Consider the following 45,101-nt stretch of genomic DNA (forward strand, 5'->3'; position numbering starts at 1 on the left):
GCCCAACCGGGCAGCGCGCATCTTGCATTCGCTCCGAGGAATACCATGGCCCGCGTAACCGTTGAAGACTGCCTAGAACACGTGGATAACCGCTTTGAGCTGGTCATGCTCTCTACCAAGCGTGCCCGTCAACTGGCCACTGGCGGCAAAGAGCCTCTGGTCCAGTGGGAAAACGACAAGCCTACCGTTGTAGCCCTGCGTGAAATCGCTGAAGGCCTGATGAGCTACGAGTTCATCGCCAACGCCGAAATCGTTGAAGACGAACCGCTGTTTGCAGCGTTCGAAGGCGAGTCCAACGAGGACGTCTAAGCCTATGCCTGGTCGACGTAGCACGGCGCGGGGTCACAGCCATCGGCAGGAGTTCACACTTTGCCGAGCATAGACGCCCTCGCCGATCGCTTATCGGCCTACCTCGGCGCAGACCAGGTCAACCTGGTTCGCCGAGCGTATTTCTACGCCGAACAAGCCCACGACGGCCAACGCCGACGTAGCGGCGAGGCGTATGTCACCCATCCTCTTGCGGTGGCCAATATTCTTGCCGACATGCACATGGACCATCAGAGCCTGATGGCCGCGATGCTGCATGACGTGATCGAAGACACCGGCATTGCCAAGGAAGCGCTCAGTGCGCAATTTGGCGAAACCGTGGCCGAACTGGTCGATGGGGTCAGCAAGCTGACCCAGATGAACTTCGAGACCAAGGCCGAAGCCCAGGCGGAAAACTTCCAGAAGATGGCCATGGCCATGGCCCGAGACATTCGGGTGATCCTGGTCAAGCTGGCCGACCGGCTGCACAACATGCGCACGCTGGAAGTGCTGTCCGGCGAAAAGCGCCGGCGCATCGCCAAGGAAACCCTGGAAATCTATGCGCCCATCGCCAACCGGCTGGGCATGCACGCCATTCGTATCGAATTCGAAGACCTGGGCTTTAAAGCCATGCACCCCATGCGTTCGGCGCGCATCTACCAGGCGGTGAAGCGCGCACGGGGCAACCGCAAGGAAATCGTCAACAAGATCGAAGAGTCCCTGAGCCATTGCCTGGCGATCGACGAGATCGAGGGCGAGGTCAGCGGCCGGCAGAAGCACATCTACGGCATCTACAAAAAGATGCGCGGCAAGCGTCGGGCCTTCAACGAGATCATGGACGTCTATGCGTTCCGGATCATCGTCGACAAGGTCGATACCTGCTACCGCGTACTGGGCGCTGTACATAATTTGTACAAGCCCCTGCCGGGCCGCTTCAAGGACTACATCGCAATTCCCAAGGCCAACGGCTACCAGTCGCTGCATACCACCCTGTTTGGCATGCACGGCGTGCCGATCGAGATCCAGATCCGCACCCGCGAAATGGAAGAGATGGCCAACAACGGCATTGCCGCCCACTGGCTGTACAAGTCCAGCGGTGACGAGCAGCCCAAAGGCACCCATGCTCGCGCGCGCCAATGGGTCAAGGGCGTGCTGGAAATGCAGCAACGTGCCGGCAACTCCCTGGAATTTATCGAAAGCGTGAAGATCGACCTGTTCCCGGACGAGGTCTACGTATTCACGCCCAAAGGCCGGATCATGGAGCTGCCCAAAGGCTCCACGGCGGTCGACTTTGCCTACGCGGTGCACACCGATGTCGGTAACAGCTGCATCGCCTGTCGCATCAACCGGCGCCTGGCACCGCTGTCCGAACCGCTGCAAAGCGGTTCCACGGTGGAGATCGTCAGCGCACCGGGCGCTCGCCCGAACCCGGCCTGGCTCAACTTTGTGGTCACCGGCAAGGCACGTACGCATATTCGCCACGCGCTGAAATTGCAGCGCCGCTCCGAATCCATCAGCCTGGGCGAACGCCTGCTGAACAAGGTGCTCAACGGCTTCGACAGCGCCCTGGACAAGATTCCGCAAGAGCGCGTGCAAGCGATGCTCCACGAGTACCGCCAGGAAACCATCGAAGACCTGTTGGAAGATATCGGCCTGGGCAACCGCATGGCCTACGTGGTTGCGCGCCGCCTGCTGGGCGAAGGCGAACAGTTGCCGAGCCCCGAAGGCCCACTGGCGATTCGCGGCACCGAGGGCCTGGTGCTCAGCTACGCCAAATGTTGCACGCCGATCCCGGGCGACCCGATTGTCGGCCACTTGTCCGCCGGCAAAGGCATGGTGGTGCACCTGGACAACTGCCGCAACATCACCGAAATCCGCCACAACCCGGAAAAATGCATCCAGCTCTCGTGGGCCAAAGATGTCACCGGCGAATTCAACGTCGAGCTGCGGGTTGAGCTGGAACACCAGCGCGGCCTCATCGCCCTGCTGGCCAGCAGCGTCAACGCCGCCGACGGCAATATCGAGAAAATCAGCATGGACGAACGCGATGGTCGCATCAGCGTGGTCCAACTGGTGGTCAGCGTGCACGACCGCGTGCACCTGGCCCGCGTGATCAAAAAGTTGCGCGCCTTGACCGGTGTGATCCGCATCACCCGCATGCGTGCATAACCGATCCATTACAAGGAGTCATTCATGACCAAGACAGTTATCACCAGCGATAAAGCTCCAGCCGCCATCGGCACTTATTCCCAGGCGATCAAGGCGGGCAACACCGTCTACATGTCCGGCCAGATCCCGCTGGACCCAAAGACCATGGAACTGGTTGAAGGCTTCGAAGCCCAGACCGTGCAGGTCTTTGAAAACCTCAAGTCCGTGGCTGAAGCTGCCGGTGGTTCGTTCAAGGACATCGTCAAGCTGAACATCTTCCTCACCGACCTCAGCCACTTTGCCAAGGTCAACGAGATCATGGGCAAGTACTTCGAACAACCTTACCCAGCCCGCGCCGCCATCGGCGTCGCCGCCCTGCCAAAGGGCGCACAGGTTGAGATGGACGCCATTCTGGTCATCGAGTAAAACACCCGGCGCAGCCCAAACAGGCTGCGCCGACTTCGTTTCAGAAGGATTTCGTAATGCGCAAAGCGCTTGTAGCCTCCTCGTTGCTCGCCCTGTTGCTCGGCGGCTGTGCCAGCAACCCCGCCGACCTGGATGTAAGCGGTACCTGGATCAACCAGGCCGCCATCGACGCGGCAGCCAAGGGCGGCCCTTTGCGTGAAGCCCTGCAGTCCTATGGCCCCAACCTCGAGTGGGAGGTCAACACCAAGGCTTTGCAGGCACGCTACTACAACGGTTTTGAAGTGGCGGAAGGCAAGTTGTCGGGTGAAAAGCCCGGCGCGTGGAGCGTGGACTTCTATGGCAGCTCAGCCACCGAACTCAAGCGCAAAGGCAAGCAACTGCTGCAAGTGGCCAACGACAATGAGCCCGAACAGCTGTTTGCCCGCGCCAAAGAACCCGCACCGGAAGGCGCGCCACTGGGCGCCACCTTCGAGCGCGCGTTGTATGCGGCCTATATGGGCGGCGACTGGAAGATCAGCGACGGCACCGGCAGCGGTGCCACGGTGCAGTTCCAGGCAGACGGCAAGGTCGCCGGCCTGCCGGGGGTTGATCGCTATTCACTCTGCCTGGCAGGCGATTGCGCCTCCATGAGCGGCGGCTACGACAGCATCTGGCTGCAACTGGACGGCCAGGGCAACCCATGGATCTTCACGCGCAAGGGTAAACAACTGGAGATCTTCCAGGCGATCAATACCGCGCAGGCCGATGAAGTGCCTTCGTTTACGCCAGGCCCTCGCCAATGGTTGCTTGAAAAGTAATAAAAGCCTCGCCCAAATCCAAATGTTGGAGCTGGCTTGACTGCGATGACGGTATTACATTCAACAAAGATGTGATTGATATACCGCTATCGCAGGCAAGCCAGCTCCCACATTTTTTGCCGCGCTTCAGCCTTTCAGAATCGCCGCATAGCCTTCCCGGTAAGTCGGGTATGTCGGCGTCCAGCCAAGCGCCTTGATACGTGCATTACTGCACTGCTTGCTCCCCGCACGCCGCACACTGGCGTCCTCGGCCCATTCGGTCACACCCAGGTACTCGCGCAACCACGCCACCACCTCGGCCAGTGGTGCCGGCGCATCGTCAACGCCGATATAGACCTTGTCCAGCGAACCGCCCTTCTCCACATGCCGCAGCAAAAAGGCGAGCAGGCCCGCGGCGTCATCGGCGTGGATACGGTTGCCATACAACGGCGGGTCAACCGCTACGCGATAGCCTTGGCGAACCTGAGTGAGCAGCCATTCCCGACCCGGGCCGTAAATCCCGGTCAGTCGCACGATGGTCGCTGGAATACCGCTGTTGAGCGCCACCTGTTCAGCTTCCAGCATCACCTGCCCGGAATAGCCCTTCGCTTGCGTCTCGGACGTTTCGTCGACCCACTCGCCGTTTTGCTGCCCATACACACTGCTGCTGGAGACAAACAGCAAATGCTTGGGCGTCTGGCCGTAGTCTTCCAACCACTCCAACACATGCTGCAACCCTTGCACGTAGGCGGCGCGATAGCCGGCCTCGTCGTGGTCGGTGGCAGCGGCGCAGTACACCAGATAATCCACCCCGCCGATCGGCCAGGTGTCCGGGCAGTCCTTTTTGAACAGATCGCCGGCAATGCCGATCACACCGTCGGGCAAGCGTGAAATATCGCGGCGCAGGCCGTGGACCTCCCATTCCGAGGCCAGCAATTGACTAGCCAGCCGACTACCCACATCACCGCAACCGGCAATCACAACAGAAGGCGCAGACATCATAAAACTCCATTCTCAAAGGCGCAGATTAGCCGCGCGAGTGGATCAACGGCCAGTAAAAAGCGAAATAAAGTAACAGTGCCACTTTAGTTAACAAGAATTACTTGCAATAATAACCGCCCATTTGTCCTCGACCCTAAATGGTCTGGAAGGACGATCACCCATTTTTTCTCTCAGGTCCGGCCAGCATGACACGTCATACAACCCCCGCTTCGCCAACCAAGCTTCACAGCCCCTCCCGCGCCTGGCGTGCGATTGCTGCGATGCTGTTCAGCGTATTGCTGGCACCGACCGCCGCATTCGCTGACGCCACTGCCCCAGCCGCTCCGGCAGCTGCCGAGCAAAATGCCGCTACTGCGGCAACGCCTGCCGTCGCGCCAGTGGCCACCGACCCGGCCCAGGCCGCCGGCGCCGCCGCACCTGCCGACGAAACCGGCGTGGTGCTGGAAGAAGACAACACCCTGGGCATGGCCCACGACTTGTCGCCATGGGGCATGTACCAGAATGCTGACGTGGTGGTGAAAGCCGTAATGATCGGCCTGGCCATTGCCTCGATCATCACCTGGACCATCTGGATTGCCAAAGGCTTCGAGCTGTTGGGCGCCAAGCGTCGTCTGCGCGCTGAAATCGTCCACCTGAAAAAAGCCACCACCCTCAAGGAAGCGAGCGAAACCGCGACCAAGAAGGGCACCCTGGCCAACCTGCTGGTGCACGACGCACTGGAAGAAATGCGCCTGTCGGCCAACACCCGTGAAAAAGAAGGCATCAAGGAGCGCGTCAGCTTCCGCCTTGAGCGCCTGGTGGCCGCCTGCGGCCGTAACATGAGCAGCGGCACCGGCGTACTCGCTACCATCGGTTCCACCGCACCCTTCGTCGGCCTGTTCGGTACCGTGTGGGGCATCATGAACAGCTTCATCGGTATCGCCAAAACCCAGACCACCAACCTCGCCGTCGTTGCCCCCGGCATCGCCGAAGCCCTGCTGGCTACCGCCCTGGGCCTGGTTGCCGCAATTCCTGCGGTGGTGATCTACAACGTCTTCGCCCGTTCGATCGCCGGCTACAAGGCTCAGGTATCGGATGCGTCGGCAGAAGTCCTGTTGCTCGTCAGCCGTGACCTCGATCACCTGCCTACCGAGCGCAGCTCGCAACCGCACATGGTGAAAGTGGGGTAATCGGCCATGGGCCTGCATTTGAATCAAGGCGACGACGAACTCGTCGAGAACCACGAAATCAACGTCACGCCGTTTATCGACGTGATGCTGGTGCTGCTGATCATCTTCATGGTGGCGGCACCGCTGGCAACCGTGGACATCAAGGTGGACCTGCCCGCGTCCAGCGCCAAGCCGGCGCCGCGGCCGGAAAAACCGATCTTCCTCAGCGTCAAGGCGGACCAACGCCTGTTCCTGGGCGAAGAAGAGGTCAAGGCTGAAACCCTGGGGCCGGTGCTGGATGCCAAGACCCAAGGCAAGAAAGACACGACCATCTTCTTCCAGGCCGACAAAGGCGTGGACTACGGCGACCTGATGAGCGTGATGGATGCCCTGCGGGCAGCCGGCTACCTCAAGGTAGGCCTGGTCGGACTTGAGACGGCAGCCAAGAAATGATCACGACGCGCCACAAACTGACGCGTTATGGCACCAGCCTCGCCGTCGTGCTGGGCGTGCATGCCGTCGCGATCATCATCGCGCTCCAATGGTCCGCGCCGCAGGCGATCCAGCTGCCACCCGCCGCCATGGTCATCGACCTGGCGCCGCTGCCAGCACCGCCGCCGCCTCCAGCACCGCCCAAGGTCGTTGCGCCGCCGCCGCCACCGGTCGAAGAGCTGCCCCTGCCGAAGCTGGCCGAGGCGCCCAAGCCAACGATCCAGGTGCCCAAGCCGGTCAAGCCCAAGCCTAAGCCACAACCGCCAAAGCCGGTGGAGAAGAAGCCCGAGCCGCCCAAGGAGAAACCTTCCGAGGAGCCACCGAGCGAAACGCCGCCGAGCAACGCACCTGCGCAGAAGTCCGCCCAGCCTACGCCAGGCCCGTCGGCACAGCAGCTGGCCGCCCAGGCATCCTGGCAAAGCACTTTGTTGGCGCATCTGCAGAAGTACAAGAAGTACCCGCCCGGCGCCCAACGCAGTGGCAAGGAAGGTATGAACCGCTTGCGCTTCGTGGTCGATGGCGAAGGTAATGTGCTGTCCTACGAACTGGAAGGCCGCTCCGGCAACGCCGACCTGGACCGTGCAACCCTTGAGATGATCCGCAAGGCTCAGCCGCTACCCAAGCCACCTGCCGATCTGCTGAAAAACGGCAGCGTCGAACTGGTCGCGCCGTTCGTCTACAACATCGACAAGCGTCGCCGCTGAGAGAGCACTGTGGGAGGGACTTGCTCCCTCCCACATTCGCTTTAATACCTCAGTAAAATTCCGATATTCCCCACTCAATCCCCAGCAAAGTTCTGATAACGTGCGTCTATCGATTGCAGCCGGTATGCTTGGCCCGCAACCTCATGGACGCCCGCTATGACTCTCACAGAATTACGCTACATCGTGACCCTCGCCCAAGAACAGCACTTCGGCCATGCCGCCGAGCGTTGCCACGTCAGCCAGCCGACGCTGTCGGTGGGTGTGAAAAAGCTTGAAGACGAACTCGGTGTGCTGATTTTCGAGCGCAGCAAGAGCGCCGTGCGCCTCACCCCGGTGGGCGAAGGTATCGTTGCCCAGGCGCAGAAGGTCCTGGAACAGGCGCAAAGCATTCGCGAACTGGCCCAGGCCGGCAAGAACCAGCTGACCGCGCCGCTCAAGGTCGGCGCGATCTATACGGTCGGCCCCTACCTGTTCCCGCACCTGATCCCGCAACTGCATCGCGTCGCGCCGCAGATGCCGCTGTATATCGAAGAAAACTTCACCCACGTGCTGCGCGACAAACTGCGCAACGGCGAGCTGGACGCGATCATCATCGCCCTGCCCTTCAACGAAGCGGACGTGCTGACCCTGCCGCTCTACGACGAGCCGTTCTATGTACTGATGCCAGCCTCCCACCCGTGGACCAAGAAGGACACCATCGACGCCGGCCTGCTCAACGACAAGAGCCTGTTGCTGCTCGGTGAAGGCCACTGCTTCCGCGACCAGGTGCTGGAAGCCTGCCCCACCCTGACCAAGGGCAACGACGGCGCCAAGCACACTACGGTGGAATCCAGCTCCCTGGAAACCATTCGCCATATGGTCGCTTCCGGCCTGGGTATCTCGATCCTGCCGCTGTCTGCGGTAGACAGCCATCACTACGCCCAGGGCGTGATCGAAGTGCGCCCACTCACGCCGCCGGTGCCGTTCCGTACCGTAGCGATTGCGTGGCGCGCCAGCTTCCCGCGCCCCAAAGCGATTGAGATTCTCGCGGACTCGATCCGTCTGTGTTCGGTGGCCAAGCCGCCCGTTGCGAGCTAAGCCACGGTATGACTGAGCTGTCGCAGGTGTCGGTGACGGCACTCAAGGGTGTCGGTGAGGCCATGGCCGAGAAGCTGGCCAAGGTCGGCCTGGAGAACCTTCAGGACGTGCTGTTCCACCTGCCTCTGCGCTACCAGGACCGCACCCGCGTGGTGCCCATCGGCCATTTGCGCCCTGGGCAAGACGCGGTGATCGAAGGCACCGTCAGTGGCGCCGACGTGGTGATGGGCAAGCGCCGCAGCCTGGTGGTGCGCCTGCAGGACGGTACCGGCGGCTTGAGCCTGCGCTTCTACCACTTCAGCAACGCGCAGAAGGAAGGCCTCAAGCGTGGCACCCGCGTGCGCTGCTACGGCGAGGCACGCCCTGGCGCATCGGGCCTGGAAATCTACCACCCGGAATACCGCGCCATTACCGGCGACGAGCCGCCACCGGTGGACACCACGCTCACGCCGATCTACCCGCTGACCGAGGGCCTGACCCAGCAACGCCTGCGCCAGTTGTGCATGCAAACCCTGACGATGCTTGGCCCGCAAAGTCTGCCCGATTGGCTGCCCCTGGAGCTGGCCCGCGATTATCAGTTGGCGCCCCTGGCCGATGCGATTCGGTATTTGCATCACCCGCCCGCCGATGCCGATGTGGACGAACTCGCCCTCGGTCATCATTGGGCCCAACATCGCCTGGCCTTTGAAGAACTGCTCACGCACCAGCTGTCCCAGCAACGCCTGCGCGAAAGCATGCGTTCCCTGCGCGCCCCGGCGATGCCCAGAGCCACGCGGCTGCCTGCGCAATACCTGGCCAACCTCGGCTTTGCGCCCACCGGCGCGCAACAGCGCGTGGGCAATGAAATCGCCTACGACCTCAGCCAGCAAGAACCGATGCTGCGGTTGATCCAGGGTGACGTAGGGGCAGGCAAAACCGTGGTCGCTGCCCTGGCCGCCCTGCAAGCCCTGGAAGCTGGCTATCAAGTGGCGCTGATGGCACCGACGGAAATTCTCGCCGAACAACACTTCATCACCTTCAAGCGCTGGCTCGAACCGCTGGGCCTGGAGGTGGCGTGGCTGGCTGGCAAGCTCAAAGGCAAGAACCGCGTGGCCGCCCTGGAGCAGATCGCCGCCGGCGCACCGATGGTGGTGGGCACCCATGCGCTGTTCCAGGACGAAGTGCAGTTCAAGAACCTTGCGCTAGTGATCATCGACGAACAGCACCGATTTGGCGTGCAACAGCGCCTGGCCCTGCGCCAGAAAGGCGTGGGCGGGCGCATGAACCCGCACCAGTTGATCATGACCGCCACGCCGATCCCACGCACCCTGGCCATGAGCGCCTACGCCGACCTCGACACCTCGATCCTCGACGAGCTGCCGCCGGGGCGTACGCCGGTCAACACCGTGCTGGTCACCGACACCCGGCGCGTCGAAGTGATCGAGCGCGTGCGCGGTGCCTGCGCCGAAGGCCGCCAGGCGTACTGGGTATGCACCCTGATCGAAGAGTCCGAAGAACTGACCTGCCAGGCCGCCGAAACCACTTATGAAGACCTCACCAGTGCCTTGGGTGAGCTCAAGGTGGGGTTGATCCATGGCCGTATGAAACCGGCGGAAAAAGCCGCGGTAATGGCCGAGTTCAAGGCCGGCAACCTGCAATTACTGGTGGCTACCACCGTGATTGAAGTGGGCGTGGACGTCCCCAACGCCAGTCTGATGATCATCGAAAACCCCGAACGCCTGGGCCTGGCGCAACTGCACCAATTGCGCGGGCGGGTTGGCCGGGGCAGTGCCGCCAGCCACTGCGTGCTGCTCTATCATCCGCCACTGTCGCAGATCGGTCGCCAGCGCTTGGGCATCATGCGCGAAACCAACGACGGTTTTGTCATTGCCGAAAAAGACCTCGAACTGCGCGGCCCCGGTGAAATGCTCGGCACGCGCCAGACCGGCCTGCTGCAATTCAAGGTCGCCGACCTGATGCGCGATGCCGACCTGCTGCCCGCCGTGCGCGATGCTGCGCAAGCATTGCTCGAGCGTTGGCCCGATCACGTCAGCCCCTTGCTCAACCGCTGGCTGCGCCACGGCCAGCAATACGGCCAGGTTTGACCTCCTCCCTGTAGGAGCGAGCTTGCTCGCGAAAAACGCCAACGATGACGCGGACGCTCTGGATGATGGCGCCGCCAGGAAGGTCTTCGCGAGCAAGCTCGCTCCTACAGGGTAATCAGCACACCGCCAACCTCATCACAAACGCCACTTATCCGACCAACACCCGTATCAAGCTGGTTATACTCCAATGAATGTAAGAAATTGGATCAGGCCATGTCAGAAGTTGCCCTCGCCACAGCCCCACTGACCGCCCCGCCGGTCATTCGGGCGCTGCTCGCAAAGCTCGCCATCCCCTACACGGAAGTCATCGAACAGCCTGGCCTGAACCCTGCCCGAAAGGTCCAGGCGGTGTTGCTTGAAGATGCGGTTGGCGCGCTCATGGTGCTGTTTCCCCAAAGCCAATTGCTGGACCTCAACCGCCTCGCCGAACTCACCGGTCGCCGCCTCACGGCTGTCGCCCCCGAGCGGGTCGAGCGCATGCTGGGCAAGCATGACCTGAGCCTGCTGCCGGGCTTGCCGCCCCTGACCAGTTCGCCGTGCCTGTACGAAGGCCGCTTGCTCAATGAGCCGAGCCTGCTGGTGCATTCGGGCGAAGCCGGGCTGTTGCTGGAAATCCCCACCGACGCCTTCAAGAGCCTGCTCACCAAGGCCAGCGCCGCGCAGTTCGGTGAGCCCTTGAGCAACATCCGTCCGAACCTCGACCGCCCCAATGATGACCGCGAGGAAATCACCCAGGCGATGCAAGCCTTCACCGCTCGCCGTATCCAGCAACGCCTGGAAGCGACCATCGAAATTCCGCCGCTGGCCGACACGGCGCAGAAGATCATCAAGCTGCGCGTGGATCCCAACGCCACCATCGACGACATTACTGGCGTGGTGGAAACCGACCCGGCCCTTGCCGCCCAGGTCGTAAGCTGGGCCGCGTCGCCCTACTACGCCTCGCCGGGCAAGATCCGCTCAGTCGAAGACGCCATCGTGCGCGTGCTGGGCTTTGATCTTGTGATCAACCTGGCGCTGGGCCTGGCCCTGGGCAAAACCCTGAGCCTGCCCAAGGACCGCCCGCACCTGTCCACGCCGTACTGGCACCAGTCGATCTACACCGCCGCCGTGATCGAGGGCCTGACCCGCGCCATGCCCCGCGCCCAACGCCCGGAAGCCGGCCTGACCTACCTGGCAGGTTTGCTGCACAACTTCGGCTACCTGCTGCTGGCCCACGTGTTTCCGCCGCACTTCTCGCTGATCTGCCGCCACCTGGAGGTCAACCCGCACCTGTGCCACAGCTACGTCGAGCAACATTTGCTGGGCATCAGCCGCGAACAGATCGGCGCCTGGCTGATGCGCTACTGGGACATGCCGGACGAACTGTGCACCGCCCTGCGCTTCCAGCACGATCCCACGTATGACGGGCAATACGCCGAGTATCCGAACCTGGTGTGCCTGGCGGTGCGCCTGTTGCGCAGCCGGGGGATTGGCTCCGGGCCGGATGAATCCATTCCCGACGCGTTGCTTGAGCGCCTGGGCCTGAGCCGCGAGAAGGCCGAGGACGTGGTGGGTAAAGTGCTGGATGCCGAAGTGCTGTTGCGCGAATTGGCTTCGCAGTTCAGCCAGGGGTAAGCCCACCGCCTGTTAAACCGCTATCGCAGGCAAGCCAGCTCCCACAGTTGACCGTATTTCCAAGTTGGAACGCGGTCACTGTGGGAGCTGGCTTGCCTGCGATGAATCCAACTCGGTCTACCTGACCACCTACTTCTTTTTCTTCGGCTTCAAATACTTGGTCAGACCCTGGAACCAGATCACCAGTGCCGGGTTGCCCTTGATCTGGATCGACTTGTCCTGAATCCCCGTCATGAACGCCAGTTGCTTGTTCTTCGCCTGCATCGTGGCGAAGCCGTAGGCGGCATCCTTGAAGGCAATCGCGAAGGCCGGCGCCGGGTGGACACCTGAGCGGCTGGTGATGCGCTGGTCTTTGACGATGAAGTGACGGGCAACCTTGCCGTCGAGGGTCTGCAGCTGGAAGGCCAGGTCTTTGTCACCCAGTTGCTGCTGGAAGGCGGGGTTGGTGCGGCTGGCTTTGCCCATCATCAGGCCCAGCACCCACAGGAGAAGACGAAATTTCATGCACACGGCCTCGGTGTATTTATTGGAGTGGCCGCAGCAGTGTAACGATTTGCAAAAGGAACGCCACCGATCTCGCGCTTTAGGCGCAGATCGGTTGGCGTTTAACGCTTATAGCAACAAGTACTTAAACGTTAGGGCAAGGCACTGGCGCCCAGTCGGCCAGGTTTGGATTGCGGCAGGTTGCTTCGATCTGGGTCTTGCCCGCACTGGCGACCTGCTTGCTTTCAGCTTGCTTGGCCTGCACGGTCTGGATGCTACGTTCGGTGGTGACCGCTTCTTTCGGCACTGTCGGCAGAACCGGCTTCTTGGCTGGCTTGACGGCTTTCTTGCCCTTGGTCGTAGCGACCACTGGCGTGGTATCGGCGGTGGCCACGGTCACCACATCGCTGCGCTGTACGCCGACCTGTTGCAGGTCTTTCTCGTAGGCCTGGGTGTAGTTGTTCAGGTCTTCGCTGGCTTTGCCGTTGACCGTCACGATCAGGTCATTGGACTCCTTCAGGCCCGCGACGATTTCCGCCAGGCGCTTGCGGCCTTCGGTGTCGTTGACGGTCTTGGCCTTGCGATCAGCCACCAGCTTGGTGAATGCGCTCTGGTAGCACTGCTGCGACGCCTTGGCATAGGCGGTGCTGCGGTCGATGTCCGAGGCGCTTTTGTTGAAGTCGGTGGAGTAGGACGCGATGCGCTGGTTGTCATCGGTGATCTGTTTCTGGCGCTCGGTGTAGTAACCCGCCGCACCGCCAGCCAGGGCGCCGCCTGCGGCACCGATCGCGGCATTGCGGCCACGGCTGTCCTTGTCGCCGGTCAGCGCGCCCAGCAGGGCACCGCCGGCCGCGCCGATCGCGGCACCGGTGACGACCGACTTGGTCATGTCCGAATCGGTGGCGCGCAGGTGCTGCACCGGCTCGTAGCAGTTGGGGTAGTACTCGACCTTGGTGCTCGACGCCACCTTGGACGCAGGCGACGTAGCGCAACCAGTCAACACGGTGCTGAAACCAGCTGCGATCAGCAGCAGGTGACGCTTGGAAACCGCCTTACGGGAAAAAAGCATAGATGTGATCTCTGTTAAGTTTGACTTGCCCAGCACGGCCCACCGCCGCCTGAGTCCCTTCCAAGCTCGCTAGACAGCCAACGATCAAGACCGCTGACCGCTCGCTGCGAGCAATTCCTTCAAGATCGTTGCCGGGTCGGCCCGCTGTTGCTTGCGGTAGTTGCCAACATGGCGAACGAACAGTGTCGCGCGCGTCACCAGGCTCTTGCCGAGCACTGGCTTGCGATCCAACTCTTCCTTGATCCGTTGAAACTGCGCCTGGATCACCGCATCGGTGTAGCGCGTGCCGGTGGCCAGGTTGTCGATGTAAATCGCCACCGCGCCGTCCAACGCGCTGCGTCCATTGGTGATGGCCATGTCGAACAGCTGCGTGCTGGCCTCGTCCTTGCTGTCCACCGCCTGCTGGCGACTCTTGTGCAGGTTGGCCAGGCGGATGTTGTAGTTGCTGATGGTCTCGGCCACCAACGCCGCCGACTGGATCAAATTGCCCGCCGCTTCTTCGCGTTGCTGGGCGATCAGCGACACGTTGCGCTTGAGCTCTTCGTTGACCAGGCCCAGTTCGGCTTGCAGCTTGGGATCGACACTGGCGGCGATGATGCTGTCCAGGCGTTTGGTCGGGTCCTGGGCGTCGTCGATGGCATCGGTCAGCGCGGCCAGGCGGCCTTCCTTCTGCCACTGGGCGAACAGCTCCTTGTAGCGCGAGCGCGGCGCCGACAACGCGCCAATCGCCACGCGAAAACCGGTGGTCTCGTTGCTTTGCTCGGTGCCATCAGCGGCAAACAGCGGGTATTCGCGGCGCATGCCGGTGAACAACGTGCCCTCGCCTTCTAGGTAGTTGCCGCCCTTGACCACAAAGCCGCCGTAGGTGCCCTGGCGGCGGCCAGCGTGTACCAGTTGGAAGGATTCCTGGACCATTTCCGCGGCGTTGCCGATCACGTCGAACATGCCGATGGGGTTAGGTAATTTGGTGCCGATGGGCATCAACCGCGCTGCCTGGCCGGTGCCGCCGGCCACTTGGTTGAACACCGCGTAATCGGCCAGCGGGCCATCGCTTTCACTGCCCTCGACGCGCCGTGGATACAGCCGGCCTTCCAGGTCCTGGCGGCTCACCGCCTGGCCGCCGCGCGCGGCGTACTCCCATTCCACTTCGGTGGGCAGGCGCACAAATCCCAGGCCACCGTCTTCGGTCGACGCACCGCGCCCGCTCACCGGCAGCAGTTCGCGGTGGTATTTCATCAGCCAGGCGCTGTACACCGCCGAGAAACGCTCGGCTTCAAAGCGCGACAGTTTCACCTTGGGCAAACGCCCGGCCATGCCCATGGGCGCATCACACGCCGGCGCCGGTTCGCCGCTGGCCAGGGCCTGCGCCTGGGCCATCACCTGGGCGTATTGGCGAGCAGTCACTTCGTATTTGCCAATGAAGTACAGCATGGGCTTGAGCGGGGTCTTGGCGTCGGTCTTCGGCATCTGCGGCGCGATGACCTTGCTCCAGTCCTTGGGCAAGTCCTTGAGGGTGAACTGGCCGTTGATGAAGTCGCGGCGGTAACCGGAAATAAACGACTGCTGATAACCCGCCTCGCCTTCGGCAAAGGGGTAGCCCAGGCTGATTTCACGGTCATCCAGGGTGCCCTGGGCCAGAATGTAGGCGTAGCGGAATACCATGTTACCTTCGCAGGGCAGCGGCAGGCTCACGTCGTCCGGCAACGGCTTGGGGTTGTCGAGCTTGTCACTTGCTTCATCAGCCCAGGCCAGCGAGGCCAGGCTCAGCGCCACGCAGGCGCCCAGTAATTTATACATCTCTGATTCCTTCAGAAGCCTGGATACGGGCCACCCGCCAACCACCACAGGCGGCCGCCACGGCACTGACGCCGAGCACCGCCACTAGGGCCAGGCCGTAATGGCGCGCCAACAGATGGCTGGCGTACTCGCCTGGCACCTGCACAAAAAGCTTGTTCAACGCCGCCTCAGCCAGGCCATACAGCCCAACGCTGAGCACAGCGGCAAAACCCGCGCTGTATAGCGCTTGCAGCAGCACAAACAGCAACAACGCGGCGGTGGAAAACCCCAGCAGGCGCAACACCGAGAGTTCACGGTGCTTACGCGCCACCGCCGCCAGGGTCCCCGCGAAAATCGCCGCAAACGCCCCGGCCAACGCCAACCCGGCGATGATCCAGAACACAATCGACAGGTTGCGGCTCAACGATTGCACTTGAGCGATGGTGTGCGCCTGGGTTGAAACCAACAGGTTCTGCTCGGCGAAATACACCCGCAACGGTTCCACATCACTGAGGCTGCGCGCATACAGGCGAAACGCCGGGTAGATGCGCTGTTCACTCACGCTCGCCGCTTCACCGGCCCAACCCAACGCCGGCACCGCACGGCCATCGCGGTAATCTTCCGCTGCCTCCAGCAACGCCAGATCGGCAAACAGGCCCTCGCGAGCGAAGGCCTCCAGCGGCAACACCGCCAGCACCTGCAACCGCGTGCGCTGGGCCTCGACGCGCCCCGCCACTTGCCGCGCAAAGCTGGTGTCCAGCCAATCACCGGGCCTTGCCGCGAGCTTTTCGGCGGCGGTATGGCTGAGCACGATCTGGTCCAGGCCGTGGGGCATCGGCAAGCCTGCCAACAACGGGTCGCCTGCGGCAGTCGGCAGCATTTCCAGGGTCAAGGTGCCCACCTGCGCCGTGGCCGCAATCTGCCGTGTGCGCGGCACAGCAAACGCGACATCGCTGCGCTCACCCAGCTGCGCGATAAACGCCGCGCTGAATCGACCACCGCCCAACGGGATGATTTCACGGCTGGCGGGGTCGGTCTCCAAGCGTTCGGTCAAACTGCTAACCAGTCCAAATTTCAGCCCGAATAACACCAGCAATGGCGCGATAACCGCCACCAATGCCAACACCGAACAGGCCGACAGCCACCCATCGTTGCGGTAGTCCTGCCACGCAAGCGAAGCAACCAGGCCGATGCGCATCAGCACGCCTCCCCGAGGGTTGCGGTGACGCCGCCGTCTGGGTCGCGCTGGCAACTGATACGCCGCACCTGCAAGCCACTGGCGCGGGCCAGCGGTTCGTCATGGGTGGCGATCACACAGGCCGTACGGTGTTCGCGGGCCTGGGCCAGCAGCGCCTGCATCACGCGCTCGGCGTTGAGCGGGTCCAGGGACGCCGTCGGCTCATCAGCCAGCACCAGTTGCGGCCCATGGGCCAGAGCCCGCGCACAGCTGACCCGCTGGCGTTGGCCCACCGACAACGCCGCCGGGCGCTTGGCCAACTGATCGCTGATCTGCAACTGCTCAGCCAGGCGCGCCACGCGGCCGTCGTCCTGCAAGCCCAGCAGTTGGCGCGACAGCGCGATATTGCCGCGCACGTCCAGAAACCCCAGCAACCCCCCGGTCTGCGGCACATAGCCCAAGTGCTGGCTGCGTAACGCGGCCAGCGCCGATTGCCGGTCGGCACGCCACAGCGCGCCGATGTCGTGTTGGTTGAATGCAAACTGCCCCACCTGATCCGGCGCCAACACCAGCGCCAGCACGTCGAGCAAGGTGCTCTTGCCGCAACCGCTGGGGCCGACAATTGCCAGTTGCTCACCCGCGCCCAGCTGCAACGCAGGGATCACCAGGCTGTAGCGCTGGCTACCGACGCCCCGGCTCTTGTGCACCGCACTCAGGTTCAGCATTACGGCAGCGTCGACAGTGGCACGCGGTACAACGCATCGCCCGGTTCGGCATCGCCGAAACGGACCCAGTTGGCCACGTCGTTATGGAAGGTTTCATACAGGCGGATTTTCGAATCCAGCTCGTCGATAAAGTCTTCCTGCTCGGCCACGCTCAATGACAACCACAGGTCCTGGGTCATGTTCAGCGACTTGCTGCGGTACGGCAGGCCCTCCAGGTATTCACCGAGCAGGCCGCCGTCAGCCAGGTTGCCGCCCTTGCGCAGGGCCTGCGGGTCGCGGCTCATATAGGCCGAGGCGCTGGCGATTTCCTGGAAGAAATCCTTGGGCGAGCTTTGGGTCTTGCGCGCCGCATCCACGATCAACTTCAACGATTGTTGCAGGTCGTTGAGTTGCAGCTTGGTCAACATCACGCACACCTGGAACGCTGGCAGCGCCGGGTTGGTTAGGTCACGATCAGCGGTCCAGGCGCTGACCAATTGCGGTGCCTGGCTCGCGGTCTTGCGCCCGAGAAAGTCCATGTGCATGGCATAGCCGACGGCGGCGGACTTGTCCGCCAGGCTCGGCGCGGCACTGAGCAACGGCACGGGCTGCGGCGTGTTGCTGCGCACCTGATGCACCAGGTTGGCGAACACCGTGCCGATCTCATCGACGCGCTCACCCAGCTTGCGCACATCGCCCCCTGGCACCGGCGTGTACAGGTCGCCGATCTGCGGGTTGGCGTCGGCGGTGAGAACGCGATACTGGCTCTCGGCGCCGGCATGGGTTTTCTTGCCGGCATCAGTGCGCAGGTGCAGCGCATAGATCTTGATCTGCTTACCCAGGGCCGCCTGGCGCACTTCGGCTTCGTTCATCTGGGTGGCGGCGAACGGGTCGTTCTTGCGCAGCGCGCCGGCATCGGAAACCAGCAGGATGATGCGCCCGCCGTAGCCGGACCAATCCATGCCGTCCACTGCCTGCATCACCCCGGCAAACGCATCTTCGTTGAACGAGTGGCTGGACACCGTCGACGCTTTGACCTGGCGCGCCATATCCAGAAAGCGCTGCGGGTCGCGACCTTGGTCGAGGCTGATCAGGGTCTTGGCGACATACTCAAGGCCCGGGGTTTTCTGGATGCTGCTGCGAAAGCCGACCATGCCGAAGCTGACGCTGTCCAACTCGCCGCGCTCGGCAATGCGGGTTTGTAGCTCATGCACCACGTCGCGAATCTGGTCGATGTAGGGCTGCATCGACACGGTGGTGTCCACCACCAGCACCACCGCCGTGCGGAATGCGTCGGCATTCGCGCTGAGCGTCGGGCTGGCCGGTCTGGCAGCGGCGCGGCTGCCTGGGTCGATGGAGGCCACGTTGAGCAACTGCACCGGCTGGCCGTTGTCGTCGAAGCTCTCTTTGGAATCGAAGATCGGCAACAGGTAGAACTGGTTCTGCGGTACCGCGCTGGCGGTGGGTTCCAGGGCCAGGACTTGCTGGTTGTCTTCTCGGTTGTTCTGCGCCTTGGCCAAGGCGCTTTTCGCTGCAGCAGGGTCAGCCAGTAGTTTTTCCACCTCACCGGGCTGGCGCAGGAACATCACGGGCGCCCGGCCTGAGCGCTCGGTGAACTTGAGCACCAGGCTTTGTTTCCAGTCGCTGACCTGGGAGGCCGGCAGCCAACCGTCGCTGCGACCATCGGTAGCGGCGCCGACGCGCACCCACGGGCTGCCATCGACTTCTTTGCGCTGATACACGTAGAGCACGGAAAACGCCGGCAGCGCTTTACCCGGCGGGCTCCCAGCGTCCGCTGAAAGCTGGGCGCCGGGTTTGCTGAGTACACGCTGGAACAAGGTTTTCTTGCCTGCCATCAGCAACGGGCGCTGACCGCCATCCACTTCAGCGACAGCCACGGGCGGCGTCACCTTGGGCACCACGGCGGCTGGCGGCTTGGCCGGTTCATCGCCGCCGTTCAACCACCAGTAGCTGGCGCCGCCAATGGCCAACGCGACGGCGACCGCCACAGCGGCCAAGGCCAATACCGGCCCACGGCGCTGCTCGGACGGAGCATTGTGCTGCGTCGGCGTGACCACCGGTTGACGCACTATTGGCTGCGGCTGCGGTTTATCCGTCGGAATGTCGATGGTGACAGGGGTCATGCCCGCCAGATCAAAGCTCAATGGAATCGGCAGCGGCCGCACCAGCGTGGCATCCGATTCATCAGCCGGCAGTTGATCCAGCGCCAACAACAGCGCTGCCGCATCCGGATAACGCTCCGCCGGGTCCTTGGCCAACAATTTGCGCAGCACACCCTGGTAGCGCCCGTGATGCACCGGCAATTCCGGCAAGGGTTCAGTCAAGTGCGCCAGAGCGGTGGAAAGCGCATCGGTGCCGTTGTAAGGCAGCTTGCCGACGAGGATTTCATACAGCACCACGCCCAGCGCGTAGAGGTCGGCGCGGCCATCGATCTCCTGGCCCCGCGCCTGCTCGGGGCTCATGTAGCTCGGCGTGCCCACGGCAAACCCGGCCTGGGTGAATTGGGTGCGATCGTCCAGCGACTTGGCAATCCCGAAGTCCGACAACACCGCCGTGCCATCGGCCCGGAACAGAATGTTCGCCGGCTTGACGTCGCGGTGCACCAGCCCTTGGGCATGGGCATAGCCCAGGGCCGAGGCAATCTGGCGGATGAGCGTCACGCCCTGCTCCGGGGTCAGCCCAGCAGCAATGCGCTCCTTGAGCGTGCCATTGGGCAAGTATTCCATGGCCATGTAATACAGCTCACCGACGTTGCCGATGTCATGGATGGTCACCGTGTGCGGGTGTGACAAACGCGCCAGCGTCTTGCCCTCGCGCAGGAAGCGTTCGCAGAAACTCGGGTCGGCCGCCAGCGCTGCCGCCATCACCTTCAACGCCACCTTGCGCTCCAGCGAGCGCTGGGTCGCCAAGTACACGCTGGCCATGGCGCCTTCGCCAATCTCACCTTCGATGTCATAACCCGGGATGACGATGTTCATGACGAGACCTTCACGACGAGGGTGGTGATGTTGTCTGGTGCGCCGCGATTGAGCCCCAAGTGCACCAGGCTGCGCACGATTTCATCCGGCGCGTCATGGCTGAGCACGTCGCGGATTTCATGGTCTTCGACGGTCTTGTTGAGGCCATCACTGCACAGCAAATAGCTGTCGCCGGGAGCGATCAACAGGTCCACCGAGGCGACGTTCAACTGGGCCTCAACGCCAATGGCGCGGGTGACGATATTGGAGCGCGGGTGGGTGCGGGCGTCGGCTTCGCTGAGCAGGCCGCTGTCTTGCAGGTCTTGTACGTAGCTGTGGTCGCGGGAAATGCTTTCCAGCACGCCGTCGCGCAAGCGGTACAGGCGACTGTCGCCGGCCCACAGGCACACCCCGCGCAAGCCGCGCGCGGCGAACACCACCACGGTGCTGCCCATCATGGTCACGCCACGGTTGGCGGTTTCTTCGCGCACGGCCGCGTTGATGCGCAGCAGGTCATTGCGCAGCGCCGCTGAGTATTCGTCCAGGGAGCGGCCCAGCGGCACATGGCGCAGGCTGTCGACGATCAAGCTGCTGACATAGTCCCCCGCCGCGTGCCCGCCCATACCATCGGCCACCACCCACAAGCGGTTTTCCGGCAGGTCCAGAAAGGCATCTTCGTTGACTTGGCGAACCATGCCCACATGGCTTTTGCTCGCGGATTCGTACGTCACGCCCATCTACACCACACCTTCTTGTCCGAGCAAAAACTGCGCAAAATCGCTGGCGGCAGGCAGGCCCTGGCACCGTAATAAACCGGGGGAGATACGCTGCGAACCTCGCCCCCACCACAGGCTTGCGCCCTCGCACGCCTGTTCGGCCAGTGCGGTCATACGCTGGTGCGGCACGGTGGCTGCCACCCTTTGCAGGCCGGCGAAACGGCTGTCCACCGCCCGCGGCTCGCTGGCCGGCAAGCCCAACTCGTCGAGCCCGGCGTTGAAGCTTTCGAAGGTCGCGCCGCTGTCGAGGGTGCTGAGCAACAAGGTTTCAGCCTGCTCGAACCAGGCGTCCGAACCGCCCACCAGCGACGCCGGGTTGGTGTCGTGATCCAGCAAGGTCACCACCGCCAGCGGAAAATACCGCCCGACCCGGTCAATGCTTGGCATCACCACGCCCGCCGCCGCATCCGGCCCGCACACGCCCGGCGCCAGCACAAAGCGCCACAACGGGCTGACCAAGTACGCATTCAGCCAGTCAGCGCCGAGGCTGTTCTGGCTGGCGAGCAAACCCGCTGCCAGCCAGCTGTCCCACGGGCCGATAAAGCTCTGGGGCAAGGCGCGGCTGACGAAGTCCCCGCGGCTGGCCAACTTGCCGTAGAAACCCAGGGCCGTCATAGCCGCTCCGGCAGGCTGAAGCCGCTGAGCACGCGGCTCTTGAACGGGTTGAACGCACTGTTGGCGCGCAACTCGTAGGCGATGCTCGCGCCATCGACCCGCAGGCGCAGGTTGAAACGGTCCGGCGAGTTGCCTGCCGTGAGGTCTGATTGCTCCAGCAGACGGAACCAGGCCCACGGGCCGTCCAGGGTGATACCGGAGCGACCACTGGCCGACGGCGGCATGATAGAAATACGCACCACGCCAATGCTGCCGGGGTTCGGCCATTGCATCGCTACCGGCCGGCTCGGGCCGTGGTCGTAGCTCAACTGCTGGCCGTCCAGGTCAAGCAGGAACTGGGTGATGGTAGGGTCCATCGACACCGGCTTGAGTTCGAAACGCACGATGGGTTGGGTGCCACCGGAGCGGAAGAACGCGTCCCGAATCGTCGCCGCACGCTGGAAGGTTTGCAGAACGCCAGGAGCAATCCCCAGCTTCTGCGCCGCCCCCGGTTGCCAGCGCCAGGTCTGTGCCGATGTGTCCACATAGGGCTGCAGGTATTTGCGGAAGTAGTTGTCCATCACCCCGCCCACGCCGAAGAACTGGCCGAAGTCATCCAGGGTGGCGTCCCGCGCACTGCCCGGCGACATTGGGTAACGCCCGGCCAACGACTGGCGATACACGTTGACCACCTCACTGACCCACGCCGCGTTCAGCTGGTTACGCACCCCGCCCATCATGCTGTTGGTGGTGGAATTGACCACCGACTTGACCATGCCCTGCACCAGCGGCGGCTGACGCTCGGCGTTCAGGCTGACCCGCGTGGCCGCAGCCGCCGCCTGGTTCTTGGCCTCACCGAGCAAGGCATCGCCGCTGGCACCGACCATGGCACTGACCTGCACATACAGTGCATTCATGTCCGACAGCAGGCCGTCGATGGCCGCCGGTTCACCTTCGTTTTTGCTGACGATGCTGTTGAGTTCGGCAAAGTGTGCGGTCACCGGATCATCCGCCGGTGCCGGGGCATTCGCCGTCGGTTGTGCCTCGCCCAGCAAACTGCCGAGGCGCTCCTTGAGCTTGTCCACGCCGCCTTCCACCGGTACGCCTTTGGCGGCCAGTTGGCGGTCTTCGGCTTGCAAGTCGGTTTCCCTGGCGACCGCCACCAACAGTTTTTTCAGCGGCGAGGTGGGCCCGGAAATCACCCGCAGCACATCGGCGGCCTGTGCCACGCTGGTGATCGGCACAAAGTCGATGTCAGCGAGCAACGCGTCCCACTGGCGCTGGTAATCCTGGAAGTACAAACGGCGCACGTCGGCGGCCAGGCTCACCACGTTCTGCTGGTCGGCCTGTTCATGGCCCAGCACCCATTGCTCTTCGGCCAGGGTGCCGGTCTGGTTCAGACTGCTGAGCAAAAACGCCTGGCGATAGCCCTTGGCAGTAAAGAAACCACTCAACGGCTCGCCCAACGGCTTGCCGCTCTTGCGGCTGAACACCAGTGCGGCATCGCGACCGGCGGCCTCATTGAGACGAAAGTCCGGGATACCTTCGGGCAGTTTCTGGCGCTTGACGCGGTCGTACACGCGCTGGGCTACCGGCAATTGCTGCAATTGGCGACGCAGGTCGTCGATCAGCCGTGGGTCCAGGCGCGCGCTCGGCGGATGGCGTTCGAACAGCGCTTGCAAGTGCCCGGCCAGGGCCTGACGCTGGTCGGCCGGCAGGTCGCGGGGCAGGTTGCGGTCCCAGTCCAAGGCGATCCAGGCCTTGATGAAGTCCGGGTCGTAATGCTCGGTGTCGGCGAGCATCAGGTAAGCCTTGAGGCCCTCATAGAGAAAGTCCGAGTTGCCGCCGCCTTGCAGTTGCTCTTCGATACGCGTCACCAAGCGTGGCGCGAACACGGCGATCAAGAGTTTGCGGTACACGCTGGCGGACTCGGCTTCGAGCATATCGCCCTGGTACAGCCCCAGCCCTTCGGACCAGCTCGGTGAATCCCCCGCCAGGTTCTTCACCGCGTTGAGCAACGGCAGCACGGCGAGCACTTCCCGTTGTGCCGGACTCAGGTTCTGTACGGTCTGGCCCAGTGGCGCGACCTTCTGATCGACCTGGGCGATATACGCTTGGTTAGCGCGATAGCTCACCCACCACAGGCTGCTGACCACCACCACCAGCGCGACGGTGGCCGCCAGTACGCCACGGGCGATCCACTTGCGGCGCCGCTCGACTTTCGGGTTCACCCCCACCAGGCCGCGCTCGGCAAAGGCCACGGCGGTGAAGAGTTTTTCGATGAAGTAACTGCGCCCGGTGCCGCTCTGGCGCGCCAAGTGCTGGCGGTCCAGGTTCATACTCTGGGCCATGGCACCGATCAGGCGGTCAATCGGGCTGCCTTCCTGGGTGCCGCTGGTGAAATACACGCCACGCAGCAACACGCGCTCTTCAAAGGCGTTGGGTTTGAACACGCCTTCGAGGAAGCTTTGCAGGCAATCTTTCAGCGCGCCGAACTGCTGCGGGAAGCCGTAGATCAGGTCGCGTCGTGCCGGGTCGCGTTCCTGCTGCAAGCGCTCGACCAGGCGTTCGTTGAGACGCTGCTCCAGGCCCGCGAACTCGCTTTGCAGGTGCGCCAGCGGGCTGTCGCTGTTTTTACCGTCGTCCAGGGCAAAGGTCATGCCCCACACCTGGGCGCGCTCTTCCTTGCTCAGGTTGTCGAAGAACTCCATGAAGCCCGGCACCAGGTCGAGCTTGGTGAGCATCAGGTAGATGGGGAAACGCACGCCCAACTGCGTATACAACTCCTGGATGCGCAGGCGAATCGCGGCGGCATGGGCTGCGCGCTCGGCGTCGGTGCCCAGCAGCAGATCCGAGAGGCTGATGGCGATAAACGCCCCGTCGATCGGCCGGCGCGAACGCTGCTTTTTCAGCAAATCGAGAAAGCCCAGCCAGGCGGCTTTGTCCACCGTGGAGTTGCTGTCCTGGGTGGTATAGCGGCCAGCGGTGTCGAGCAATACGGCCTGGTCGGTAAACCACCAGTCGCAGTTGCGCGTACCCCCCACGCCCCGCACCGCACCGGCGCCCAATTGCGCCGCCAGCGGGAAATGCAGCCCGGAATTGACCAGCGCGGTCGTCTTGCCCGAGCCCGGCGGGCCGATGATCACGTACCACGGCAACTCGTAAAGGTTGCGGCGCTCATCGCCGCCCAGCTTGGCCTTTTTCAGCAGTGCCAGGGCTTCGTCCATGCGCTGGCGCAGCGTGGACAGCTCTTCGGCGGTCGCAACGCTGTTGGGGTCGACCGGGGTTTCTGCGGCCAGGCTGCGCATCACTTCGGCGGCCTGGCGACGGGCCTGGATAATACGGAACACGCGGTAGGTCACCCACAGCGCAAACACCAGCACGATCAGCGCCCAACGGCGCCCTTCGGGCACCAGCACGTCCAGCAGCGGGCCAACAAACCAGATGATCAGGCTCAGGGCAATCAGGCCCAGCACGGGGATCACCCAGCGAATCATGAAACTGAAAAACGCCTTCACTCGACGCCCTCCGCCAATACGGTGATTTCAACCCGACGATTGCGGGCACGGCCTTCGGCAGTACTGTTGGTAGCCAACGGCTCCGTGTCGCTGCGGCCTTCGGCACTGAAGCGCTCGGCCTGGCCGGTCTTGGCCGCGAGAATCTCCAGCACCGACTTGGCCCGGGCTTCGGACAACGCCCAGTTGGAGGGGAAGCGCAACGTGGCAATCGGGCGGTTGTCGCTGTGCCCGGTGACACGCACCTGGCCCTTGACCTTGCGAATGGCGTCAGCGATGCGCAGCATCAGCGGCTGGTAGTCATCGACGATGCTGGAGCTGGCCGAGGCGAACAGCTCATCGCCACGAATGGTCACCACAGAGCGGTCAACCTTGTCTTCCACCGCCACGCGGCCGGCCTTGATGTCATCGGCCAGAAACCCGGCCAGGCGCGGGCGCTCAATCACTTTGGGCTGCGCCACCGGACGGTCGATGGCCTGCACCGGGATCTCGCCCAGGGCATGAATATTCTTGAACACCGGCTCGGCGTCCGAGGCCAGCTTCATGCGCAGGCCGAACAGCAACGCCAACAGCAGCGCCAAGCCAATCGCCACGGCAATCCATGGCGGCATGAATTGCGCCAGGCGATCACGGGCCACGGTCACACCGCGCCAGTGCGGCGACAGCTCACGCTCGTGCTCGCCACGGGCGCTGCGTATCGCTGCGGCGGTGCGTTCACGCAAGGCTTCCAACTGGCTGCGCCCGTCGGTCATCACGCGGTAACGCCCTTCAAAACCCAGGCACATGCACAGGTACAACAGCTCCAGCAGGTACAGGCGTTCCCGTGGGCTTTGCAGACAGTGATCAAGCAACTGGAAAACCTTTTCGCCACCCCAGGCTTCGTTGTGCACGGTGATCAGCAGGCTCTGCTTACCCCAGTCACTGGTGCTGCCCCACGGCGTGCTCAGCACCGCTTCATCCAAGGCAGTGCACAGCGCGTAACGGGCCAACAGCACTTCATTGCGTGCCACACCGGCGGCTTCGGCGCGTTCTTCGAACTGGCGCAGGTACGCCAGCAACTGCGCGCGCAGGCTGGCCGGCGCGGGATGGGCGATGGTGTTGCGCAACCGCGTCAACAACGCCAGCAACGGGCCGGCGGCACTTTCCAGCGGGTTGAGGCCCTGGCTCTTGCCGGTGAGGATCGGCGCAGCCGGCATCGACAGCGGCGCAGGTTCGGCACGCGCGGGTGCAGGTTCTCGGCCACCCGGGCGCGGCATGAACTGGGTGCGGTCATCATCATTGGGATGCATCGCCAATTATCCTCGGATCGCCCAGAAGGCCAGGTTCAAGCCCGGGAACTGCCCGGCGATATGGAAGGCGAAACCGCCGGAATTATTCAGCTGCTGCCAGTGCTCGCTGCCACGGTCCAGCTCGTAGTAGGTGCTGCCGGCGTGGTAAGGCAATTGGCGCGGCGCCACCGGCAACGGCAGCAGGCCGATGCCCGGCAGTTGCAGGTTGACCATGTCGCGGATGTGCTCCACCGAGCCGACCTTGCTCTGCTGGCCGAAACGCGCACGCAGGGTTTCGCCGGGCACATCGGCGCGCACCACGAGGATGAAACTGGCGTTGTCGAGCAGGGTCTTGTCGGCCAGCATCGCCACATGAATGCCGTAGGCTTTCTCCACAATCGGGATCGGCGTGGCCTTGCTGTCGATGAGCATCGACAGCGCCTCACGCAAGGCCGCCATCACCGGCATGAAGCTCAGGGCCAGGTCATCGTGCTGGTACTGCGGGTATTCCTGGGGGCGACGGCTGGAGGTTGAGAAGGTGGAAAACTCACCGGCCAGGCTGACCAGTTCGCTGAAGAAGCGCTCCGGGTGCAACGGGCTCAACTGGCTGAAGTGCTGGATCAGCGGCTGGGCGCGGTTGACCAGTTGCAGCAGCATGAAGTCGGCGATCTCCGAGGCCCCCCCGGCACCCGAGGCCACCACGCGGCCGGCCAGGGCTTCGCCACGCTGGTGCAACAGGCCCAGCAGTTCGCTGCGAAAGGCCGTCAGCGGTTTGCTCGCGGCCACGTCCAGCACGGGCGGGATGTAAGTGTCATCGAGCACCAACGCACGGTCGGCACGCTTTTCCTTGATGCGTACCAGGCCGATGGCCGCGTAGTCGCTGATGCCGTCCTGCGCCGTCAGCAGGCGCAACGCCCGCGACCCCACGGCCACCGGTGCACGGTTTTCGAACGGGGCGTTGTCGTCGCGCACTTCACGCACCTGGCTCACGTAGCGCGCGGCTTCCAGGGCCTCGCCCTCGTCCACCGTGTCACGGGCGCCGGCACGCTTGAGCGGCAGGGCCAGGTAGACCAGGCCGTCGCGCAGGTTGTCGTCGATATTCAACGGGCTCGGCGCCAGGTCGTCCTGGGGAATATTGAACGGCGTGCCATCGGGCAACAGGCCGCGGGCCGACACGATCGCCAGCTTGCCCTGGGCCAGCAGGCCCTGGTCGATCAGCAGCTCGGAGAACCCCCAGGCACCCGCCGACAACGGGCGGCTGCGGGCATCGATCAGGTTTTCCAGGTAACGGTCATGCTGCTGGAAGTGCTGCGTTCCGATGAACATGCCTTCCGACCAGACCACGCGATTGTTCCAGGACATGGGGGCTCCGATTGCTTGTTATTGGGCTGGGCTGGATGGGGAAGCCACGACGTCGGCGCGCACGGCATGCACGTCGAGGCTGATCTGGTATTCGCTGTATTGGCGCGGCGGCACGTTGATGACCGTGCGCCATTGCGCACGGTCCAACTCGCGGTAGCCCACCAGCAAGCCGATCTGGCGCGTGGACGGGTCGAGATCGCGCTGCAGGCTCAGTTGTTGGCCGGGCTGCACCATCACTTCGTCCTGGTCCAGCAGGTCGAGGCCGAGGGTGGATTGCGCACGGTCAGCCAGGGCGAAGTAATCGGAGCGTGAAAAGGTCGCGGCGTTTTTCAATTCGAAAATGCGCACCCGCACCGGCGCGGCCTGGCCGTTGGCACCGGGGTTAAGCCCGGCAATCGCGTGAAAATGCAGCTCAACGGCGGCCGTGTCAGCTTCGGCCTCGGCAGCCGCCTGGGGTTTGGCAGTGTCGTTGGCACACGCCGTCAGCAGCAGCACGGTAGCGGCTGCGAGTAAAAACCTGGGAATCATCCTGCGTCCTCAATGACGTATTTAGCTATCCGTTTTATCCATTGGTGCGAGGCGTTTTCAGCGTCGCTGTCGTGCACTGTGTTCTTCGTAGGCCCGGCTGAATTCACGACCGAACAAGTCCTGGAAATCGTCCTGGGCCTCGCGGGAAATGTTGCTGTAGAGCTCGGTGAACTGCTGCCAGTACTGGGCCTGGCGCGAACCATTGAAGAGACTGGAGAGGCCGCCGGGCTTGCCCATGCGCTCCTCCAGCTGCGCCGGTTCAAAGCGCGTGAGCAAGTGCTTGATCGCCGCTTCCACGCCAGCCATCACGGCCAACTGGTGGGCGCGCAGGTCGTCGAAACTGTCACGTACGGCAAGGTCCGGCGCCATGAACGCCTGGTTGCCATGACGCAGCAACAGCAGTAACGCTTCATCGGCATTCGGGGCGAATTTCAATGGGTTGTTTTCGGCGGGGCGGATCATTGTCTGCTGCATGCGGAACTCGCCCTTGAGGCTGGCACGGGCGCGCAATACGTCGATCAGGCCCTCGACCATCAGCCGGTAGCTGCGGCCGATGCTTTCCATCTGCGCGCAGGCGTCGGCTTTGTCCAGGCGCAACTGGTCCAGGCCCGCACCGCGCAGGAAGGCTTGCAGGAGGTCCGGTGGTGGCTCGGCATTGGCCACGGGGAGCGCAACAGGCTCGACCACGGGCGGCGGCGGGAGGATCGGTGCTGGGGCGGGCGCAGCATTGACGACGGGTGCGGGCGCGTCGCTGAACAGGTCCCAGTCTTCGGGAATCACCGAGCCTTGCACCAATGGCTTTTCGGGCGCCGGTACGGCCACTGGAGCCGGGGGGCGAAAATCGTGTTGCTCGGACGGCACATGGTCCGCCACGGTGGGCGGCGGCACGGCGGTGGGGCTGAGGAAGTCGAACAGGTCTGGCAAGGTTTCCATAGCCGAGGCGCCCTGGAACTGCGGCGCGATCATCGGTGTGGGCGCAGGTTGGCTCGCCACGGCGCCCATCAGCGCTTCAAAGCTGTTGGGTGAGTCACCGGCAAATGGCTGGCTGTCGATGGCCTGCACGTTGAAGTCGATACGCGCCTGGATTTCGTAATCGCCGATGCGGATCAACTCACCATCTTGCAACGGCTCGCTGTTACCCCGACGCATACGAATACCCGCCTTGACCAACTCCACACCATTGGTGCTGTTATCGGTCAAGTAATAACGGCCATCTTTGTATTGAATAACGCAATGTTGCGAAGAGACGAGACGCTCAGGGTCGGGCAATACCCAGTCATTGTCAGAACTGCGGCCAATAGCCATCACGCCCTGATCCATGGACTTTTCGGGGCATTGCCCAGGGGTGATCTTGTGATAACTAGTGATAGTCAAACACAGCGACATCTTGCCTCCTTGCTGATACATCGCGCGCAGTCTACCCAGGAGGCAGCACCGCCCTGGAGAGTCCCGTCCTGTCGTACAAACGACCGCCAAAATCTGCTTTTACCAGCATGATCGCTGATCTTAACTGGCTTCCATGACAAAAATCCGCTCTGGGCGCGCCTTTCGACTCGCCAGTCGCGCAGGTTGTTAAACACCGCACATCTGTCACAGAGGGCGAATAGCTTACCTTGACAAGCCATAAGTACTACACCAAAAATGCACAACTTCTTGAACATCAGTGATGGCACAGTAGTGGCGCACTGAGTGTATGACCAAGAAAACATGCAAAGTTCATTACGCAACTAGTGCATGAATTGCCCGCCATCCAGCGGGCCGATAAGGAGATCGAATTCAGTGGATGTGCCGTTGCTGCTCACCGCCGTTTCCGCGACGTCGCCTTGTGGCGAGGACATGGAATATGACGCGCAATTTCTGCAATTGGAACGTGATGCCAAGGGTCAACCCGAACGCAGCATGGGCGACTCGATCCTGCCCGCTGAGCCGCCCGAGTGGCGCAGCATCCAGCAGCAAAGCCTCGACCTGTTGCAGCGCAGCAAAGACCTGCGCATCACCCACTTTCTGCTGCAAAGCACCCTCGCCCTCCAGGGTGTGGCCGGGCTGGCCGAAGTCCTCACGCTGATCAACGCCTTGCTGCGCCAATACTGGGCCGATCTGCATCCGCGCCTGGATGCCGACGATGACAACGACCCCACCGTGCGCATCAACGCCCTTACCGGCCTGACCTGCGAAACCAATATTCGGCTGCTGCGCGAAAGCATCCTGACACGCTCGCGCACCTTCGGGCCCGTGAGCCTGCGCGCCGCGCTCAACGCCAGCGGCCTGCAGAGTTTTGCCGATGAGCAGTTGGGCAACCAGCAACTCAACGCCGCGTTCCTGGACAGCGACCCCGAACAACTGCAAGCCACCCGCGACGCCTTGAGCGCGGCGCGCACGGCGTGCGAGGCCATTGAGCAACAGGTCAATGACCAAGTCGGTTCCGCCCAGGGCGTGGACCTCAGCGCCTTGAAGCAGCCGCTCAAACAGGCCCTGCAACTTCTCAATCAAGCGGTGCCAGGCACCGACAGCAGCAGCGATCCCGAGGCCGTCAGTGAAGACAATGCCCCCTCGGTCGACGCCGCCGCGCCCGCAGCCCCTCGCCCGACGGGCGACATCGCCACCCGCGACGATGTGCTGCGCAGCCTCGACAAGATCCTTGCGTACTACACCCGCCACGAGCCTTCGAGCCCGCTGCCGGTATTGTTGAACCGAGCCAAGAATCTGGTACATGCCGACTTTGCGGCCATCGTGCGCAATCTGATTCCCGATGGCATGTCCCAATTTGAAAACCTGCGCGGCCCCGACAGCGAGTAAGCCGCCGGACCGTGCAGTAACAACACCGTCGCTCAAGCGACCAGGAGCAGCAACGTGGCGAAGCAAAGTTCTCAGAAATTCATCGCGCGCAACCGTGCGCCTCGAGTGCAGATCGAGTACGACGTCGAGCTTTACGGCGCCGAGAAAAAGGTCCAGCTGCCCTTCGTGATGGGCGTGATGGCCGACCTCGCCGGCAAGCCTGCCGAGCCGCTGGCACCCGTGGCCGACCGCAAGTTCCTTGAGGTGGACGTCGACAACTTCGACTCACGCCTCAAGGCCATGCAGCCACGCGTCGCGTTCCACGTACCCAATGAGCTGACAGGCGAAGGCAACCTGAGCCTGGACATCACCTTCGAAAGCATGGACGACTTCAGCCCGGCCGCCGTGGCCCGCAAGGTCGACTCCCTGAACCAGCTGCTCGAAGCCCGCACCCAATTGGCCAACCTGCTGACCTACATGGACGGCAAGACTGGCGCTGAAGAAATCATCATGAAGGCGATCAAGGACCCGGCATTGCTTCAGGCACTTGCCAGCGCGCCCAAGCCTGCAGGGGAGCAGTAATCATGACGGACAATACCGCCCGCGAAGGCAGCCAGATCCTGGGTACCACCGAAGAAGCCAGCGAGTTCGCGAACCTGCTGCTGCAAGAATTCAAGCCCAAGACCGAGCGTGCCCGCGAAGCCGTTGAAACCGCGGTGCGCACCCTGGCTGAACAGGCCCTGGCGCAAACCGACCTGGTGTCCAACGACGCGATCAAGTCGATCGAATCGATCATCGCCGCCATCGACGCCAAGCTCACCGCCCAGGTCAACCAAATCATCCACCACCAGGATTTCCAACAACTGGAAAGCGCCTGGCGTGGCCTGCATTACCTGGTCAATAACACCGAGAGCGATGAGCAACTGAAGATTCGCGTGCTCAACATCTCCAAGCCAGACCTGCACAAGACCCTGAAGAAATTCAAGGGCACTGCGTGGGACCAGAGCCCGATCTTCAAGAAGATGTACGAAGAAGAATACGGCCAGTTCGGTGGCGAACCTTACGGCTGCCTGGTGGGTGACTACTACTTCGACCAGTCGCCGCCCGACGTGGAACTGCTGGGCGAGCTGTCGAAAGTCTGCGCCGCCATGCACTCGCCTTTCATCGCTGCGGCCTCGCCGACCGTGATGGGCATGGGTTCGTGGCAGGAACTGTCGAACCCACGCGACCTGACCAAGATCTTCACCACCCCGGAATACGCCGGCTGGCGCTCGCTGCGTGAATCGGAAGACTCGCGCTACATCGGCCTGACCATGCCGCGCTTCCTGGCACGCCTGCCGTACGGCGCCAAGACCGATCCAGTGGAAGCCTTCGCTTTCGAAGAAAACACCGACGGCGCCGACAGCTCCAAGTACACCTGGGCCAACGCCGCCTACGCCATGGCAGTGAACATCAACCGTTCGTTCAAGCACTACGGCTGGTGCTCGCGCATCCGCGGCATCGAGTCTGGTGGTGAAGTGGAAAACCTGCCGGCCCACACGTTCCCTACCGATGACGGTGGCGTGGACATGAAGTGCCCGACCGAAATCGCCATCAGTGACCGCCGTGAAGCGGAACTGGCGAAGAACGGTTTCATGCCGCTGCTGCACAAGAAAAACACCGACTTCGCCGCGTTCATTGGCGCCCAGTCGCTGCAGAAACCTGCCGAATACGACGACCCGGACGCCACCGCCAACGCCAACCTGGCCGCACGCCTGCCGTACCTGTTCGCCACCTGCCGTTTCGCCCACTACTTGAAGTGCATCGTGCGCGACAAGGTCGGCTCCTTCAAAGAGAAGGACGAAATGCAGCGCTGGTTGCAGGACTGGATCCTCAACTACGTCGACGGCGACCCGGCGCACTCCACCGAAACCACCAAGGCCCAGCACCCGTTGGCGGCGGCCGAAGTGATCGTGGAAGAAGTCGAAGGCAACCCGGGGTATTACAACTCCAAGTTCTACCTGCGCCCGCACTATCAGCTTGAAGGGCTGACGGTGTCGTTGCGCCTGGTATCGAAACTGCCTTCGGCAAAAAGCGCATAAGTAACGATTGAGCTAGCTCGTTCCCACGCTCCGCGTGGGAATGCCGCCCGGGACGCTCTGCGTCCCGGTGACGCGTAGCGTCACAGGATGCGTTACCACGCAGAGCGTGGGAACGATCACCCAATCAAGTGGCATGGGCCACACAGGGAGAAAACATGGCTGTTGATATTTTCATCAAGATCGGCGACATCAAGGGCGAGTCCATGGACAAGGCCCACAAGGACGAAATCGATGTGTTGAACTGGAGCTGGGGCATGTCCCAGTCCGGCAACATGCACGTCGGCGGTGGCGGTGGCGCGGGCAAGGTGAATATCCAGGACCTGTCGCTGACCAAGTACGTCGACAAGGCTTCGCCCAACCTGATGATGCACTGCGCCAGCGGCAAGCACATCGACAAGGTCAAGCTGACCGTGCGCAAGGCCGGTGGCGAGAGCCAGGTCGAGTACATGGTGATCAACCTGGAAGAAGTGCTGGTCACCTCCTTGAGCACCGGCGGTTCGGGCAGCGATGATCGCCTGACCGAAAACGTCACCCTGAACTTTGCCCAAGTGATGGTCGACTACCAGCCGCAGAAAGCCGACGGCACCAAAGACGGCGGCGCCATCAAGTTTGGTTGGAACATCCGTTCCAACACCAAACGCTGATAGCCCTTGTGGCCGTGGCCCGGTGCCACGGCCATTGTGTCCCTCTCGCAACCCGTCCGTGGAGCTGCTTTGGTGGTAACTGAAATCGCTTCCCGCGACCGTCTGCAACCGTCCCTGCTGGACCGGTTGACCGACGAAGACCCGACCAACCCCAAGGAAAGCGCCGACAAACGCGTGCTGTCCCTGACCCAATTGAAGGCCTCGGTGCTGCGTGACCTGGCGTGGTTGCTTAACACCACCTCGTTACTCGATACCGATGCCACGCTGCACACCCCGGCCGGCACTTCGGTGGTCAATTACGGCCTGCCGGCACTGGCGGGCAACAGCGCTTCGAGCGTCGACATCAAAGCCCTGGAAGCCTTGATTTACCAGGCCATCGCCACTTTCGAGCCGCGTATTTTGCGCCACACATTGCGAGTCAAGGCGCGCATGGGCCATGGCGAGATGAATCACAACGCCCTGAGTTTCGAAATTGAAGGCGACCTGTGGGCACAGCCGGTGCCGTTGCGTTTGCTGTTGCAGACCGACGTGGACCTGGAGTCCGGCCATGTGCGCGTGCTGAATGCCGACCAGCGGAGACGCCCATGAACCCGCGCCTGCTGGAGCTGTACAACCAGGAATTGCACCACGTGCGCGAAAGCGCCGCCGAGTTCGCCAAGGAATACCCGAAGATCGCCAGTCGGCTGACCCTGTCCGGTATGGACTGCGCCGACCCGTACGTCGAACGTTTGCTTGAAGGCTTCGCCTATCTCACGGCCCGCGTGCAGCTCAAGCTCGACGCCGAGTACCCGACCTTCACCCACAACTTGCTGGAAATCGCCTACCCGCACTACCTGGCACCGACGCCGTCGATGACCGTAGTGCAACTGCAGACCGACCCCGATGAAGGCTCCCTGGCCGGCGGTTTCCCGCTACCCCGTGATACGGTGCTGCGTGCCGCCCTGGGTCGTGAAACCCAGACCTGCTGCGAGTACCGCACCGCGCACCCGGTGACGCTGTGGCCTTTGCAGGTCAACAACGCCGAATATTTCGGCAACCCCGCCGCCGTGCTCGGGCGCCTGGCCGCCAGCGAACCGAAAGCCAAGGCCGGCCTGCGCCTGACCCTGCGCACCGGTGCCGAGCTGCCGTTCAACAGCCTCGACCTGGATACCTTGCCGCTGTACCTGAGCGGCGCTGATGAACAACCGTTTCGCCTTTACGAACAACTACTGGGCAACGCCTGCGCGGTGTTTGCGCGCCAGCCCGGTGGCGATTGGGTCGAGCGCCTGCCCCAGGGCGCGTTGCGCTCGCGGGGGTTCGATGATGCCGATGCGGCCATGCCGGTGGTAGCGCGGGCGTTCCAGGGCTATCGCCTGTTGCAGGAGTACTTCGCCCTGCCCCATCGCTTCCTGTTCGTTGAGTTCGCCGAGTTGAGCCGTGCGGTCAAACGGTGTGACGGCCAGGAGCTGGAACTGATCGTGCTGTTCGACCGCCACGAACCGAGCCTGGAAGGCAGTGTCGGCGCGGCGCAGTTCTTGCCGTTCTGCACGCCCGCCATCAACCTGTTCCCCAAGCGCGTGGACCGCATCCATTTGTCCGACCGGGTCAATGAACACCACGTGATCGCCGACCGTACGCGGCCGATGGATTTCGAGATTCACTCCTTGAGCGGCATTACTGGCCATGGCACCGGTCCGGAGCAGCCGTTCTTGCCGTTCTATGCGGTGCGCGATCCGTCGCGCTATGGCCGCGACCAAGCGTATTACAGCGTGCGCCGCGAGCCGCGTGTGCTGTCCAGCGATCAGCGCCGCAATGGCCCGCGCTCCACTTATGTGGGCAGTGAAACCTTCGTCAGCCTGGTGGACAGCCGCCAGGCGCCGTATCGCCATGACCTGCGCCAGTTGGGCGTGACGGCACTGTGCACCAACCGGGACCTGCCGCTGTTCATGAGCGTGGGCAACGGCAAGACCGACTTCACCCTGGCCGACAGTGCGCCGGTACTGGCCGTGCGGTGCGTCGCCGGGCCAAGCCGCCCGCGTGCCAGCCATGCGCATGACGCCAAGGCCTGGCGCCTGATCAGCCAGTTGTCGCTCAACTACCTGTCCTTGAGCGAAGAGGGCCAGGGCGCCGGCGCCTTGCGCGAACTGCTGCGCCTGTACGGCGACAGCAATGACGCCGCCCTGCAATTGCAGATCGAAGGCCTGCGCGAAGTCAGCAGCAAGGCGGTGACTCGACGCCTGCCGATGCCTGGCCCGATTGTGTTTGGCCGCGGCCTGGAAATCACCTTGGAGTTCGATGAAAACGCGTTTCGCGGCACCGGCGTGTTCCTGCTCGGTGCAGTGCTGGAGCGCTTCCTGGCACGCTACGTGTCGATCAACAGCTTTACCGAGACGGTGATCCGTACCACCGAACGCGGCGAGATCATGCGATGGAAAGCCAAGCCCGGACGGCGTCCGACCCTGTGAGAACCCTGGACGCGATGCACCAGGAGCCCTGGGAATATGACTTCTTCCAGGCATTGCGGCGCATCGAGTGCGAAACGCCCGAGCTGCCACGCCTCGGCCATTCCCTGCGCCTGGCCGATGATCCGCTGCGCCTGGGGCAGCAGGCCGATTGCACCTTCGCACCCGCCACCCTCGCCTCGGTCGACCCCGGTGGCGACGGCAAGCCGGCGCGGTTGGAGCAGTTCTTTTTCGGCCTCGGCGGCCCCAACGGGCCGCTGCCGCTGCACATCACCGAGTACGTGCGCGAGCGCCAACGCAACAACGCCGATAGCACCAGCAAGCAGTTCCTGGATGTGTTCCACCATCGCTTGCTGACCCTGTTCTATCGGGCCTGGGCCGAGGCGCGGCCAACGGTCAGCCATGACCGCCCGGACGATGACTACTGGTCCGCCCGCCTCGCCGCCCTGAGTGGCCGCGGGATGCCGAGCCTGCTCAATCAAGGGCTGATCCCCGATACCGCGAAGCTGCATTACAGCGGCCATCTGTCGGCGCAAACCCGTTACCCGGATGGCTTGAAAGCGATCCTCAGCGAGTACTTCGGCCTGCCGGTAGAGATCGAGGAATACGTCGGCCAATGGCTGGAACTGCCCGAACGCAGCCGCGTGGGGGTCAGCGCCAACCAGTTGGGCGTGGACTTCTGCCTGGGCAGCCACGTGTGGGACCGCCAGCACAAATTCCGCATCCGCCTGGGCCCGCTCACGCTGGATGACTACATGGGCATGCTGCCCGGCCAACAGCCGTTCAACGAGCTGGTGGCGTGGGTGGCCGAGTACCTGGGCCATGAATTGGACTGGGACTTGAACCTGGTTTTGCAACAACCCGAAGTTCCGGCGCTGCAACTCAACGGCCAGTTCCGCCTGGGCTTCAACACCTGGCTCGGCCAACCTGCGCATGACGCCAACGACCTAATCCTGGCCCGGCATTACGCCGACCACGCCACCACCTCAAGGAATCCAGAGCATGGGTGAAATCAGTCGCGCCGCACTGTTCGGCAAACTCAACAGCGTGGCCTACAAAGCCATCGAAGCCGCCACCGTGTTCTGCAAGTTGCGGGGCAATCCGTATGTGGAACTGGCCCACTGGTTTCACCAGTTGCTGCAACTGCAGGACTCGGACCTGCACCGCATCATCCGCCAGTTCAACGTGGAGCCGGCGCGCCTGGCCCGTGACCTCACCGAAGCCCTGGATCGCCTGCCGCGTGGCTCGACGTCGATCACCGACCTATCGTCCCACGTGGAAGAAGCCGTGGAACGCGGCTGGGTGTATGGCAGCCTGATGTTCGGTGAAAGCCAGGTGCGCACCGGTTATCTGGTGCTGGGCATCTTGAAGACACCGAGCCTGCGCCATGCGCTGCTGGGTTTGTCCGGCGAGTTCGACAAGATCAAGGCCGAGGCCCTGAGCGAGCGCTTTGATGAATACGTCGGTGACTCGCCGGAAAATGCCTTGAGCGCCAGCGATGGCTTCAATGCCGGCGTCCCTGGCGAGGCCAGCGGTGCCATGGCGCCCAGCGCGATGGGCAAGCAGGAAGCGCTCAAGCGCTTCACTGTGGACCTGACCGAACAGGCCCGCAGCGGCAAACTCGACCCAATCGTGGGCCGTGACGAGGAGATTCGCCAACTGGTGGATATCCTCATGCGTCGGCGCCAGAACAACCCGATCCTCACTGGTGAGGCCGGGGTGGGCAAGACCGCCGTGGTCGAAGGTTTCGCCCTGCGTATCGTCGCCGGCGACGTACCGCCTGCGCTCAAGGACGTGGAACTGCGCAGCCTCGACGTGGGCCTGTTGCAAGCCGGCGCCAGCATGAAAGGCGAGTTCGAACAGCGCCTGCGCCAGGTCATCGAAGACGTGCAGGCTTCACCCAAGCCGATCATCCTGTTTATCGACGAAGCCCATACCCTGGTGGGTGCCGGTGGCGCTGCCGGCACCGGTGACGCGGCCAACCTGCTCAAGCCTGCCCTGGCCCGTGGCACCTTGCGTACCGTGGCTGCCACCACGTGGGCCGAGTACAAAAAGCACATCGAGAAAGACCCGGCCCTGACCCGCCGTTTCCAGGTGGTACAGGTTGCCGAGCCGTCGGAAGACAAGGCCCTGCTGATGATGCGCGGCGTGGCTTCCACAATGGAAAAACACCACCAGGTGCAGATCCTCGACGAAGCTCTGGAAGCCTCGGTGAAGCTCTCCCACCGCTACATTCCGGCGCGCCAGTTGCCGGACAAGTCCGTGAGCCTGCTGGACACCGCCTGCGCCCGCGTCGCCATCAGCCTGCACGCGGTCCCCGCGGAAGTGGACGACAGCCGTCGCCGTATCGAAGCCCTGGAAACCGAGCTGCAAATCATCGCCCGTGAGCATGCGATCGGCATTGCCATTGGAGCGCGTCAAACCCATAGCGAAGCGCTGCTGACCGCCGAACGTGAGCGTCTGGCCACGCTGGAAAGCCGTTGGGCCGAAGAGAAAACCCTGGTGGATGAGCTGCTCGCCACCCGCGCAACCCTGCGCGAGAAGGCCGGGGTTGTGGACAGCGGCAACGATGAACTGCGTGCAAAACTGGTCGATCTGCAACAGCGCCTCACCGCTCTGCAAGGCGAAACCCCGTTGATCCTGCCGACCGTGGATTACCAGGCCGTGGCCTCGGTGGTCGCCGACTGGACCGGCATCCCGGTGGGCCGCATGGCCCGCAACGAACTGGAAACCGTGCTCAACCTCGACCAGCACCTGAAGAAACGCATCATCGGCCAGGACCATGCCCTGCAAATGATCGCCAAGCGCATCCAGACCTCCCGCGCCGGCCTCGACAACCCGAGCAAGCCGATTGGCGTGTTCATGCTGGCCGGCACCTCGGGTGTGGGCAAGACCGAAACTGCCCTGGCCCTGGCCGAAGCCATGTACGGCGGCGAGCAGAACGTCATCACCATAAACATGAGCGAGTTCCAGGAAGCCCACACCGTGTCCACACTCAAGGGCGCGCCACCGGGCTATATCGGCTACGGCGAAGGCGGTGTGCTGACCGAAGCGGTACGGCGCAAACCCTACAGCGTGGTGCTGCTCGATGAGGTGGAGAAAGCTCACCCGGACGTGCACGAGATTTTCTTCCAGGTGTTCGACAAGGGCGTGATGGAAGACGGCGAAGGCCGGGTGATCGACTTCAAGAACACCCTGATCCTGCTGACCACCAATGCCGGTACCGAACTGATTTCCCACGTCTGCAAGGACCCGGCGAACACCCCCGAGCCCGAGGAAATCGCCAAGGCCCTGCGCCAGCCGTTGCTGGAGATTTTCCCACCGGCCTTGCTCGGTCGCCTGGTGACCATCCCGTACTACCCGCTGAGCGACGAGATGCTTAAAGCGATCACGCGCCTGCAACTGAACCGCATCAAGAAGCGTGTGGAGAACACCCACAAAGTCGCGTTCGAGTATGACGACGCAGTGGTCGACCTGATCGTCTCGCGCTGCACCGAGACCGAAAGCGGCGGGCGCATGATCGACACCATCCTGACCAACAGCCTGCTGCCGGACATGAGCCGCGAATTCCTCACGCGCATGTTGGAAGGCAAGGCACTGGCGGGGGTGCGGATCAGCAGTCGGGATAATGAATTGCACTACGACTTCAGCGACACCGAATAACTATTGTTGGAATACGGTCAGTGTGGGAGCTGGCTTGCCTGCGATAGCGGTCTGACATTCAGCATTGATGTTGACTGATCCACCGCTATCGCAGGCAAGCCAGCTCCCACAGTTGATCCGGTTCCGTCAGTGATGACGGTATTTACGGGACTACCGATGCTATTCAACCAAGCTTCACGCCTGGCCAAGATCAACAGCCCCCTCGGGCCGGATGTGCTGCTGCTCAACGAAATGGGCGGCGGTGAAGAGTTGGGCCGGCTGTTCAACTATGAGCTGCAACTGACGTCCCTGGACGCCAACATCGACCTGAACCAATTGCTGGGTAAACCGATGAGCGTCGGCCTGCAACTGGCGGACGGCGGCGAGCGGCATTTCCACGGGATCGTTGCGCGGTGCAGCCAGAACATCGACAAAGGCCAGTTCGCCAGTTACCAAGTCACCCTGCGCCCTTGGCTGTGGTTGCTCAGCCGGACCTCCGACTGCCGTATCTTCCAGAACCTGAGCATCCCGCAGATCATCAAGCAGGTGTTCCGTGACCTGGGTTTTTCCGACTTTGAAGACGCGCTCAGCCGGCCGTATCGCGAGTGGGAGTACTGCGTGCAGTACCGCGAGACCAGCTTCGATTTCGTCAGCCGGCTGATGGAACAGGAAGGCATCTACTACTTCTTCCGCCATGAACAGGACCGCCATGTGCTGGTGCTGGCCGACGCCTATGGCGCCCACACCAGCGTGCCCGGCTACGCGTCGATCCCCTACTACCCCAAGGACGAGCAGCAGCGCGAACGCGACCATATGCACAATTGGCACTTGGCGCAGGAGGTTCAGCCGGGCTCGCTGGAGCTCAACGACTACGACTTCCAGCGCCCCAGCGCGAGCATCGACGTGCGCTCGGCCATGCCGCGCCCGCACACCGCCGGCGACTACCCACTGTACGACTACCCCGGCACCTACGTGCAAAGCGCCGACGGCGAACACTATGCGCGCACCCGCATTGAGGCCCTGCAAACCCTGCATGAACAGATCGAGTTCAGCGGCAATGCGCGCGGCCTGGGCTCGGGCCATCTGTTCAGCCTCACCGGTTTCAGTCGCCAGGACCAGAACCGCGAATACCTGATCGTCGGTTGCCGTTACTTCATCGTGCAAGAAAGCCTGGAAAGCGGTGGCGGTTCAGGCTCGGCGCAGTTCGAAAGCAGCCTGACCTGCATCGACGCCCAACAGAGTTTCCGCCCACTGGCCAACACCCACCGCCCCATCGTCAAAGGCCCGCAGACCGCGTTGGTGGTAGGCCCCAAGGGCGAGGAAATCTGGACCGACCAGTACGGCCGCGTGAAGGTGCATTTCTACTGGGACCGCCACGACCAATCCAACGAAAACAGCTCGTGCTGGATTCGCGTGTCGCAATCCTGGGCCGGCAAGAACTGGGGCTCGATGCAGATTCCACGCATCGGCCAAGAGGTGATCGTCAGCTTCCTCGAAGGCGACCCCGACCGACCGATCATCACCGGGCGGGTGTACAACGCTGAGCAGACGGTGCCCTACGACTTGCCGGAGAACGCCACCCAAAGCGGCATGAAAAGCCGCTCCAGCAAAGGCGGCACGCCGGCCAATTTCAATGAAATCCGCATGGAGGACAAGAAGGGGTTGGAGCAGTTGTATATCCATGCCGAGCGTAACCAGGACATCGTGGTGGAGGTGGATGAAAGCCACTCGGTGGGACATGACCGGAATAAGAGCATCGGTCATGACGAGGTAGTGACGATCGGCAACGACCGAATGCGTGCAGTCAAGCACGACGACATGCTCATGGTGGGGTTCAGCAAGACAGACGCCATCAGTAAAAGTTACCTGATTGAAGTGGGCGAAAACCTGCGTCTGGTTTGTGGCAAAAGCGTGCTGGAGCTCAATGCCAGCGGGCAGATCAATCTCACCGGTGTTCAGATCAATGTGTATTCCGAAGGCAGCTCCGAGATCAACACCGGAGGCAATCTGCATTTGAATATTGGCGGCAAAGGCGGCACCACACCCATGGGCCAAGGGGTCAAGGGCGACATTGACGCCGCCGTCAACGCCATGTTTCCCAAGCCGTCTTCCGGCCAATAACGAGACTCCGTTTCAATGACCTATCGACTCAATGAATTTGAATTCACCCTGCCCAGCGATGAGGTTCAGGATGCTTCCATCAATATTCTGAAGTTCGCCGCGCTGGGTACGTCGCTGATCGTTAGCCGCAGCCTGCTGGGTGATGGCGAGACGCTGCAGAGCAACTTCGAAGAGCAACTGGCGAAGCTGGAAAAGCAGGTACAGGACTTGCGCTATCAACCGGCCAAGGCTCTTCATATAGGCGCGGCGCAGGATATAGACGCCATCGAAGTGCATAACCAGTTCAGCAAAGGCACCGAGCGCATCCATCAATACCAGTTAGCACTTGTGATACCCGGCACTCGGCAGATGCTTGCCCTGAGTTATGTCAAAGCCCAACCCCTGGGCGATGCTGAAAGCGCCCATTGGGCAACCATCAAAAGCACCCTGCAGCTGAATCCCAAACCTTGAAGCCCCTAATCCATGTCTGACGCTCTCTGGGCGGCACGCCTCGGCGACGGCCTGCTGCACACTTCGGCGATGGCCGACATCCTGGGCGGCGTGCTGGAAATTGCGGCCAACATCGCTATTACGGCCGTCGCCACGGCTGCGATTGTGGCCGCCACCGGTATTACGGTTGTAACCGGCGGGCTAGGCTGCTTTGTACTGGGCGCGGTGGTAGGCATCATCGTCGGCATTGGCATGAGCAAGACGGGGGCAGACAAGGGACTGACAAAAGTTTGTGACTGGATAGGCAATGCGTTATTCCCGCCGGTGGTGATGGCGACCATTGCCACCGGCTCACATAACACCTTCACCAACGGCATACCCGCTGCGCGTGCCGCAGGCGCAATCGGCCCGGTCAGCCCGCAACCTGCCGAAGGCGGCAATCCCGAGGAAGCCAGCTACCTGGACATGGCCAAGGGATTTTTCTCGCAGATGTGGCGCCCCACCGTGGCGGTTCCTGCGCCGGGCGCAGTCCCCAAACCGCTGGACATCGTCATCTGCACCAAGCATCCACCCATGCCACCGCAGTTTATTGCCGAAGGCTCCAGCAAGGTCACGATTAATGGTCAGCCGGCCGCCCGCAGCGGTGACCGAAGTACCTGCGACGCATCGATTGTCGAGTCGGGGATGATCTCCAGCAACGTGCGTATTGGCGGCAGCCCCGTGGTGGTGCGCGAGATCCGCAGCGGCAAGACCCCCGGTGTCGGGCTGGCGGTGACCGCGCTGTTGATGCTGCGCGGTGGGGGCTCCAAGTTTTTCAGCAAGCTGCCGTGCATGGTCGTTGGTGGACTGGTGTCGTGGGGCACCAGCCAAGTGACCAATGCCATTACCTCCGCGGTAGCAGGCTCGCCTAACCCGGTACACAGCTCCACGGGCGCGAAAATTCTTGATGGGGAAGACGATCTGGACTTCGCCCTGCCCGGCCTGCTCCCTATCGAGTGGCAGCGCTACTACAGCAGCCGGGACGAGCGTCGCGACGGTCTGTTCGGTGCCAGCTGGAGCGTGATCTACGAGGTCTGCGTCGAGATCGGCGTACACCCCGAAGGTGGGGAACGGCTGGTCTATACCGATGAGCAAGCGCGACAGATCGACATGGGCGTGATCCCGCTGGGCGGTGCCGTATTCAGCGCAGGAGAAGGCTTGAGCGTACGGCGCAATACCAATGGCCAACTACTGATCGAAAGCGTTGATGGGCTGTATCGGCTATTCGAACCCACGCCAGGCAACGCCTCACACCTGCGCCTTAGCCAATTGGGGGATCGCAACGACAACCGAATCTTCCTTGACTATGACATTCAGGGTCGGCTGAGCCACTTACGAGATACGTTCGACCATGTGCGTGTCGAACTTGTTTACAGCCAGCAATGGCCTGCGCGAGTGGAGCAAGTCAAACGGCTATACCCCGATCACAGCCGAGAAACCCTTGTCAGTTACGGCTACGATGCTCGCGGCGACCTGGCCGAAGTTCGCGATACCGACGCAAATGTGCAACGCCGCTTCACCTACGACAGCGGCCAGCGCATGGTCGAGCATCAGCTGCCCACCGGGCTGCGTTGTTACTACCAATGGGACTGTGTGGACGGTAGCGAATGGCGCGTGGTGCGGCACTGGACCGACGAAGGTGACGAGTACCGGTTCGACTATGACCTGCCGGGCGGTGTGACGCGCATTACTGATGGTTTGCAACGGGTCAGCACACGCCGCTGGAACCCGCAGTATCAGATAACCGAGTACACCGACAACCTGGGAAAAACCTGGCAGTTTGAATGGAATGACGAGCGTCAGCTGCTCAGCGCCACCGATCCGCAAGGCGGCAAATGGCAGTTCGGCTACGACGAGTCCGGCAACCTGTGCAGCACTCGGGATCCATTGGGGCGTATCGAGTCGACGTTATGGCTGGAGCATTGGTCGCTGCCGTTGGTGGAGACCGATGCGGCAGGCCACGCGTGGCAATATCAGTATGACCAGCGCGGCAATTGCGTCAGTGAAATCGATCCGTTGGGGCATGTCACACGGTATCGCTACGATACGTTTGGACAGGTGGTGGAGATCATCGATGCCACGGGCAAAAGCAAAACCCTGCGTTGGAATGAAACCGGACAGTTAATCCAGCATATCGACTGTTCGGGGTACCCCACAGCATTCGAGTACGACCGCCAGGGTCATTTGCAGGTGGTCATTGACGCCTTGGGTGAGCGCCAGCGCTATCAACACGACAGCCAAGGCCGGTTGCTACAGAGCGAAATGCCGGACGGCCGCATCGAGCAGTACCTGCGTGACACCAGCGGGTTGTTGATCGGCTATACCGATGCCGCAGGTCACACCACCCGCTACCAATACGGACGCCGCGGGCAAGTGCGCCAACGAATAGATGCCCATGGCCGGCAGATTGAGTTCCGCTACGACGCCTACGGACACCTCCAAACCCTGACCAATGAAAATGGTGAGAGTTACCGCTTTACCTGGGACCCGTGCGACCGTCTGGTAGAGCAGCAAGACCTCGACGGCAGCGCCCGACGTTATGCCTATGACCTTCTGGATAACGTAGCCGCCGTTGAGTACGTGCCCACGGGGCAGACACCTGAGCCTTCAATTGTGCATCGACTTGAACGCGATGCAGTGGGCCGCTTGCTGTTGAAACAAACCGATGATGGTCGCACCGAATACACCTACGACCCGTTGGACCAACTTACCGCTGTCACCTTCATCGGCAATGACGAAACCACCCAGGCACTGGCCTTCGCCTACGACGCGCGCGGCCAATTGCTTATCGAACAAAGCGCCGCCGGCAGCCTGAACTACCACTACGATGAGCTCGGCAACCTGATCCAGACGCAATTGCCCGACGGCCGTTGGCTCAACCGCCTGTACTACGGCAGCGGCCACCTGCACCAGATCAACCTC

General features: G+C 62.6%; 35 protein-coding genes. 21 read left to right on the forward strand and 14 right to left on the reverse strand.

The window, feature by feature from the left end:
* Positions 1–45: 45 nt before the first annotated feature.
* From rpoZ to OC445_RS01005, 4 genes are read left to right on the forward strand one after another with little or no spacing between them, the layout of a single operon-like run.
* Positions 46–309: a DNA-directed RNA polymerase subunit omega gene (rpoZ, locus tag OC445_RS00990; RefSeq protein WP_003195508.1), complete on the forward strand. Its 264-nt coding sequence runs from the start codon at positions 46–48 to the stop codon at positions 307–309.
* A 60-nt stretch (positions 310–369) separates the two neighbouring features.
* Entirely contained in the window at positions 370–2,475 is a 2,106-nt protein-coding gene (spoT, locus tag OC445_RS00995; protein ID WP_003195510.1) for a bifunctional GTP diphosphokinase/guanosine-3',5'-bis pyrophosphate 3'-pyrophosphohydrolase, read from the forward strand.
* 24 nt (positions 2,476–2,499) lie between these two features.
* Positions 2,500–2,880, forward strand: a complete 381-nt coding sequence (locus OC445_RS01000) for a RidA family protein (RefSeq protein ID WP_003176922.1) — start codon at positions 2,500–2,502, stop codon at positions 2,878–2,880.
* Between the two features lie 56 nt (positions 2,881–2,936).
* The gene (locus tag OC445_RS01005; protein ID WP_060763899.1) at positions 2,937–3,677 is read left to right on the forward strand and encodes a hypothetical protein; all 741 of its coding nucleotides are present in this window, start codon (positions 2,937–2,939) and stop codon (positions 3,675–3,677) included.
* Positions 3,678–3,803: 126 nt separating this feature from the next.
* Here the strand turns inward: OC445_RS01005 and OC445_RS01010 are convergent, their stop codons facing one another.
* On the reverse strand, positions 3,804–4,655 hold the full coding sequence (locus OC445_RS01010) for an SDR family oxidoreductase (RefSeq protein ID WP_060763898.1): 852 nt from the start codon (positions 4,653–4,655) through the stop codon (positions 3,804–3,806).
* A 188-nt stretch (positions 4,656–4,843) separates the two neighbouring features.
* Between OC445_RS01010 and exbB the strand changes: the two genes are divergently transcribed.
* From exbB to OC445_RS01040, 6 genes are all read left to right on the forward strand, one after another.
* A complete protein-coding gene (gene exbB, locus OC445_RS01015) occupies positions 4,844–5,827 on the forward strand; it encodes a tonB-system energizer ExbB (RefSeq protein WP_034129097.1) in 984 nt (327 codons plus the stop codon).
* A gap of 6 nt (positions 5,828–5,833) precedes the next feature.
* Complete coding sequence (exbD, locus tag OC445_RS01020; RefSeq protein WP_003195519.1) at positions 5,834–6,259, forward strand: TonB system transport protein ExbD; 426 nt, start codon at positions 5,834–5,836, stop codon at positions 6,257–6,259.
* Entirely contained in the window at positions 6,256–7,002 is a 747-nt protein-coding gene (locus OC445_RS01025) for an energy transducer TonB (protein ID WP_003195521.1), read from the forward strand. The genes exbD and OC445_RS01025 overlap by 4 nt, the downstream gene beginning before the upstream one ends.
* Positions 7,003–7,158: 156 nt before the next feature.
* A complete protein-coding gene (locus tag OC445_RS01030; protein ID WP_003195523.1) occupies positions 7,159–8,079 on the forward strand; it encodes a hydrogen peroxide-inducible genes activator in 921 nt (306 codons plus the stop codon).
* 8 nt (positions 8,080–8,087) lie between these two features.
* Positions 8,088–10,163 carry an ATP-dependent DNA helicase RecG gene (gene recG / locus OC445_RS01035; protein WP_034129255.1) on the forward strand — a complete coding sequence of 692 codons (2,076 nt, stop codon included), beginning with the start codon at positions 8,088–8,090 and terminating at the stop codon, positions 10,161–10,163.
* Positions 10,164–10,376: 213 nt separating this feature from the next.
* Entirely contained in the window at positions 10,377–11,777 is a 1,401-nt protein-coding gene (locus OC445_RS01040; RefSeq protein WP_032894530.1) for an aminoacyl-tRNA deacylase and HDOD domain-containing protein, read from the forward strand.
* A gap of 129 nt (positions 11,778–11,906) precedes the next feature.
* Here the strand turns inward: OC445_RS01040 and OC445_RS01045 are convergent, their stop codons facing one another.
* The 13 genes from OC445_RS01045 to tagH all read right to left on the reverse strand — a co-directional run bounded on the left by OC445_RS01045 (position 11,907) and on the right by tagH (position 29,393).
* On the reverse strand, positions 11,907–12,281 hold the full coding sequence (locus OC445_RS01045) for a hypothetical protein (protein ID WP_003195530.1): 375 nt from the start codon (positions 12,279–12,281) through the stop codon (positions 11,907–11,909).
* Between the two features lie 124 nt (positions 12,282–12,405).
* Positions 12,406–13,329: a type VI secretion system-associated lipoprotein TagQ gene (gene tagQ, locus OC445_RS01050; RefSeq protein WP_054896044.1), complete on the reverse strand. Its 924-nt coding sequence runs from the start codon at positions 13,327–13,329 to the stop codon at positions 12,406–12,408.
* A gap of 84 nt (positions 13,330–13,413) precedes the next feature.
* Positions 13,414–15,126: a formylglycine-generating enzyme family protein gene (locus OC445_RS01055; protein WP_054896045.1), complete on the reverse strand. Its 1,713-nt coding sequence runs from the start codon at positions 15,124–15,126 to the stop codon at positions 13,414–13,416.
* Positions 15,119–16,303: an FtsX-like permease family protein gene (locus tag OC445_RS01060; RefSeq protein WP_096144021.1), complete on the reverse strand. Its 1,185-nt coding sequence runs from the start codon at positions 16,301–16,303 to the stop codon at positions 15,119–15,121. The genes OC445_RS01055 and OC445_RS01060 overlap by 8 nt, the downstream gene beginning before the upstream one ends.
* The gene (locus tag OC445_RS01065; RefSeq protein WP_060763895.1) at positions 16,303–17,007 is read right to left on the reverse strand and encodes an ABC transporter ATP-binding protein; all 705 of its coding nucleotides are present in this window, start codon (positions 17,005–17,007) and stop codon (positions 16,303–16,305) included. The genes OC445_RS01060 and OC445_RS01065 overlap by 1 nt, the downstream gene beginning before the upstream one ends.
* Positions 17,007–19,985, reverse strand: coding sequence for a serine/threonine-protein kinase (locus tag OC445_RS01070; protein WP_197900435.1), 2,979 nt, complete (start codon positions 19,983–19,985; stop codon positions 17,007–17,009). Before OC445_RS01070 ends, OC445_RS01065 begins: the two co-directional genes overlap by 1 nt.
* Positions 19,982–20,701, reverse strand: a complete 720-nt coding sequence (locus tag OC445_RS01075; protein WP_054919746.1) for a PP2C family protein-serine/threonine phosphatase — start codon at positions 20,699–20,701, stop codon at positions 19,982–19,984. The genes OC445_RS01070 and OC445_RS01075 overlap by 4 nt, the downstream gene beginning before the upstream one ends.
* The gene (gene tagF, locus OC445_RS01080) at positions 20,702–21,355 is read right to left on the reverse strand and encodes a type VI secretion system-associated protein TagF (RefSeq protein ID WP_072445644.1); all 654 of its coding nucleotides are present in this window, start codon (positions 21,353–21,355) and stop codon (positions 20,702–20,704) included.
* Positions 21,352–24,852: a type VI secretion system membrane subunit TssM gene (gene tssM, locus OC445_RS01085; protein ID WP_198790708.1), complete on the reverse strand. Its 3,501-nt coding sequence runs from the start codon at positions 24,850–24,852 to the stop codon at positions 21,352–21,354. The genes tagF and tssM overlap by 4 nt, the downstream gene beginning before the upstream one ends.
* Positions 24,849–26,138: a DotU family type VI secretion system protein gene (locus tag OC445_RS01090; RefSeq protein ID WP_054896050.1), complete on the reverse strand. Its 1,290-nt coding sequence runs from the start codon at positions 26,136–26,138 to the stop codon at positions 24,849–24,851. The genes tssM and OC445_RS01090 overlap by 4 nt, the downstream gene beginning before the upstream one ends.
* A 6-nt stretch (positions 26,139–26,144) precedes the next feature.
* The gene (tssK, locus tag OC445_RS01095; protein ID WP_003195550.1) at positions 26,145–27,479 is read right to left on the reverse strand and encodes a type VI secretion system baseplate subunit TssK; all 1,335 of its coding nucleotides are present in this window, start codon (positions 27,477–27,479) and stop codon (positions 26,145–26,147) included.
* A gap of 18 nt (positions 27,480–27,497) precedes the next feature.
* Positions 27,498–28,007, reverse strand: coding sequence for a type VI secretion system lipoprotein TssJ (gene tssJ / locus OC445_RS01100; RefSeq protein ID WP_034129109.1), 510 nt, complete (start codon positions 28,005–28,007; stop codon positions 27,498–27,500).
* 57 nt (positions 28,008–28,064) lie between these two features.
* Complete coding sequence (tagH, locus tag OC445_RS01105) at positions 28,065–29,393, reverse strand: type VI secretion system-associated FHA domain protein TagH (RefSeq protein ID WP_054919755.1); 1,329 nt, start codon at positions 29,391–29,393, stop codon at positions 28,065–28,067.
* Positions 29,394–29,786: 393 nt separating this feature from the next.
* Here tagH and tssA point away from each other — a divergent pair, with 393 nt between their 5' ends.
* The 11 genes from tssA to OC445_RS01160 all read left to right on the forward strand — a co-directional run.
* Positions 29,787–30,803 carry a type VI secretion system protein TssA gene (tssA, locus tag OC445_RS01110; protein WP_034129111.1) on the forward strand — a complete coding sequence of 339 codons (1,017 nt, stop codon included), beginning with the start codon at positions 29,787–29,789 and terminating at the stop codon, positions 30,801–30,803.
* 54 nt (positions 30,804–30,857) lie between these two features.
* Positions 30,858–31,364 (forward strand): type VI secretion system contractile sheath small subunit, encoded by a 507-nt coding sequence (gene tssB / locus OC445_RS01115; RefSeq protein ID WP_003195557.1) that lies wholly within the window; start codon positions 30,858–30,860, stop codon positions 31,362–31,364.
* 2 nt (positions 31,365–31,366) lie between these two features.
* Positions 31,367–32,863 carry a type VI secretion system contractile sheath large subunit gene (tssC, locus tag OC445_RS01120; protein WP_003195559.1) on the forward strand — a complete coding sequence of 499 codons (1,497 nt, stop codon included), beginning with the start codon at positions 31,367–31,369 and terminating at the stop codon, positions 32,861–32,863.
* A 155-nt stretch (positions 32,864–33,018) separates the two neighbouring features.
* Complete coding sequence (locus OC445_RS01125; RefSeq protein ID WP_003195562.1) at positions 33,019–33,507, forward strand: Hcp family type VI secretion system effector; 489 nt, start codon at positions 33,019–33,021, stop codon at positions 33,505–33,507.
* 72 nt (positions 33,508–33,579) lie between these two features.
* Positions 33,580–34,095 (forward strand): type VI secretion system baseplate subunit TssE, encoded by a 516-nt coding sequence (gene tssE / locus OC445_RS01130; protein ID WP_034129256.1) that lies wholly within the window; start codon positions 33,580–33,582, stop codon positions 34,093–34,095.
* A complete protein-coding gene (gene tssF / locus OC445_RS01135; RefSeq protein ID WP_054896053.1) occupies positions 34,092–35,951 on the forward strand; it encodes a type VI secretion system baseplate subunit TssF in 1,860 nt (619 codons plus the stop codon). Before tssE ends, tssF begins: the two co-directional genes overlap by 4 nt.
* The gene (gene tssG / locus OC445_RS01140) at positions 35,915–36,958 is read left to right on the forward strand and encodes a type VI secretion system baseplate subunit TssG (protein WP_034129114.1); all 1,044 of its coding nucleotides are present in this window, start codon (positions 35,915–35,917) and stop codon (positions 36,956–36,958) included. The genes tssF and tssG overlap by 37 nt, the downstream gene beginning before the upstream one ends.
* On the forward strand, positions 36,951–39,611 hold the full coding sequence (gene tssH / locus OC445_RS01145) for a type VI secretion system ATPase TssH (protein WP_054896054.1): 2,661 nt from the start codon (positions 36,951–36,953) through the stop codon (positions 39,609–39,611). The genes tssG and tssH overlap by 8 nt, the downstream gene beginning before the upstream one ends.
* 156 nt (positions 39,612–39,767) lie before the next feature.
* Entirely contained in the window at positions 39,768–41,711 is a 1,944-nt protein-coding gene (locus tag OC445_RS01150) for a type VI secretion system Vgr family protein (RefSeq protein ID WP_198790707.1), read from the forward strand.
* Between the two features lie 15 nt (positions 41,712–41,726).
* Positions 41,727–42,161, forward strand: a complete 435-nt coding sequence (locus OC445_RS01155; protein WP_057975242.1) for a DcrB-related protein — start codon at positions 41,727–41,729, stop codon at positions 42,159–42,161.
* A gap of 12 nt (positions 42,162–42,173) precedes the next feature.
* Positions 42,174–45,101, forward strand: a 2,928-nt coding sequence (locus OC445_RS01160; RefSeq protein WP_262019912.1) for a DUF6531 domain-containing protein, incomplete at its 3' end; no start/stop codon positions are given.

The sequence above is a fragment of the Pseudomonas sp. Pse35 genome (assembly GCF_024519715.1).
In the GTDB taxonomy this organism is placed as follows: Bacteria; Pseudomonadota; Gammaproteobacteria; order Pseudomonadales; family Pseudomonadaceae; genus Aquipseudomonas; species Aquipseudomonas paracarnis.

Coding starts and splice junctions, on each gene's coding strand:
- rpoZ (WP_003195508.1), top strand. CDS start 46: ATGGCCCGCGTAACCGTTGAAGACTGCCTAGAACACGTGGATAACCGC.
- OC445_RS01000 (WP_003176922.1), top strand. CDS start 2,500: ATGACCAAGACAGTTATCACCAGCGATAAAGCTCCAGCCGCCATCGGC.
- OC445_RS01005 (WP_060763899.1), top strand. CDS start 2,937: ATGCGCAAAGCGCTTGTAGCCTCCTCGTTGCTCGCCCTGTTGCTCGGC.
- OC445_RS01010 (WP_060763898.1), bottom strand. CDS start 4,655: ATGTCTGCGCCTTCTGTTGTGATTGCCGGTTGCGGTGATGTGGGTAGT.
- exbB (WP_034129097.1), top strand. CDS start 4,844: ATGACACGTCATACAACCCCCGCTTCGCCAACCAAGCTTCACAGCCCC.
- exbD (WP_003195519.1), top strand. CDS start 5,834: ATGGGCCTGCATTTGAATCAAGGCGACGACGAACTCGTCGAGAACCAC.
- OC445_RS01025 (WP_003195521.1), top strand. CDS start 6,256: ATGATCACGACGCGCCACAAACTGACGCGTTATGGCACCAGCCTCGCC.
- OC445_RS01030 (WP_003195523.1), top strand. CDS start 7,159: ATGACTCTCACAGAATTACGCTACATCGTGACCCTCGCCCAAGAACAG.
- recG (WP_034129255.1), top strand. CDS start 8,088: ATGACTGAGCTGTCGCAGGTGTCGGTGACGGCACTCAAGGGTGTCGGT.
- OC445_RS01040 (WP_032894530.1), top strand. CDS start 10,377: ATGTCAGAAGTTGCCCTCGCCACAGCCCCACTGACCGCCCCGCCGGTC.
- OC445_RS01045 (WP_003195530.1), bottom strand. CDS start 12,281: ATGAAATTTCGTCTTCTCCTGTGGGTGCTGGGCCTGATGATGGGCAAA.
- tagQ (WP_054896044.1), bottom strand. CDS start 13,329: ATGCTTTTTTCCCGTAAGGCGGTTTCCAAGCGTCACCTGCTGCTGATC.
- OC445_RS01055 (WP_054896045.1), bottom strand. CDS start 15,126: ATGTATAAATTACTGGGCGCCTGCGTGGCGCTGAGCCTGGCCTCGCTG.
- OC445_RS01060 (WP_096144021.1), bottom strand. CDS start 16,303: ATGCGCATCGGCCTGGTTGCTTCGCTTGCGTGGCAGGACTACCGCAAC.
- OC445_RS01065 (WP_060763895.1), bottom strand. CDS start 17,007: ATGCTGAACCTGAGTGCGGTGCACAAGAGCCGGGGCGTCGGTAGCCAG.
- OC445_RS01070 (WP_197900435.1), bottom strand. CDS start 19,985: ATGAACATCGTCATCCCGGGTTATGACATCGAAGGTGAGATTGGCGAA.
- OC445_RS01075 (WP_054919746.1), bottom strand. CDS start 20,701: ATGGGCGTGACGTACGAATCCGCGAGCAAAAGCCATGTGGGCATGGTT.
- tagF (WP_072445644.1), bottom strand. CDS start 21,355: ATGACGGCCCTGGGTTTCTACGGCAAGTTGGCCAGCCGCGGGGACTTC.
- OC445_RS01090 (WP_054896050.1), bottom strand. CDS start 26,138: ATGCATCCCAATGATGATGACCGCACCCAGTTCATGCCGCGCCCGGGT.
- tssK (WP_003195550.1), bottom strand. CDS start 27,479: ATGTCCTGGAACAATCGCGTGGTCTGGTCGGAAGGCATGTTCATCGGA.
- tssJ (WP_034129109.1), bottom strand. CDS start 28,007: ATGATTCCCAGGTTTTTACTCGCAGCCGCTACCGTGCTGCTGCTGACG.
- tagH (WP_054919755.1), bottom strand. CDS start 29,393: ATGTCGCTGTGTTTGACTATCACTAGTTATCACAAGATCACCCCTGGG.
- tssC (WP_003195559.1), top strand. CDS start 31,367: ATGACGGACAATACCGCCCGCGAAGGCAGCCAGATCCTGGGTACCACC.
- OC445_RS01125 (WP_003195562.1), top strand. CDS start 33,019: ATGGCTGTTGATATTTTCATCAAGATCGGCGACATCAAGGGCGAGTCC.
- tssF (WP_054896053.1), top strand. CDS start 34,092: ATGAACCCGCGCCTGCTGGAGCTGTACAACCAGGAATTGCACCACGTG.
- tssG (WP_034129114.1), top strand. CDS start 35,915: ATGGAAAGCCAAGCCCGGACGGCGTCCGACCCTGTGAGAACCCTGGAC.
- tssH (WP_054896054.1), top strand. CDS start 36,951: ATGGGTGAAATCAGTCGCGCCGCACTGTTCGGCAAACTCAACAGCGTG.
- OC445_RS01150 (WP_198790707.1), top strand. CDS start 39,768: ATGCTATTCAACCAAGCTTCACGCCTGGCCAAGATCAACAGCCCCCTC.
- OC445_RS01155 (WP_057975242.1), top strand. CDS start 41,727: ATGACCTATCGACTCAATGAATTTGAATTCACCCTGCCCAGCGATGAG.